Consider the following 55,456-nt stretch of genomic DNA (forward strand, 5'->3'; position numbering starts at 1 on the left):
CGACGACGACGACCTCGTCGACGTGCTGGCTGGTCCCGTCAATCACCGACCCGATGGTGCTCGACTCGTTGTACGCGGGGATGACGGCGACTGTTCGCACTGGTGGAAACGCCGCTAGCAGCGAACTTAGAATTGTCGTTCTCTGGAATTGTCTCAGTCCTCCCTGTCGCCCTTCTTTGACCGCTCAGGGCACGGTATACAGACCTCCCAGGGTCACAGCCGACTGCAGGCCGAACGGCCGGACTGGTTCCGGCTCACACACGCGGTGCGGAATGCCCAGTTTCAATCTTCGTTCCCCGAGGGGAGCCGTACTCGACATCAGTCATGATGAATAGGGCAAGAATGAAAACACACCGCGCGGTACGTACTGGCATGAGTGTCGAGCAGGAGCAGACGGAACGGACCATCAGGTGTCTGGTGGCGAAAGTCGGACTCGACGGTCACGACCGGGGCGCACACGTCATCGCGCGGGCGCTCCGAGACGCCGGCTTCGAAGTGATATACTCGGGACTCCACCGAGCACCCGACGAAGTCGTGCAGGCCGCCGTGCAGGAGGACGTGGATGTCGTCGGCATCTCCATCCTCTCGGGGGCGCACAACACGCTCGTTCCAAAGATTCTCGACGGACTGAAGGAGTACGATGCGTTCGACGACCGTCTCATTCTCGTCGGCGGCATCGTTCCGGACGACGATCAGGAAGAACTCCGCGGGCAGGGCGTCGACGAGATATTCGGTCCGGGCGCGTCGATGGAGGAGATGATCGACTACATCCACCAGAACGCGCCCGAGCGATGAGCGACCTCGTCGCTGACCTGCTTGCGGGCAAGCACAGCGCTCTCGCCAGGGTCATCACGAAGATAGAGAACCGCTCGCCGGGGTATCGGGAGATAATTTCCGACCTCCACCAGCACACCGGGACAGCCGACGTGGTCGGCGTCACCGGCAGTCCCGGCGCGGGCAAGTCCACGCTGGTCGACAAGGTCGCAGCGACCTACCGCGAGCGGGGCCAGACTGTCGGTGTCATCGCTATCGACCCGTCCTCGCCGTTTTCCGGCGGCGCAGTACTCGGCGACCGGATACGAATGGCCTCGAACGCCGGCGACATGGACATGTTCTTCCGGTCGATGTCTGCCCGTGGCTCCCTCGGTGGACTGTCAACGGCGACGACCGACGCCGTGACCGCGCTGGACGCCTTCGGCAAGGACAAGATCATCGTCGAGACGGTCGGTGCAGGCCAAAACGAGGTCGACATCGTCCGCACGGCCGACACCGTCGCCGTGCTCGTGCCGCCGGGGAGCGGCGATGACGTGCAGATGCTCAAGGCCGGGATCCTCGAAATCGGTGACGTGTTCGTCGTCAACAAGGCTGACCTCGACGGAGCCGACCGGACTGTCCAGCAGCTCCGGGAGATGCTTCAGGGACAGAGCGGACGACCGAACTCCGGCCATCACGGCGCGACTGAACTCGCAGCCGACGACGCCGAGGCAGACGCCGAGGAGAGCGACACGGAGACGTGGGACCCCCCAATCGTGGAGACGGTGGCTAACCGGGGCGAGGGCGTCGAGGACTTCCTGAACGCGCTGGCCGACCACGGGGACTATCTGGACCGAACCGGCCGACGAGAGGGGCAGGCACGGGAGCGATTCGCCGCCGAGATCCGAACCCTGCTCCGGGAGGACGCAAACGAACTACTGGTCGATGAACTCGACCGCCGCGGCGGTATCGAACAGTACGTCGACGCTGTCATCGAGCGCCACACCGACCCGTACACCGTCGTCGACGAGGTTCTCGCGCCGCTCCGGGAGTGTCTCGACGAGCCTCGCGACGAGAACTGAGTTCGGGACTGTCGCGTCCGCGGCTACGGTTGCCCGCGACGATAGCGACAGTCATCTGACGCTCGTCCAGCATGTATAACATACTCGGGGCTCCAAGTCATCAATATGAAACTCCGCAAGGCGCTCGGTGCGGTCGTCGGAGCGGTCGGTGCGACAGCCGCTGCCAACCGCGTGCTGCAGTCGCAGGCCGGTGCGTTCGAACCGATGCTCGAGGGGGAACAGGGGACGTACCGCTGGCGCGGGTTCGATATCGCGTACACTGAGGCTGGCGACCCGTCGGACCCGGACCTCGTGCTGTTTCACGGCATCAACGCCGCTGCCAGCAGTCACGAGTTCCACACGGTGTTCGACACGCTGGCGGAGGAGTACCACGTCATCGCGCCTGACCTACCGGGTTTTGGGCACACAGACCGCCCGCCGCTGCTGTACTCGGCCTCGCTGTACACAGCCTTCGTCCGCGATTTCATCGAGGACAACACCACCGACGCGACCGTCGTCGCGTCGTCTCTGACAGGGGCATACGCCGCCAGCGCGGCACAGGAGGTTGAGGTGAAGGAACTTGTCCTCATCTGCCCGACAGACACTTCGATGGGGAACCGCACCGTCTGGCTCCGATCGCTGTTGCGCGCGCCCGTCGTCGGCGAGGCAATCTACAACCTCACCGTCTCGAAGCCCTCCATCCGCCACTTCCACGCTGACCACGGGTACTACGATATGGACAACCTCACCGACGCAGTGGTCGACTACGAGTGGCAGAGCGGCCACCAGCCCGGTGCGCGGTTCGCGCCGGCGTCGTTCGTCTCCGGCTTCCTCGACCCGGAGGACGACCTCGGCGAAGTACTGGCAAGCCTCGACGTGCCCGTGACGCTGGTCTGGGGTGAGGATGCCGACATCACACCGCTGTCGAAGGGTCGTGACCTGGCCGAACAGGCGGATGCGATGCTCGTCGTGTTCGGTGATTCGCTGCTCTTGCCCCACGTTGAACACCCCGGTGAGTTCGTCGACGTGGTCCGCGACAGAGTGACGTCGGTAACGGTCGAGAACTGAGTTAGCGCGGCCGGAACACGACGGCTCTCTCGCCGGTCGTCACGCGCTCGCCGACATCGATGCCGACCACGTCGCCGATAGCGACGTCGTCAGGGTCCACGCCGCGGACGAGTCCCGTAACCGAAACCGGGCCGAAGTCGGCGATGGCGGTGACGTAGGGCGCGTCGTCCTCGAACTGTGGCGTCGGGACGGTAATCGTCGTGTGGCTCGCGATTTCGCCGGATTCTGGCAGATCGACCGCCGAGAGTTCCTGGTCGTGACAGCGCGGGCACACCCGCCGTGGCGGCAGCCAGCCGTGGCCGTTCGAACATTCGAGGTAGTACCCGTCGCCAGATTCGATGCTGTCGAGCCACGCGTCGTACTCGCCATCCTGTGCGGATTCAGTTATTCTTGTACCTCCATGACGTGGACAGTCGTAGACGCGACCGTACCGCCCGCGTTGTGTGCGACACCGACGGTGCTGTCCGGGACGGCGTCGGCCCGCGGATGCGACCCGTCGAGAAGCCAGGCAACGGTCGCCAGTTGGGCGACGCCGGTCGCGCCGACCGGGTGACCCTTGGCTTTCAGCCCGCCCGAGAGATTTATCGGGCGGTCGCCATCGCGGGTCGTCTCCCCGTTGCGCGCCGCGGCGATGCCCTCACCGCGCTCGTAGAAGCCAAGCGATTCGATTGCGAACACTTCAGCGATGGTGAAACAGTCGTGGACCTCGGCGAAATCGACATCGTCGGGACCGACGCCGGCGTCGCCGTACGCCTCTTCGGCGGCCTTGTCGGCGGCGGGCGTCTGTGCCAGATGTGGACGGTCCTGTAGCGCGAGATTGTCGCCGCCCTGCCCGGTCCCGGTGATGGCGACCGGGGCGTCCAAGTTGTGTTCCTCGGCGTAAGCCTCCGTCGTCAGGACGGCAGCCGCGGCCCCGTCAGTAATCGGACAGGAGTCGTACAGGCCGAGCGGGTCCGCAATCGTCGGGGCCTCCAGCGCGTCCTCGATCGTGATTTCCTGCTGAATCTGTGCGTGTTCGTTGACCAGGGCGTGTTCGTGGTTCTTGACGGCGACGTGAGCGAGATCCTCGTGGGAGCCGCCGTACTGGTCGAAGTACGACCGGGCCATCAGCGCGTACGCCCCGGGGAAGGTCATCCCGGCACGGACCTCGTAGAGGTCGTCGGCGGCGATGGCGAGCGCGTCTGTCGCCGCTGCCGTCCCGATGTTGGTCATCCGTTCCGCGCCGCCGACGACGACGACCTCCGCCTCGCCGTTCCGGATCGTCTTGACGGCTTCACGAACGGCTGTCCCGGCGGATGCACAGGCCGCTTCCACGCGGGTCGCCGGAACGTCCAGCCCGATGGCCTCGGCCATCAGCGGGCCCTGGTGGCCCTGGTGTTCCGCGAGTTCGCCCATGAAGTTGCCGTAATAGAGCGCTTCAGCGTCCTCCGGGTCGATTCCAGCCTGCGAGAGCGCTTCGAGTCCGGCCTCGGCGAACAGGTCTCGGCCGGTCCGTTCGGGGTGTTTCCCGAACTGTGTTACGCTAGCCCCGGCAATACGTGGGTCTGACATTATCACCCAGTGCGCGCTGACGGCTTAAATGCCTACTGCTCGGATGCTTAATTAGCGCATATTCACCTGCTTAAACGCCTGCAAACGGGATATGCGTTCTCAGCCAGAATTACTTCTCACAACGGAATTGTAGCCCTCAAGGGAACTACGTCGAATCAGTTCACAATTTCGGCGATACGCTGTGGCTCTCCTGACAGCGCCGGTTCCGGCTCGACCATCTGCAACACCTCGTGGTCGGTGACGTTCGGATACGACTTCTGGATAGCATCCTCGATGAGGGCCTTTTCGAGGCGGAACTCCGTCCCCTCGTAAACGACATCCACGCCCTGTTCGTCAAACGACAGTACAGTCATACCACGAATTACGCACGGCACGAATAAAAGGATAGTCTCTCGTGTGGCCACGTCGATTCGGAGACCGCGCAGCGAACACGTGCTCGGAACAGCCGAGCAGGACCGCTACGAGTCGCCGTCGCTCCCAACTCGGATGACCTGTAGCAGAGAGTACACCGGGACGCCGCGGATGTCGCCGACACCACGCTTGTCAGCCAGCACGACGCAGGCCACGGGGTTGCCGCCCTGTTCATGGATCGCATCGATTGTCTCTCCCATCGTCTTGCCACTCGTGATAGTGTCGTCAACGACGTAGCAGTCGCGGTTCCGAATCTGGGCGAAGTTCCGCGAAAAGGAGCCGTCGCTGGTCTCGCTCTCGTCGTCGTCCCACTGGTGTTTGGTCGGGGCGTACGTCCCGAGGTCTGTTTCCAGTTCCCGCGCAACAGTCGTCGCGAGCGGCGCGCCGGCCTTCTCGATGCCGATAGTAAGGTCTACGTCGTCGCCTTTCTTCGAGAGCAGGTCCGCCATCGCTGCGCCCGCGTGATACAGCCGGTTGCTGTCACGCCCGACAGCGGACCAGTCGACGTGGATGTCGTGGGGACCGCCGTCGTCGCTCGTGTCCGGTTCCGTGCCGGTGCCGCTGCGTTCGACAAGCCAACTTGCCGTCTCCCGTGAGACGTTGAGCTCGTCAGCAATCTCGCCCTTAGAGAGGCCACGCTGTGCCAAGTCGGACGCGCTGTCGACGAGGTCGTCGATGTTCTTCATATCATCATCTCCGTGTGCGAGGATTTAATAGGCAGTGTTCTTCGGCCACCGAAATATATTTACAACAGTAGTTGTAGTATTCTACTGGCTGGGTACATTCCCCCTGCAGTCCGGAACTATGTGAGGCCGCTGTTTGGTCACATCGTTCCCACCACCCCCAACCCGGCCAACGGTAACTGTCTGCCACGCAGCATGGTTGTCCACGGGACCGCACGCACCAGCGGTCAGGCGGGGCCTCCCCCCGTTCGTCGTCATTGGCTCTGAGCTCCGAACCCGGAGCGCGTCCTGCATGCCGACTAGCCAGTAGGTCCCCAGCTTTGAGTGACTGGTTTCAGGTATCGCTCAGTTCAAACGTGTAGAGTCGCTGCTCACAGGTCGGACAGACCAGCGTCTCATCTGGGTCCTGACGCGGTCCAAGATGGCCGCCACAGCACGACACTGACGATGACCCGACTAGTTCGGAGTCACAGACCGGGCACCTGTCGAGGAACATCCGGAACGCCTCCGCACCAGCGACTCTGAGCCGCTCGTCGTCGAGACGCTCGCCGAGGACCTCGTAAGCTGCGAGTTCGGCGACGACGACTGGACGGGGGAGGAGCTTCGCGTGGTCCGTGCCGAGTGCGAGCCACTCCGCGTCGTCGACGTACGGTTCAGCAGCGTCAACTCCCGGTAGCGACGCCTGCAGCGCCGCGGCGAGGGCGTCAAGTGAGTCGTCGGCCAGCTCGTCCATCCGCTCGTGCCACGCCGCGTCTACAGCCGTCGTGAGAAACAGTTGTTCACCCTCGGCTTCGATGACGCCGGCTGCCGAAAGCTCCCGGAAGACGGTTTCGCCGTCCATCTCGACGTCGTCGGCCAGCGACTCGTTTTCCCGTCGGGTCACGTCTTCTTGGGATGTGTCCCCCTGTGCTGGCTCCGCGTGGAACCACTCGTCCGGCACCGGTGATGCCGCCACCAGCCGCGGGGCAAATTCGGGCGTGTACGGGACCAGATACCCTCGGAGATAGACAATCGCGACGCCGACAACAGCGACCAGTAGGCTCGACCGCGGACGGTCACGCCCGCGCAGAAGCATGGCAAGCGCTCCAACGAAGCCAAGATTCAGTACCGTACACGGCCAGCACCTGTTTGCCCCGGTGTAGGACTCGTCTCTGAAGGTTTCGAGTGCGTCCATCGGAGTAGGACTGTTCTGTGGGGATTTCCGGCTCATGTTTTGACAACGATATGCAGTCCCAAAATTCTTTAACAACAGCTGTGGTATGAACTGTCATGAACGATCCCTCGGTGACATACACCACGCTCGGGTCGACAGGGCTCGACGTGTCCGAACTCTGTCTCGGAACGATGAACTTCGGAAGCGCCGAGCCCTGGATGCTAAATGACGAGGACGAGAGCCGCCGAATACTCGAACGAGCGCTGGATCTGGGTATCAACTTCTTCGATACAGCCAACGCGTATTCGAACGGCGAGAGCGAGCGGATACTCGGCGATGCTGTCGACTCCGCCCGACGCGACGAACTGGTCTTGGCCTCGAAGGTGTACTTCGACATGCACGACGGGCCGAACGGCAGCGGGCTTTCGAAGAAACACATCATCGACCAGTGTCACGCCACGCTGGACCGCCTCGGCGTCGACTATCTCGACCTCTACCAGATCCATCGGTGGGACGACGACACGCCAATCGAGGAGACATTGGACGCGCTGACGTACCTCGTCGACGAGGGGCTGGTCCGCTATATCGGCGCCAGTACGATGGCCAACTGGAAGTTCCAGAAGGCGCTGTACACCGCGGACATCGAAGGGTACGAGCGGTTCGTCTCGATGCAGCCGGAGTACAATGCCGTCGACCGCCACGAGGAGGCGAACCTCCTGCCGGTGTGTGAGATGGAGGGTGTCGGCGTCATCCCGTGGTCGCCCCTGGCCGGCGGCTTCCTCGCCGGGAAGTACGAGCGCGGCGACGACCTCGCCGAGGGACGGGCGAGCACGGACGAGTACACGGCAAACCGGTTCAGCGACCAAAACTGGGCGGTCCTCGACGAGGTGCGGGCGATTGCCGACGCGAAGGGCGCGACACCGGCACAGGTCAGCCTGGCGTGGCTCTGTCACCAGGAGGCCGTCGACGCGCCGATAATCGGCCCGCGGACGATGGACCAGCTTGAGGAGAACGTCGGAGCGCTCGACGTCGACCTGACCGACGAGGAGCGTGCCCGAATCGAGGCCCCAAAACAACCGCAGTGGCCCGTCGAGGGCAAGGACTAATCAGTGACCTCGATGGATAACCATGCACGTTAACTGCGTACTCAGTTTCCCTGTATACACATGGACGACAGCGAACTAACCGATGTCCTCGAAGATGCCGGTCTCTCTCCGTACCAGGCGGAGGCCTACGTGGCGTTGCTGGGGCTGGGGACCGCATCGGCGACGGACATCGCCGATTCCTGTGACGTTCCGGACCCGCGGATATACGACGTGCTCAGGGATCTTGAGTCGAAGGGGTATATCGAGACGTTCCAGCAGGATAGCCTGACTGCTCGGGCGCGAAATCCCGACGTAGTGCTTGAGGACCTGCGGTCACGGTCGAGCAAGTACCTCGACGCGGCCGAGACCATCGAGGAACGCTGGAACCAGCCTGAGATATCCGAGCACGAGGTAAGTATCGTCAAGCGGTTCGAAACGGTCGTCAGCCGGGCCCGGGAGCTCATCGAAGCGGCGGAAAACCAGATTCAGGTCGGCGTGAACCCCGAGCAGTTCTACGCGGTCCGGGAGGAACTCATCGCCGCCCACGACCGCGGCGTGAACATCAAACTCAGCATCTGTACGAGTCCTGACGAGGAAGTCCCGCCGCTTTCCGACATCGAAGGGACCTGTACGGAGGCCCGGAACCGCGAGATTCCGGCCCCGTTTTTCGTGCTTGTCGACCGGACCTGGACGTGTTTTGCGCCTCACCACGACTCGGTCAACGAGTACGGTGTGCTCGTCAAGGACCGAACTCACACCTACGTCTTCCACTGGTTTTTCCTGACCTGTCTGTGGGAGATCTGGGACACACTGTACACCGAGCGGACGCCAGAAACCCCGACGACGTACGTCGACCTCCGACACGCTGTCCGCGACATCGAACCGCTGTTGAATGAGGACGCGATTATCGAGGCTACTGTCGAGGGGTACGACACGGAAACGAAGGAGTCGGTTGGTCTGACCGGGCGCATCACCGCCGTCGACTACACCGGGAGTAGCATCGGACGGACGGACCCGGTCCCGCTTGCACAGATGGCCGGCCGAATCAGCGCGACGCTGGCCACCGATAGCGGAACGTACGAAGTCGGCGGCTGGGGAGCCGTCATCGAGGAAATCGAAGCGACCGAGATTACAATTACGGATGTCACGTACGAGTGACACAGGCGCCGTTTTTCGGGATTAGTAAACTTTCGTTCAGTTTGCGCGTTTGAGGGCCTCCGTGTAGCAAACGGCTGTTTGACTTATCCGTGCATATATATACTGAAAGATTTATACAATGGATACCAGTCAAAAATATATCACGTCTACTGGGCTGAGGCCGACAGTTAACAACACCTGTGGTTAATTATGGACAACCTTTAAGGTGCGTCCGGGATAGCTCAGAATAGATATGTCGGACAATGGCACAAGCGGCGAGCGGAACTCAACAGGCGTCTCCCGGCGACGGTTCGTCCGTGCCGCCGGAGCAGCAGGTGTTGTCGGCGGACTAGCAGGCTGTGCTGACTTCGTCGGCGGTGGCGACGGAGGCGGCGGTGGCGGCGGCGACGGCGGATCGACCGGTGACGGAAGCGGCGGGGAGGCGACGACCGTGCAGTGGGGCTTCGACCCGGTGGCCGTCCAGAACAACGGCCCCGCAATCAAGCAGGCTCTGCACGACAACGGCCTGCCGGACTCCATCGAGATCGAATTCGTCCCGCGTGACCAGGACACCGGTGCGGCTCGGGCGAACTACAACCGACTGCTCTCGGCCGGCGAGACGAACCCGGACATGTTCCTGATGGACAACGGCTGGACGAACATCTTCATCCAGCGGGGACAGCTCCAGAACCTCTCCGAAACGCTGCCGGAGGAACTCCTCTCGGATGTCTCGGACAACTACTTCTCGGCGTTTACCGACACGGCTCGGAACCCGAGCAACGGGAACCTGTACGGCGTCCCGGTGTTCCCGGACTTCCCGACGATGCAGTACCGCAAGGACCTCGTTGAGGAAGCCGGCTACAGCCCCGAGAGCAACAACTGGGCGACCGAGCCGATGACCTGGGAGGAGTGGTCGAACATCGCGGCGGACACCTACGACAACGCCGACGTCGACTTCGGTTTCACCACGCAGTGGGACATCTACGAGGGGACCTCCTGCTGTACGTTCAACGAGGTTATGTCCTCGTGGGGCGGCGCGTACTTCGGCGGCCGCGACAACCTCTTTGGCCCCATCGGCGACCGGCCGATCACGGTCAACAACGAAGAGGTCATCAACTCGCTCAACATGATGCGGAAGTTCGTCCACGACGAGGACTTCGGCGGCCAGTTCGAGGGGTACGGCGGCGGCTTCACCCCGACCGAAATCCTCGGCTGGAAGGAGGAAGACGCTCGCGCGCCGTTCGTCAACGGTAACGCCGTCTTCCACCGGAACTGGCCTTACTCGCTGGCACTCGGCGGGCGTAACCCAGAGGAAACAGAGGATCCGGCGCTCGGCGAAAACCTCGGTGCGATGCCGATTCCGTACGCCGTGCCCGAAAGCGAGGCGGCACAGCCCGGCACGGGCGGCTCCACGGCTGCGCTCGGTGGCTGGCACATGACGGTCAACCCCAACAGTGAGAACACAGACGCCGTGACGCAGGTCATTCGCGCCGCGATGCAGCCGGACTTCCAGCTCACGCTACTGTCCGTTCAGGGATGGCTGCCGCCGCGGCCCGAACTGTTCAACTCCAGCGAGGCCCAGAACGTGCCCGTCGTTGGCCGGTACATGGACACCCTGCAGGTCGCCGGTAACAACACGATGCCGCGCCCGGTGACGGCTGTCTGGAGCGACCAGTCCAGCAAGATCGCACAGCAAGCGAACCGCGCAGTCGGTCAGGAAGCCTCCTCGGCCGACGCGATGGCGACGCTTGAGTCCGCGCTGGAAGAGACCGAGCAAACCTGAAGCCACAGGCAAGCGTTACAAAACCATCCCTGTGATTATTTACCATGACACATTCAAACGACGGACGGAGGTAACCAGATGAGTACAGAAACCGGCCGTGAATCCAGACGCTCGGGGGCACTCGTCAGCATGATGCGGTGGATGGAGAACCTCAGCGACACGCAGTACGCGTATCTGCTGTTGATTCCCGTGTTCGTACTCTTGGGTATCGTCGCGCTGTACCCGCTGTTGCGGACCTTCGAGCTGTCGCTGTTCGCGCTCTCGGCGGACTTTTCGAGCACTACCTTCGTCGGCGCTGGGAACTACATCGAGCTGTTCACCGGTGAGAAAAACCGGTTCCTGCCGGGCGGAACGACGTTCCTGCCCGAAGGGTTTGGCATGAGTGCGTTGCTGAACAGCGCACTGGTCGTCACGATAATCTTCGCCGTCGTGAGCGTGCTCTTCGAAACGCTCATTGGCCTCGGACAGGCACTCATCCTCGACCAGGACTTCTACGGCCGGCGGTGGATTCGGGCGGCGATCATCATCCCGTGGGCCGTCCCAATCGTCATTCAGGGGATGATCTTCTTCCTGATGTTCAACTCGAACGTCGGGTTCCTGACGCCACCGCTTGCTGACCTCGGCCTGCTCGCGCCGACGAACACGCTCAACGACACGCCGAGTGCGACGTTTATCATCATCGTCGCCGACATCTGGAAGACGTCGGCGTTCATGGCCCTGCTCATTCTGGCTGGGCTGCAGAGCATCGACCGGGGCCTGTACGACGTGGCGAGGGTCGCCGGGGCGACGAAGTGGCAGCAGTTCAAGCTCATCACGTTCCCGCTCATCCTGCCGACTATCGGCGTTGCCGTGCTGTTCCGGTCGGTACAGGCGATGCGGGTGTACGGCATCATCGACACGGTGTCGAGCTGTACCGTCGTGCCATCGCTGTCGTGTATGGTCGTCGCGACGTTTACCACCCGCGAGGGGACATCCGCGGCCATCGCGTTCGTGACGGCCGCCATCATCGGGACGGTCGTGATGGGACTCATCGTCTGGCAAGGGGAGGACGCGATCTAACATGGCGACGCCAACTGACACCCAAGAGCAGTCGAGCGACGGGCCGCTACAGCGGTGGACACAGAGCGCCATCAAGAACCCGGACAAGGTGTACCGGGCGCTGTTCTACGCGGCGATGGTGTTTTTCCTGGTGACGACGCTGTTCCCCTTCTACTGGCTCGTCGTGTTGGCGGTGACCCCCGAGGGGAACTTACTCGCCGGGAGCTTCCTCCCCACGGTGAACCTCTTTGGCGTCAGCGGGACGTTCCCGCTGCCGGTCCCTAAGGGGTTCAATCCGGGTGCGTTCGTCACCGTCTTCGAGCAGGTTCCCTTCCACCTGTACATGCTGAACAGCTTCGCGCTGGCGGTCACGACGACGGTCATCGTGCTGTTCGTGGCGAGCCTCGCAGGCTACGTGTTCGGCCGTCTCCGATTCCCCGGCCGCGCACTGCTGATGCTCGGTATCCTGGCGATCAGCTACTTCCCGCCGGCTGCGTTCGTCATACCGCTGTTCCAGGCGTTTGCCGGCAACGCGCCGATTACGGTACCGTTCACGTCCATCCCGCTGTTTACCCCACCGCGGCTGCTGAACACGCCGGGGTCGATGGTACTGCCGTTCAGCGCGCTGTTTATGCCGCTGTCCATCTTCATCCTGACGACGTTCTACGGCCAGATTCCGGACGGGCTGGAGGACGCCGCGCGGGTCGAAGGAACGACGCGACTGGGCGCGCTGTTCCGCGTCATCATGCCGCTGTCCGCGCCGGGCGTGGCGACTGCGGCCGTGCTGACGTTCATCGCCGTCTACAACGAGTACTTCTTCAGCTCTATCATGGCGACCTCGCCGGAGGCGGCCAAATGGTCGCCTATCGTCGGCGGGATTCTCAGCTACCAGACCCAGTACACGACCCAGTTCAACCTCATGGCGGCCGCGAGCATCGTCGGGGTTCTCCCCGTCGTCATCCTCGTGATCGTCGCACAGGAACGCATCGTCAGCGGACTGACCTCAGGCGCACTCAAGGAGTAACACAATGGCACGAGTACAACTCGAACACGTGACGAAACGCTACGACGACCAGGGTGACGTGGTCACCGCGGTCGACGACATGAACCTCGATATCGCCCACGGCGAGTTCATCTGTTTTGTCGGCCCATCCGGCTGTGGGAAGTCGACCACGATGGAGACCATCGCCGGGCTCACCATCCCAACCGAGGGTGAGATATACATCGGCGACCGTGAAGTGACGAACCTGCCACCGAAGGACCGCGGCATCGCGATGGTGTTCCAGAACATCGCGCTGTTCCCGCACATGGACGTGTACGACAACATTTCCTTCGGGCTGCGGTTACGGGATTACCCACAGGACGAGATTGACCGTCGGGTCGAGCGGGCCGCGGATATCGTCCAGCTAGAGGGGATGCTCAACCGGATGCCCGAAGAGATGTCCGGCGGACAGCGTCAGCGCGTCGCTATCGCCCGCGCCATCGTGCGCGAGCCCGACGTGTTCCTGATGGACGAGCCGCTGGCAAACCTCGACGCGAAGCTCAAGGTCCACATGCGGACGGAACTCCAGCGCCTGCACAAGGAGCTGGACACGACCATCATCTACGTGACCCACGATCAGGAGGAGGCGATGACGCTGTCCGACCGTATCGCCGTCCTCGATTCGGGGCAGCTCCAGCAGATCGACCCGCCACTGACCTGTTACAACGAGCCGGACAACCTCTTTGTCGCCGGTTTCATCGGCTCGCCGTCGATGAACTTCGTCGAGGGGACGGTCACGGAGGACGCCCTGGAGACGCCGAACTTCTCGCTTGCGTTCAACCCATCGTCCATCGAAGGTGTCGGAGTTGGTGACGACGTGACGCTGGGTATCCGCCCAGAGGACATCTATCCGGGCGACCTCAAGTCGGAGGTCCCTGACCCATCGGGAATGATTACCGCGAGGACCGACATTCTCGAACCCATGGGCGACGAGATATTCGCCTACCTGCTGCTGGGCGACGGCGAAACGTCGATGTCGCAGGAACTGGCGACGAACGACCAGCTACTGATGAGCATCGACCCCGACTCTGATCTCGAAGAAGACGATGAGATCGGGGTCGTCATCGACCGACGGAACGTCCACCTGTTCGACTCGGCCACCGGCGAGGCGATTGTCCACGACCTCATTCCGTACGAGGCCGAAAGCACTGCATCAAGTAGCGAAGTAGAATCAGACGACTGATATGAGCAGCCACCTCGCGATGCTGTACTGGAGCGGGATGCTCGTGCTGTTTTTTTTCTGGGCCTACGGTATCGTGTCGTTCGTCCTCGACCTGAAGAACAAAATCGTCCCCGGCATCATCCAGTATCGGCGCGGCCGGCGGCGAGAGAAGGCCAAGCAGAAACAGGAGGAGGAACGCGAAGAGCGTGAACAGCAGTTGTATTAATCCGCTTCCGGCCGCACTCTTCGAGAATCATGACTGAGACCGTTCGCATAGGCATCATCGGACTGGGGAACATCGCGGATATCCACTGTACGAACCTCCGTCAGCTCGACCAACCGGTCTCGATAACGGCGGGCGTCGACGTCGATGCCGATGCGCGCCGCCGGTTCGCCGAGGCGTACGACGCGGCAGTGTACGAGGAGGCGTCGGCGATGTTCGGGTCCGTCGATGCCGCGCTGGTGACGACGCCGAACAGATACCACGAGCAGTACGTCGTAGCGGCGCTTGAGGTGGGCTTGGACGTGCTCGTCGAGAAACCACTTGCACACACGCTCGAAAGCGCCGAGCGGATCGCCGCGGCCGCCAAAGCGGCAGACGGGTTCTGTATGGTCGGCTTCCACAACCGATTTGCCGACCCGGTTCAGACGCTCGTGGGCTACCGCGACGCGGGCGACATAGGCGATGTGTCTCATATCGAGGCGAACTACATCAGGCGTCGCGGCGTCCCAGGACGAGGGTCATGGTTCACGCGCAACGACGTGGCCGGCGGCGGCTCACTCATCGACATTGGAGCCCACGCTATCGACCTGTCGCTGCACGTTGCCGGTCATCCAGCCGTCGTGGAAGTGTCGGGTGACACCCGCGCCCAGTTCGGCGTCGACGAGGAGTACGCGTACGTCGAGATGTGGGGCGCGGACCACGGTGCAGCCGAGTTCAGCGTGGACGATTCCGCGAGTGCGTTCATCCGCTGTGATGACGGCACGACGATATCCCTGGAGGTGGCGTGGGCGGCGAACCGGCCGGACAGTCAGGAGTACTACGTCCGCGGAACTGACGCGGGCGCAAAACTCGACCTCGCGGACCAGTCGCTGACACTGTTTGAGACGGCCGACACCGGCCGGATGCACCATCGGACGACCGATGTCGAGACACAGCGGTCGGACCCACAGCGAACGGAGCAGGAACGGTTCGTCTCTGCGGTTCGGAACGGGTCGCCACCGTCGGTAAACACCGTCGAGCAGGCGCTGCGAGTCCAGCGCGTGATGGACGGAATCTACCGCTCCAGCGAAACTGGCGCGGCTGTCAGCGTCAGCGAGACAGAGACCTGAAGAAAGACTTAATCCCCAGTGTTCTCACTCTCTGCCTGGCATGAAAGTGATTGGTGTTACGCGGGACGACGACGGCCCACAGCTCCTAGAGCGGGAGCGACCGTCGCCTGACCCGGGCGAGGCACTCGTCCGGACACTCCGCGTTGGTGTTGACGGCACAGACCACGAAGTCCTGAACGGGTCCCACGGCGGGTTCCCCGACGGGGCGGACCACATGGTTCTCGGACACGAGGCAGTCGGCGTCGTCGAAGAGCCCAATGGCACGGGGCTCGAGGCGGGGCAGGTCGTCGCGCCGACTGTCCGGCGGAAACCGAACGGCGAAACGAACGAGTATTTCCGTCGGGGGGAACCCGACATGGCTCCGGACGGCGAGTACACGGAACGTGGCATCGTCGGCGACCACGGCTTCATGGCCGAGTATTTCACCTCGCCGGCAGATTTCCTCGTTCCCGTCCCGGAAGCGGTGGCGGACTACGGCTTTCTCGTCGAGCCGCTCTCGATTACCGAGAAGGCAAACGAGCACGCCTACGCCACGCGGGAGCCATTCGATTGGCGGCCGGAGTCGGCCTGCGTGCTGGGGAACGGTTCGCTCGGACTGTTGACGCTGTGGATGCTTGAACAGGAGTACGACCGGACGTACTGTGTCGGTCGGCGCGACCGGCCCGACCCGACGGTCGACATCATCGACGAGATAGGCAGCACGTACGTCGATTCCCGTGAGACGCCGGTGGATGAACTCCCGGAGACCTACGAGGCGATGGACTACGTCTACGAGGCAACCGGGTTCGCCCCGCACGCGTTCCAGACGGTCAAGGCGCTCGACCAGAACGGGGTCGGCGTGTTGCTCGGCATCCCGGAGCCGTGGGAATTTGAAGTCGATGGCGGCTCGCTCCACAACGAGATTGTCCTGCACAACAAGTGTCTCATCGGGACTGTCAACTCACACGTCTCGCACTTCGAGGACGCCGTCGAGACCTTACAGGACCTTCCGGAATGGCTGCTCGACGATCTGGTCACGACGGTTACCGACCCGGAGCACGTCGAGGCGGCCTTCACAGACGGGGACGACCAGATAAAAGCAGTCGTCGAGTTCGATTCGCTGTAAGTCCCCGGGCCGAACCGCGCCCGAGCTTTTTTGTCCCAATATACCCGGATAGACCTCATCTCAAAGCGGATATGTCGGGTAAATGTAATCTCACAGATGTAAGATGGTGAGGTATTTACTCACATACGATTAATTTGTTCGCCCGCTCAAACCCGAGAAATCGTGGGATATAGATGATTTACCGGGATCGATACGAATGTCAAATGGTGACTTTTGCTATACAGAAGTATTAAGTGCGAATCTTCAATAAGGAATTATGAGGTATTGGTGCAACCATGACTGACGACAACTCAAATAAACGGTTGACGCGGCGTAACGCTCTTCGGATTGCTGGCGCAGCAGGTGCGGCCTCGCTGGCTGGCTGCGGTGGGAGTGACGGTGGTGATGGCAGCAGCGGCGACGGCAGCAGCGGTGACGGCGGCGACGGTACCAGTGGCGACGGCAGCAGCGGTGAGGACAGTACCGACAGCGGGCCACAGTATGGGACGCTCGAAGTCGCCCACTGGTGGGGCGAAGGCGACGGACTCGAAGCGATTCAGTCCGTTATGGACGCCTTCAAGGAGCAACACCCCGACGTTCCGTTCGACGAGAACCTCATCGCCGGTGGTGCGGGTGACAACCTGCAGGCGAACATCCGGACACGGGTGCAGAACGGCAACCATCCGAGTACGTGGCAGTCCTGGCCCGGAAACAATCTGCTCCCCTTCACCGATGCGAACCTGCTGAAGGACATCGGCGACTCCGTGTGGTCAGAGAACAGCATGGAGGACGCATATCTCCAGGGTGTCAAGGACGCGGCCCAGCCCGCAGGGAACTACGTGACGGTCCCGCTCAACATCCACCGGATCAACAACCTCTTCTACAACGTCGAGGTCGTCGAGGACGCCGGGGTCGACCCGACAGCCCTCGAAACGCCGTCTGACCTCGTCGACGCGCTGGCAACGGTCAGCGATGCTGGCTACACCGGAATGGCACACCAGACCGGCGCGCCGTGGTCCAGCTTCCAGATGTTTGCGACTGTTCTCCTCGGCGAAACGGACGCCGAGACCTACAGCGCTATCTTCGTCGACGGTGAGGTCGACGCCAACAGCGACGCTCTGGAGTCGGCAGTCGAGACCACACAGTCCTATCTCGACTACATCCCGAGCGACGCCGGTTCGATTTCCTGGACCGAGGCCAACAACCAGGTCATCAACGGCGAAGCGGCGTTCCTCCACCAGGGAGACTGGGCGGCCGGAACGTACATTACGAACGACCTCGCGTACGGCGAGGAGTGGGACCACGTGACGTTCCCGGGTACCGACGGTTACTACGCACTCAACATGGACTCGTTCCCGTATCCGGTCAACAACCCGTCGCCGGAAGCGACTACGCTGTGGTGCCGGTTCGTCGGCACGGCCGAGGCACAGGAGATCTTCAACCCGAAGAAGGGGTCGATTCCGCCGCGAACTGACGTGAACACCGACCCGTTCAACGACTTCTCCAAGGATCAGATAGCAGACTTCCAGAACAGCGATGCTCAGCCGCCGTCTGTGGCACACGGCCTGGCCGCACCGCCGGCAGTCAAGTCCTCGCTCGAATCCGCTATCTCATCACTGAACTCCGGTGCTGCGCCCGCAGATGTCGTCTCTCAGATCTCCAACGCCTACTAAACCACACCGACAGCGCACATTTTTCGCCGTGGCGACTCGAACAATCGAGTCTACAGGGTAGCGGGTCGCTGTGATGGGACAGCGAACGATAGCGGAGAGGCACGCGCCTGGTCCTGAAACTGTCTGCTGAAGAGAGTGCCGAAGTTCTTAGTACTCGACTCGCAAACGCCCCACTATGTCTAGTGACGACTTGGAAGCATCGCTCGAACAGGTAATTGCGCGGTTCAATCTCGGCGAGTACGAGATTTCAGCCTACCTGGCCGTGTTACAACACGGTGAGCTGACAGCGTCGGAGATATCGGAGAACACGGACATTCCACAGCCGCGAGTGTACGATACGGTCCGGAGCCTCAGCGACGTCGGGCTGGTCGAACTCAAGGAGTCCCGGCCGATGAAAGTTCTGGCTATCGACCCGCGGGAAGCCTTCGAGGGGATACAGGACTCACTCGATGATCTCGTCGACGACCTCTCTTCGCGCTATACGGCTCCTGCACGGGAGCCCGAAGCCGTCTCACTCGTCAAATCTCGGCCGACGATACTCCGGTACCTCGAAGATATCATTGAGACGGCCGAGTACGAACTGACGCTGTCTCTGACCCCGGCCCTGCTGGAGCGGTTCGAAGACAGACTCGCGGCCCGGAAGCAGTCCGGCATCGCTATTGAAATTCTCATTTCACCGGGTGTGGACGCGCCCGACCCAGCGCGGTTCGATTACGAGTCCATCGCGACCACGGTGAAGGCCCGCCGCGGTATCACGACACCGGTCGTCGCCGTCGCCGACGGGAACTACTCGATGTACGCGACCCGTGAGAGCGTCCGCGGTGACACGGACCGATACGGCGTCATCTTCAATCGGTCGGAACTCGGGTTCCTGGTCTCCGGGTTCCTCAACACGGTGCTGTGGACGACTGCTGAAACGATCGCCAGCGACGGAGACGGGCTGCCGTTCCCGCGCCGCTACGGGACGATCAGGCGCTGTATCTCCGATCTGGTGACGCTGGACGGGGAGTTCTACGCGACTATCGAGGGCCGGGATGTCGAGACAGGCGACCACCGGGTCGTTGAAGGCAAGGTTGACCGGGCGTCGTTCAGTTCGAACCGCGAGGTCGCGACGCTGGTCGTTGAAACGGCTGACGGGCCGGTCGAAGTCGGTGGGCAGGTCGCTGCCTTCGAAGATATCGAGGCCTACGAGATTCGGATCGGGACAGACGAACCGCCCGAGAACTGACCCATTACTATCGGCCGAGGCTGGTTTTCACGGTGACTGCCAGACTGCGGACAGTCGATACGGAGCCAAGAGAGAGTAGTCCGTAGTAAATACCTGCCTGGACGAGGCGACAGCGGAGACAATGAGCACCGTGGGCGGGCAACCCACGGTGATTGCATGACCCTTCGGGCTGGCGATATATGTCAGAGGCACGACATCGCCCGGCCCGAACGTGGCAACTCCACAAGACCAACGTGCTCCATTGCGTTCAGCGGGGACGTGGTCTTACGTGGACAGCAACAGTCTCTGCGTCGTGAGCGATAAAAAAGATGGACACATTGGCTGCAATAATATCCCATGCCCGAGAGAATAGTGTCCTATTCGAAGAGAATTGCGTTACAAATGGAAACTGATATGTGCGAAAACTATGAGCTACAGAACATGGGGACAGTATGGGCGTAGAATCGCTAATTCAGTACGTCCGAACGTCGTCTGTCCGGACGGACATCATCGGTGCGCTGTGTCCCGGGGCCAAGGCCACCAACGAACTGCTGTCAGCAGTTACTGCAAGCGAATCAGCGATTTACGACGCGCTCTCGAACCTCGAAGGCCGCGGCATAGTCACCTCAACGGACGACGGCTGGCGACTCACCGGTACCGGCCGCCTCGTCGCAGATACGATTCACCGCCAGCAACGGCTTGAGGAACTCCTCGCTCTCGACCTCCAGTACTGGGAGGCTCATGACACGTCAGTGCTACCACAGCCGTTCCGGTGTCGCCTGCCTGAAGTTGGTGACTACACGGTCATCCGTGGCACGCAAACCGATATCAACCGACCGGTCCGGGAAGTCGTGTCCCGCGTCGAGAGCGTCCCTCACTGCGATGTCATCTCGCCCGTCTACCACCCCGAGTACGAGGCGGCGATGCCGGACAACGCCGAGTCGCGGCTCGTGGTCAGCTGTGCTGTAATCGACGAGATGCTCGACACGGAGTCCGTCTCGCTCGATATAACTCGGTTCGAGGAAACGACTGTTCGTGTCACGCCGGTCCCGTACGCACTCGCCGTCGCCGACAACTGGATGATTATCACGCTCCCAGAACTCGACGGGGCCTGGCCGTCGGCGAAGATTATTTCGGAGACGGACGGCGCTATTTCGTGGGCGAGGGACCTGTTTACGCACCTCTGGGAGGATGCAACCCCGATAGAAATGTATCTCGACGATCACTGATTTTGGCAAACCTAAACATTCAAGAACCGTGGGTTCTGACGGATGAGCAATGGCTATTCAGGGCTCGCGGGCTGAAAATTCAGCCGGCTACACGTTTGACGACCTCGCGGTCGTCATGGGGACGTACAACGAAGAAGAAGCAATCGGCACTGTTCTCGACGATATCGCGACAGTGACCGACGGGCGTGCCGAGGTCGTCTGCGTCGATGGCTCCAGTGACCGGACGCCGGAAATCGCCCGCGAACACGGTGCAACAGTCATCGAACAGGAACCGCAGGGATACGGTGTGGCGGTCCGCGAAGCCGTGCTGACGCCGGACCGGCCGGTCGTCGTCACGACGGACTGTGACGACACGTATCCGATGGAACGCCTCCCCGATTTCCTCGCAGAAATAAACGACGGGGCCGACGTTGTCAGCGGCGACCGGCTGTACTACGGGGCCGAGCAGATGCCGGCGATGAACAAGCTGGGGAACGAGCTGTTCGCCCTACTCGCGAGTGTACTCATGGGCAAGCGCGTCCACGACACGACTACCGGAATGCGGGCCTACCGCCGCGAGGTCCTCCAGAAGATCGTCTGGACCGAGAACACCGGGCTCTCGGCGGAACTGCTCATGCGGCCACTGATGCGCGGCTACGACGTGCGTGAACGCCCTATTGAGTACGACGAGCGGAAAGGTGAGACGAAACTCGACCCGTTCTCCGGCGGGGCCGCCATCGCAAAGTCGATCGTCCGGGTTGCGCTCGAAGAACGGTTCCGGTAACACCGCCGACGTAATCGGCGACGGGTCCCGGCTTATCGGTCGTTCGGTGGCTGCTGATAGCTACTCGTTCCGCCGGGGTAGCCCTGCGGATTCTCGATTCCGACAAGCTCGCCGCCGGTCGGCGAACTGTACAGCGCGAACAGGAGGTCGTTGACGAGGTAGTAGCGGACGCGGTGCCTCGGGTCGCCATGTGGCTCCGGGTCGGCAGCCTTAACGCCCATTCCCCGCAGCGTTTCTTCCTGCGTTTCTGTGTCCAACGCAGTGAAGACTGTGTCCTCCCATTCTCGGGTGTAAACGTCGAGGTCCGCAACGGCGGTCGTCATTTCTGTCGCTCGCTCAGGGTCTGCCTCGACCCGGCCGGTGACGTAGCTGTTGACGAATTCCCGGACGCCCGTTACCTCGCTCGGATAGACAATAGTGGCGACGGCATGATACGTCTCGCGCTCGTGGTCGCCGAACTCTGGTTCGACTGTACCAGTGTCTTTCTCGGCTGACTCGGCACTCTTGTCGGTTCCCGATTCGTTCCAGACGAGCGCCGCCGCGCCGCCGACGGTGACGCCCGCCGCACCGAGGGCTTTCAGCGCGTCGCGTCTGGTGAGTTCGTAGTCAGTCATCGGTACGGATCACGTAGTTTCGGCTGTTGTGGTCGCGTTCATGCTGATTCCGTCGCGGTGTGTGCCCGGAACGTAGGCTGCCTCGCCGCCGCAGCGGCGCTGATCCTTACAGACTTCGAGTCGCGGTGTCAGCGCCCGCACGCCGTTGTCCGTCTGGGAAACCGGGAGTTCCGCCCGGTACTCGAACCCCGCACCAGTACCGTAGTCGACAAACATAATGAGCGTGACTGTCCCGTCCGCCGGCGTCGGGACGCTGACCTGGTCCTCGATGCCGTCGCCGGTGAGCCGCGTCCGGTCGCGGTCCGTCGAGAGCCGCAAGTCTAGCGCATCGGTCCCGGTAACCGTCGCGTAGTCGTTCTCACCCTCGCTTGTGAGCCGGATGGAGACCAGCGCGGCCTGTTCGGGAACTGACGCCGATACATCCGTCCGGACCGTCCGGCCCTCTGCGACCGACACCGGCTGGAGCCGCGGCTCGACGGGCAGCCCCAGATACGGGACCCACTCGCCGCGGAACGCGTAGCGGTAGTAGGTCCGGTCGGGGTAGGCGTCGATGACCTCGAACTGGCGGTGTTGCATCGCGTAGACGGTGTCGCCGTCGAAGCCGGGGTCGTTACGAACCGACTGGAACGGATGATTCAGCCAGTCGCCGTACGGTGTCGGGAGCAAGACGAGACTGTTGTCGAGGTCTCGCTCCTCGAAAGGCGTGTAAGCCTGCTCTAGCTGCTGGGTCACTTCGTAGTTGTCCGAGACCGGCTCGGCCGCTGTTGTGACGGCCGCGCCGCCGCCAAGCGCCGCGCCACACAGCGCCACAGTGACCAAGACTGGACGGACCCGATCCGCGCTGACCCGCTCGGTTACCAGCAGCCGTGTCCATCGGGCAACGGTAACGACCCCGACGGCACCGAACGCCGTCAGCGGGACGAGCATATCGACGTGATAAAACGGCCCGAGGAAAGCGACTAAGCCGTCTGTCGGGTCCGAGAGGTCGCCGAGCATGTTCACGGTGCCCCAGAAGTAGCCGTTGCCGAGCGGGACCGTCAGGAGGACCCCGGCCAGCGCCGCCTGCCGGCCGTCTATTCCGCGACGCACGACGGCCCCGAGCCCGATAGCTGCTGCCGCCGTCCCCAGCGGCCCGGCGACGACCCACTGGGTGAGAAGCTTCCAGAGGAGTTCGGCGTTGGCGTCCAGCGACATCGCCGGCGTGAACTCCCGAGAGTAGCCCAGAATCTCCCGGTGGCCAAAGCCCGGCCCGTCCTGCGGGGCGAACACTTCGTACGGGAACAGCAGGGCTGAGCCGGTGACGACGTGGTTGTATGCAAGCGTCGCGGCGACACCGGCAAGCCCGCCGACGGCCGTTACTGACAGGCGCGTGAACCGCGCCGGGTCGAGCGTCCGGAGCGTCCACAGCGCGTGGATAATAAACGGCGTTGCAAACAGCACTGCGGTGTACGGCCGCGCGAAGAAGGCGACGCCGATAGCGAGGCCGGCACCTGCCGCCGTCTTCCGGCTCCCGGTCCGGTCGGCGTGGAGATACGCCGCGGCGAAGCCGAGGTTCCACAGCGTCGTCGGCACGTAGGAGAGAAACACCGAGGCCTCGATGAGAAACAGCGGCGACCCGACCATGAGGACGGTCGCCACCACGCCCGTCCGGGCGTCGAACGCCTCGCGGACGGTATGGTAGGTTAGCGCAAGGACGCCGGTCCCAATCAGGCCGAGCGCAACGCGGTAGCCGCCGAGCAGTTTCCCGACGGCAAACATCGCCGCCGGAACCGGGGCGTACTTCGGATACAACCGCTCACCGTCGGCCACAAAGAACCACGGTCGGAACGACTCCTCGACCGGCGGGTACATGAACAGTTGCCCCTCGAGCAGCATGGCGGCCTGCTGGAGGTAGACGCCTTCGTCATGGTTGGTTGTATGATGGGGAAAGACGACGTGGGCGAGCGTGAAGACGGCGAGCCCGCCGAGCAACGCTATCAGCCCCGCCTGTACCCCCGGCCGGCGCAGTCGCGTCATTCCGTCGGATACCAGGCCAGGTCGTGGTCGGCGACCAGATCAACTTCGACCGGCTGGCCCGGTTCGAATGTCTCGACGTGGTTGTGCATGCAGTGGACGACGTCGCCACTGTGGAGTTCGACCCGGTAGACGAACGACGGACCGTTGTACTGGCGGTGAACGACGTAGCCGTCGGCCTGGGACTCGTTTGTTGGCATCGCCTGCAGGTCGTCCGGCCGGACCAGCACGTCCACCATCGCGCCGTTGTACGCCTCGACCGGCCCGTTCAGCAACTCGATGTCGAACGAACCCAGTCCAGTCTCGATGACATCGCTGGTCACCCGGGCCGAGAGGAAACTCGCCTGCCCGAGGAAGCTCGCAACGAAGCGGCTCTCGGGGTTTTCAAACACTTCAGCGGGGTCACCGACCTGAGCGATGGTCCCGTCGTTCATGATGGCGACGCGGTCGCTTATCGAGAGGGCTTCCTCCTGGTCGTGGGTCACTGAGATGGCGGTGACGCCGGCCCGCTTCAGGATTTTGCGAACCTCCTCGCGCATCTCGACGCGCAGGCGCACGTCGAGGTTCGAGAACGGTTCGTCGAGCAGCAGGACATCCGGTTCCGGGGCCAGCGAGCGCGCGAGCGCAACGCGCTGTTGCTGGCCGCCGGAAAGCTGGCTCGGCATCTTGTCGTGATGGGACGAGAGGTCGACCAGTTCGAGCAGTTCGTCGACCCGCTCGTCGACGGCCTGCTCGTCCATCTCGGTCAGCCCGAAAGCGATGTTCTCGGCGACGGTGAGATGCGGGAACAGCGCGTAGTCCTGAAAGACGATCCCGATGTTGCGCTCCTCTGGCTTCCGGAACGAGGAGCCGTCGGCGATGACTTCATCGGCGATCGATATCTGCCCGTCAGAGGGGCGTTCCAGCCCGGCAATCATCCGGAGTGTCGTCGTCTTCCCGCAGCCGGATGGCCCCAGCAGTGTCAGCAGTTCGCCGTCTTTCACATCGAGTGATAGGTTCTCGACGGCGACTTCGTGACCGTAGTCTTTGGATACATCGTCCAGTTCCAGGACCGTCCGGTCCGGGTTCGCTACCGCCGCGTCCACGTCGTCGAAGTCCGATGTTTGCTGTGTGCGTGTTTGTCGAGACATTAGCTTGTGTCCTCCCGTCGAAGAATGACCAGCATCGAGAGTCCGGAGAGGCCGACGAGCACGAGAGCCGGGACCGCCGCCTGTCCGTAGTAGCCGGCACCCTGGACGAGCCAGATGTACGTGACGAAGGTTTCGAAGCCCGTCGGGCGTAACATCAGCGTTGCCGGCAATTCCTTCATGGTCGTCAGGAACACTAGCGCGGCCCCGGCGGCGATTCCCGGGGCAACGAGTGGTAAGACGACTTTCCGAAACGCCGAGAGTGGGTGGTAGCCCAGGGACCGCGCCGCTTCGATGTAGCTCGGATCGACCTGCAGAATCGAGGATTCGGTCGTCCCGACGGCCTGCGGGAGGAACCGAATCACGTAGGCAAACACCAGCAGGATGACGCTCTGGTACAGGAACGGGACGTACCGGAGCCCGAGATACACGAGCGCCAGGCCGAGCACGACCCCGGGGACGGCGTAGCCGACGTACGTGGCCCGCTCGGGGAGTGACGAGAAGCCCGAACTACCGCGCGCGGAGAGATACGCTATCGGGAGCGCTGCCACGACACAGATGGCCGCCGCGGCTGCGGCGAGGCCGACCGAGTTCCAGGCGTAGGCCGCATCGAAGGTGAAACCGCCACCGCTGTAGCCCGTGCCGGAACGGAGGAGCCACTGGAGCAAGATGCCGACCGGAAGCACCAGACACAGCGACGCGATAGCGCCGCAAAACAGCAGTGCCGGGGCTTTCCAGTAGCCGAGCCTGATGAGACCGGGCCGGCGCGAGCCGCTGCTGACGTAGGCTCCGTCTCGCCCCGCGCTGAGGCGGGACTCGACGGCGAGGATACCAAGCGCCATCACAAGCAATAGCATCGAGAGCACGGAGGCGTAGTCCAGCCGGCGTGCGCCGAACTCGTTGTATATCATCCGTGTGAACACGTCGTACTGCATGATTGCGGGCGTCCCGAAGTCCGAAAGGGTGTACAGCGCGACCAGCAGGGCACCGGCGGCGATGCCCGGTGCGATCTGTGGCAGTGTGACACGGCGGAACGCCTCCCAACGCGTGTGATTCAGTGTCCGGGCAGCCTCGACCACAGTCCCATCGAACGACAGCAGCGACGCGCGCGTGGTCAGGAACACGTACGGGTACGTAAACAGTGTCAGCACAAGTATTGCGCCGTGCAGGCCGTATATCGTTGGTATCTGCTCGATGCCGAGCGGCGATAGCAGGTCCGCGAGGACGCCGCGAGGGCCAAACGCCGAGACGAACGCGAAGGCCCCGATATAGCTCGGGACGACCAGCGGCAGCGCGGACGTAATCGTCCAGAACCGCTTGAACGGCAGGTCCGTCTGGGCGGTGAGAATCGCCAGCGGGACGCCGATGAAAATCGACGCGACGGTGACACCAGTCACAAGCGCTAGCGTGTTCAGCGTCACCGAGACAGTCGTGTCGCTCGTGAGTAGTTCCACCGCACGCCCGAACTCGATTTCACCCGCCCGGAGAAACACCCATACCAGCGGTGCAAGTAACAGCAGCGAGATTGCCAGCGAGACCACTGCGAGCAGCGTGTGCGGAGACGAGTCTCGCTCCGACGTGGTCGCTTGCTCCCGAAGCCGCTCGTAGCGGTCTTTTGTGCCCATATTAGAGGACGCCAGCGTCTCGAAGTAAGTCAACGGTTCCGGCCACGTCAGCCAGTTCGCTCAGGTTGATATCCGGCGGGTTCAGGTCGTCGATACGCGGCAGGTCACCGACCGGTGCGACGCCCGGAATCATCGGATACGCGAACGTCCGGGTGGCGAAGAACTCCTGTGCCTCCGCCGAGAGGACGTGTCGGACGAAGTTCGCTGCCAGGTCCGCGTTGTCGGTTCCGTCGATGATTTCGAGGCCCGAGACGTTGACGAGTGCCCCGGCATCACCTTCGGTGAACGCGAGGCCGATGGGCGAGCTTTCGCGGGCAGACTGAACTCGAAGCGTGTAGTAGTGGTTAGCGAAGCCGGCGGTCAGTTCCCCGTCGGCGCAGGCGTTTGAGACGCGGAACTCGTCGGCGTAGGTACTAATGCCGTGGTCCTGCATCGCCTGGAGCCACGACATCGTCTCGTCGTCGCCGCGGATGAGTCGCATCGCGGTGACGAACGACTGGAACGCGCCGTAGCTCGGGGCCCAGCCCATGCTGTTTTCGAGCGCAGCGGTCTCCGGGAACTCCTGAACCGTCGACGGGATGTCGGATTCGGAGATCTGGTTCGTGTTGTACGGAATCGCTCGGGCGCGGCCGGCGATGCCCACCCAGCGGCCCTCGCTGTCCTGGTACGCGTCCGGAACCGTCGACAGCGCCTCTTCGGGGAGGCTCGCGGTCGCGCCAGCGTTTGCCACGGCACCGAGTGAGCCAGCGTCGATCGACATGAACACGTCTGCTGGACTTGCGCCCGCCTCGTTCTCCTCGATGATGGTGTTTGCGAGGTCACTGGATGCTTCGAGCCGGTGGTTAGCAGAGAAATCAGGATACAGCTGTTCGAACAGTTCGATGAGGTCGAGGTAGAGGCCGCCCTCGCCACCACCGAGGTACAGCGTCAGTTCGCCGCTGAGGTCCGGCAGCTCCTCGATTGAGGTCCCGCCGGGAGCGTCCCGCTGTGCCACCAGCGGGCCGGAGCCACGGAAGTCCGAGAGGGAAAGCTGACCGGTCCCAGCACCGGTCCCACCGTCGCTTCCACCATCGCCGCCGTCGCCCCCACTCAGAATACCGGAACAGCCGGCAATCGCCGCTGTCGCGGTGGTGCCACTGAGGGCGAGGAAGCGTCGTCGTGACTGCGTTGCGTTACGTCCCGTCATATCGTTAGAATCACTCATTATTTGATTTAGGGTTGCCTAAACAACTTATGCCTTTCTAGTCGTCGGCGGTTGCGGGGACCTGTTCCGCCGCGGCGTCGTCTAGTTCGTCGAGGCATGCCAGCCAGTCGAGCATGAATTCGCCGCAGTAGTTAAGGAAGGCACCGTTTTCCCAGTCGCTGAAATCGCCGTCGGCCATCGCCACGGCGATGTCCTCGAACACTTCGGCGTAGGAGTCCGCGTCCGCGCCGGCGTCGTCGACGATCTCCCAGACGTGTTCGTTGAGTTCGAGCCCGTGGACCTCGTTGGTGAGGTCCGAGAACGTAGAGCGGGGCGCTTTGTTGTGTTCACACAGCGGGTCGCCGTTGTAGATCTGCTTACCGAGCACGTCACAGGCCCGCTTGAGGAAGACGCCGGACCAGATGTCGTCAAAGCGGCCCACGTCCCACTCGTTGTCGTCCATCGGGAGCTGGTAGAACGCCGGGATGACCTCGCGACGGAACGCAAGGTTCATCGAGCAGACGGTGAGGTACTGTCCCTCTGCGGCGACGAAGTCATCGTCGAAGTCTGCCCCGGTCGTACGGGTCTGGGCCTGACCCTGCAGGTCGCCGTCCATCAGAATGCGAACGGCGTCGAGGTCGGGCACGTTCGTCCAGAGGCCCTGCGAGGCGACCACGTCATCGACGCGGCTCTGCTCAGTCGACACCGTCTCGTCCATTGCGGCGTAGGGGTAGCCACGCGGGTAGAGGCCGTGTTCGTCCTCGTTCTGGTAGAGGACGTTGACCCACTGTTCGTCGGAACTGACCGTCTCAATCTCGCCCTCGTAGGCGAGATTCTCCATGTGCGTCCCGAAGAAGTCCGCGTCATCGTGTGGTAGCGTGTCGTCGTCGATGAACACACCGTACTCGTAGTCGTTGGCCCACATGTACAGGAGGCCAAACGAGGTCTGTGCGTGGCTTGCTTCGGGGATAAGATGCGAGTATCCGCTCGCGCCGTGGGCCTCAAACCACGCCTCGCGGGCGGTTCCGTCGTAGACGGCTCCGTCAACGCCCTCTTCGTCGAGCATCTGTTCCATCGCGTCGGTGTCACAGAAGTCCTCGGTGATGAGTACGACGAACAGTCGGTCCAGATCGAACCCGTGGTCCCGGGCGTTCTGGAAGTACGACCGCATGCACTCGTGGTTTCGAATCGTCGGCACCATTACGCAGATGTCGGCTGTCATGTGCTGGCCGTATCTCTTTAGGCCATCCTAAAAGATTTGGCGTTCTTCTTTGCTACCCTCGTGAGTCTGTCTTCTAGCCGTCACTTCTCGTGTACTAGCAGCATCATTATATTCTAAATTCGACGTTTAATGTTGTATAAGGCGAACTGTTATTTGGCTGTGCTTTGCCAGATTAGGTGATGAGCGTACGAAGCAACAGGGCTCCCATCAACCACGAATGAACCTGGACAATCAAACCTGTGTCGTCACTGGGTCCTCACGTGGTATCGGCCGCGGAATCGCCAAAGATCTCGGTGCTCACGGGGCTAACGTCGTCGTTAATTATCGGTCCTCGGACGCGGAAGCCCGCGCCGTCGTCGAGGACATCCGGGAAGGGGGCGGCACCGCTATCGCGGCCCAGGCCGACGTGGCGAAACTCGATGAGGTCCGGGCAATGCGTGAGAAGGTGGCCGACGAGTTCGGGTCCGCAGACGTGCTCGTCAACAACGCTGGAATCACTATCGACAAAAAGTTCGAAAACATGAGCCGCGACGACTGGGAGACGGTGATCGATGTCAACCTTGGCGGCGTGTTCAACGGGACGAAAGCCTTCTACGACGACATTCGCGACGCCGAGCACGGCCGACTGATAAATATCTCTAGCGTCGTCGGTCAGCAAGGGAACATCGGGCAGGCTAACTACGCGACGACGAAATCGGGGCTGTTTGGCTTTACACGGACGCTCGCACTTGAGTTAGCACACACGGGGTCAACCGCGAACTGCGTTGCGCCGGGCTTCGTCAAGACCGATATGCTGGAGGAGGTGCCCGAACGCGTTCAGGAAAAGATTCTGCGGGAGATTCCGCTCGACCGGTTCGCGCGCGTTGAAGACATCGCCGGCATCGTGCGGTTCGTTGCCAGCGAGGAATCGAGCTACATGACAGGACAGGTACTTGGTGTCAACGGCGGGATGGAGTGGTAGGATGAGTCAACAGGAAGAACCAGAAGACGAGACTGGGGCACCTGACGACGCGGTCGAAGAGTTGCGACAGAAACGGGCCGAAGCTGAACTCGGAGGCGGTGAAGCTCGTATCGAATCCCAGCACGAGAAGGGCAAGATGACCGCCCGCGAGCGCATCAACTTTCTCGTCGACGATGGGACGTTCAACGAGGTCGACCCGTTCGTCGAGCACCGGTCGACGAACTTCGGTATGGAAGAGAAACGGTTCGCCGGTGATGCGGTTGTTACCGGTTACGGTGAAGTCGACGGTCGGAAGGTGTTCCTGTTCGCACACGATTTCACCGTACTGGGTGGGTCCGTTGGCGAAGTCGTCGCCGACAAAATCTGTAAAGTGATGGACCGGGCCATCGAGAACGGTGTCCCGGTCATCGGACTCAACGACTCCGGCGGCGCGCGCATTCAGGAAGGCGTCGACTCACTGGTGGGCTTTGCCAAGATATTCGAGCGCAACACCAAGGCGAGTGGTCTCATCCCCCAGATATCCGCGATCATGGGGCCATGTGCCGGCGGAGCCACCTACAGCCCGGCGCTGACTGACTTCACCTTCATGGTGCAAGACACCAGCCACATGTTCATCACCGGGCCGGACGTCATCGAGACGGTGACCGGCGAACAGGTGTCGAAAGAGGAACTCGGCGGTGCGGGCTCTCACTCCACCAAATCCGGTGTCGCTCACTTCTCGTACCCATCGGAGGAGGAAGCGCTGGAAAACATCCGCCGACTCCTGTCGTACCTCCCGGCGAACAACATGGAGGACCCGCCGCGAGTCAAGCCGTGGGACGACCCTGAGCGAGAGATTCCCGGCGTGACCGATATCGTCCCCTCGGCCCCACGCAAGCCTTACGACATGACGAAGGTCATCGACGCCATCGTTGACGAAGACTCCTTCTTCGAGGTCCACGGCAACTGGGCACGCAACGTCGTGGTGGGGTTCTCGCGGATGGACGGCCAGTCGGTCGGCGTCGTCGCCAATCAGCCACGCGTGAGCGCGGGGACGCTTGACATTGACGCGGCAGAGAAAGCGGCTCGGTTCGTCCGCTTCTGTGACTCGTTTAACATCCCCATCCTCACGCTCGTCGACGTGCCCGGGTTCATGCCCGGCACGGACCAGGAGCACAACGGCATCATCCGGCGGGGCGCGAAACTCATCTACGCCTACGCCGAGGCAACGGTCCCGCTGCTGTCGGTCGTCGTACGGAAGGCCTACGGCGGCGCGTACATCGTCATGTCTTCGAAGTTCCTGGGCAGCGACGTGAACTACGCCTGGCCCGGCTCGGAGATGGCCGTGCTCGGGCCGCGGGGTGCCGTCAACATCCTCTACCGAAACGAGATCGCGGAGGCCGACGACCCGGACGCCAAGCGGCAGGAACTGATGGACGAGTTCCGCGACGAGTTCGCCAATCCGTACGGGCCGGCGAAGCGGGGCTATCTCGACGACGTCATCGAACCGAAGGAGACGCGCAAGCGCCTCATTCAGGACCTCGACCTCCTGCAGCGCAAGCGCGAGGATACACCGCCGAAAGACCACGGCAACATCCCACTGTAACATGACGACTCGCAACACCCCACAGTCGGACGCGGAGTCGGTACTGACAACCGGCAGCGAGGGGCCGGAGGACCTGTCGCTGTCGATACCGGCGGACGCATCACAGGCCGAGGCGGCGGCTATCACCGCCGCGATTAGCGCCCACGTGACTGACCGCCAACGGGCTGCTGTGGCAACAGCACAGCGGCAGACGGTTGAATACGCCGATGAGTGGACGCTGGCAGGACGGCTGGCGAGTGTGGGCAAACGCCGCCCTCCGAACAATGTCAAACGCGGCGAAGAGTGGAAGGCGGCGGCGCGAGCGCGATACTAGGATTCGGTAAACTCCTGCAGCACTTCGAGGTCGCGGGTGGTCCGCATAAACTCCGACAGCGACCGCTCGGCCCCACAGTCGTCACAGGCGAACTGCGTCTCCGGGGCAGAGAGATCAGTTACTTGCGCTTCCCAGGCAACCGAACACGCCGGACATTGTAGTTGGAGCCAAGCCTCCTGCATATTCCGTGTGTGGTTAGCACACACGGATATACTTTGTGTGGATTCTCACTGCCGGGGGCAGTAGTGTCGTTTGGCGATTCGGGGTGTTTTTGGCTTGCCTAAATATAGGAAGATTTAAACCAATTAGGCAAGCCTAAAAAATATATGGACCGACGAGAGTACATCGTTGCGGCCGGTGCCGGGCTGGCAGGTGCCGTCGCCGGCTGTTCAGGGCAGTCGGAGACCGGGAGCGATAGTGAGGGGACGACTGACAATCCAACGGAGTCCGGTACGTCGGCCGCGGAGTCGACTGCGGCCGCAGAACCGACGGATTCGGGCTACTCCGTCTCGATGGAGCCAGTCGGCGAGGTTTCCTTCGAGTCAGTGCCGGAGGGCTGGGTCGCAAACAACGGAAGCTGGGCCGACATGGGAATCGCGCTCGGCCTCGATGCACCGGAGGGCGTCTGGCTCCCCTCACGGTACCACACCCAGTATTACGACGAGATACCGGGCGTCAGCGTCGACGGGAGCTCGCTCAGGAAGCTGTGGGGCGACAGCGGTGTCGGCAAGGAGCAGTTCTACGAAATAGACGCTGATATCCACGTCATGGACCCGAACTTCCTGCAGAGCCGCGGGTCCTGGGAGCGGTCGGACATCGAGGAAATCGAGTCCCAGATCGCGCCATTCTTCGGGAACAGTATCTTCTCGACGGGCTACACGTGGCACGATTACACCTACTACACGCTGTACGAAGCCTTCGAGAAACTCTCCCGGGCGTTCCAGCGAACGGACCGGTTCGAGGCGTTCCAGTCCCTCCACGAGGAGTTCCGGACGGGTCTGGGTGACATCGTTCCGGACTCGAACTCCGACCGGCCGGAAGTGGCCATCATGTGGGCCGGGGGCAACGAGCCGACGAGCTTCTCGCCGTACCTCATCGAGGACGGGACCAGTTTCAAACAGTGGCGGGACCTGCGCGTTCGCGACGCGTTCGCAAAAACTGATGTCAGGGACTTCCACGCAGACCGGAGCACAGTCGACTTCGAGACGCTGCTTGACATCGACCCCGAGTACATGCTCCTGCGCGGACACGAGACCAAGACACGCGCGGAGTTCGAGGACACAGTCGTCAGCTACCTCGAATCGGATGAGACTGGAAGCGAACTGACGGCAGTACAGAACGGGAACGTGTTCCGCGGTGGGCCGCTGTACCAGGGGCCGATAACGAATCTGGTCGTCACCGAGCGGGCAGCATCGCAGGTGTACGACGTGGACCGGGAGCTATTCGACCGCCAGCGCGTCGCCGACATCGTCGCCGGAGACCTGTAAGGACTCATGGTCGGACGAACGCTCGCAGACATCCGTGATAGGCTCTCGGAACTCAGTGTGGCTGTCGGGCCGTACCGCGTCGTCAGCGCCAGAACGGGCACGCCGCCGTTCCCAGTGTCAGGAATGCAGTTCCCGGACCGCGAGACGGCCGCCGAAGCGGCCAGCGTCGCGACCGCATACCGAAGCGCCCTCCGTCGCTACGACCCCCGCGTCACCGTCCACGGCCTCATCGTCTGTGAAGCGCCGTGGGGGACCGATGCCGTCAGGACTGGCCCGTCGTCGCTCCCGGAGTACTGCCATACGGTCGCCGGGTCGCTGTTCGAGGTGCTGTCGGGCCGTCATCGCTCCGTCGAGCAGGCAGTCATCGACAGCTACCTCGAAGCGGCCGAGGAGACGGAGAACCGCGAGCACCTCTGTCTGGCGATGCTCGAAAGCATGGCCACGGCGATCGCCGACAATCTCGACCCGGAAGTACAGGCGGACACCCTCCGCGAAGCCGCCGGACAGTTACCGCGCAAGCCGAGCGGGCCCGAACCGGTTCGGGACGCCGTCGCCGACCTCGAAGCAGCGGGACTTGTCGACGAGGCAGCAATCGAACCCGCAGCCGTCGGTCCCGGCCGCTGTGCCAGATATATCACATTACAGAACTATCGCCCGACACTGTCGGACCTTCGCTGTCCGGTGTTGCCGATTGCCGTCGAGCTACTGCGCCGGACGAGTATCACGCCACAGATGGCACAAGCGGAGCGAACTGCGGATGGCTGGCGGCTGCTCGTCTCACTGGCCGGCGACCAACCCGCCGAGGGGCTATCGGTCGTTACGACGACTGCCTGAACATTACACTCGTTCTATAGGTCAGACCGTAATACATACACGAGACCCCTGTGACGGCACAGGTATGGGAGTCGCAGTAATCGGCGCGTCAATGACGAAGTTCGGGCAACGCGACGCCTGGATCCGTGAGTTACTCTCGCAGGCGGGCGAGGAGTGTCTCACGGACGCCGGCGTCGCGCCCGACGACGTAGAGCACCTGTACGTCTCGAACATGTCGAGCGGCGAGTTCGAGGGCCAGACGGGCATCATGAACCTGCTGGCCCACGATCTGGGGGTGCTTCCGGCTTACAGCGAGCGAGTAGACCAGACCTCGTCTTCTGGCGGGGCCGGTATCTACGAGGCCTGGCAGTCAGTCGCCAGCGGGGCCAGCGAGATGACGCTGCTGGTCGGCGCGGAGAAGATGACCCACAAGACCACGGGCCAGGCGACCGACATCATCGCCTCGATTACCCACCCCGACGAGTACAAACACGGCGTCACGCTCCCCTCCTTTGCCGGGATGACTGCTCGGCACTACCTGGAGCGGTTCGACGCCCCGCGGGAGTCGCTCGCCCGGGTCGCGGTCAAGAACCACAGAAACGGTGTGGACAACCCCAAGGCGCAGTTCCAGAAGGAAATCACGATGGAGAAAGCGCTTGAGTCGCCGATCATCGCTGACCCACTGCGGCTGTATGACTTCTGTCCGATCACGGACGGCAGCGCCGCGCTCATGTTCACGACAGAGGAACGGGCCAAAGAGATTACCGACGAGTACGCTGTCGTCTCCGGCATCGGCGGGGCGACTGATACTCACGTCGTTCACGAGCGCGACGACCCGACTGTCATGGGCGGGGTCGTCGAATCGAGCGAGCAGGCCTACGAGATGGCCGGCGTCGGCCCCGACGACCTCGACGTGGCCGAGCTTCACGACATGTTCACGATTCTGGAGTTCCTCCAGCTAGAGGGCATCGGCGTCGCAGACCAGGGCACGGCCTGGGAGCTGGCAATGGATGGCGCGACCGCCAAGGACGGCGACCTGCCCATCAACACCTCCGGGGGCCTCAAGTCCAAGGGCCACCCGCTGGGGGCCAGCGGCGTCGCGCAGGGCGTCGAAATATACGAACAGCTCGTCGGCGAGGCCGGGCCGCGGCAGGTCGAGGCCGACACCGCCCTGGCGTGTAACGTCGGCGGCTTCGGCAACTGTGTCATCACCACCATCATGGAGGCCGCAGAATGACGCTGGAAGCAGGCATGTGCTCGAACGGCCACGTCTCGTACCCCACCCATCCGCTGTGTCCGGAGTGTGGCGAACCCCAGGAAGAGACCTTCGACCTTTCGGACCGGACCGGCGAGGTCGTCACCTGGACCCACTCGACGGCGACGCCGCCGGGCGTCCGCGAGCCCAACACGCTCGCTATCGTCGAGTTCGACATCACGGACGTCGACGGCGCGAGCGACGAGTTCGTCCGCGCGCTCGGACAGGTGACCACGGACGAAGTCGAGACCGGCGACACGGTCGAACCCGTCTACGTCGAGGAACTCCGCGACCCCGACGCAGGCATCAAGGTGCCAGAGAGCCAGGACTGGGACGGCTACCGCTGGGACCCCGTCTGATTAGTTCTCCTCGCCCTGTCTGGTGATACGCCCCTCCGTCGTCGGCGAAATCGTTCCCGCTTCTTCGATAGTGTTGATGACGAGGTCAGAGAGGAGCGCCCCCTCGTTCGAGGAGACGAGGACGGTGGTGTCACTGAGCATGCTGTAGCCGTCGCCGCCGCCGGAGACGAAGTCGTTGGTCGCCAGCGTGTACGTCGCCGCCGGGTCGACCGGCTCGCCGCCCGCCGTGGCTTCGATGATACGGTCGCCACTCTCCGCGGTGGGGTCGTAGGTGTAGGTGATACCACTGACCTGCGGGAACCGGCCGGCTCCTTCTTCGATGCGGCTGACACCGTTTTCCAGCGCCGCGAGCAGCGTCTCGCCCGTGATTTCCAGTTCGACCACGTTGTTCGGGAACGGGAGTATGTCGACGACCACGCGCCGCGTGATGTCCGCGGGGTTGTCCTCGCTCGCGTCCTCGAAGTACAGCGTGTCCGTCCGGATGCCGCCGCCGTTCATCAGCGCGGTGTCGGCCTCGACATCGGCCCGGATGGTGTCGGCGACGAAGTTCCCCATGTTCGACTCCCGCGCCCGGACGACCGACTGGCGGGTGTCCAGCGGCTGGGTAGTCTGCCCGATGACTACGTCCAGTTGCCGCTCCAGTTGCGTCTCGTAGTGGTTCTGGACGAGGCTGACGAAGGGGTCCGTGCCGGCCGAGGACGCCCCGACGTCGTGCAGCGCGAACTCGTGGTCCGTGACGCCGTCGTCGCCGATGCCCAGCGCCAGCTCGCCGAGGTACTCGTACTCGTCGCCGACGAAGGAGAGGACGGTGTCGTTGACCACCGCCGGTTCTTCCAGCACCGTTGCGGCGTGGTCCCCGATGATGGCGTCGACGCCGTTGACCTCCTCGGCGACGGTCCGTGCGGTTTCGCTCGCGAGGTGGGAGAGCACGATGGTCGCGTCGGCACCGTCGGACTGTATCTGCTCTGTCACTTCCTGCAGTGCGGCGGCCGGGTCCAGGACCTCCGTGTTCTCCCCGATAGAGGTGATTTCGGGGGCTTCCGGCGTAATCAGGCCGGTGATACCCAGCGTAACGCCGCCGACATCTGTGAGGACGTACTGCTGTGCGCCCTGGTCGGCAGCGAAGACGGCCCCGCCCTCGCGGACGTTCGCGCTGACCCAGGTGAAGAGGCTGCCTCCCACCCGCTCGCGGAGGACCTCGGGTCCCATGTCGAAGTCGTGGTTGCCGTAGGTGTCGAAGTCCAGGCCGCCGGCGTTGAACGTCGAGACGACGTGTCGCCCGTCGAACACCGCCGACAGGACCGACGACGCCAGGTCGTCGCCGTTGCCCACCCGGAGCGTGGCGTCCGTGTCCTCGGCGATGTCGTTCATCAGCCCGAAGTACCGGGAGACGTTGAGGCCGTCCGCGCCGGCGTTGGCGAACCGGCCGTGGACGTGGGTGTCGTGCAGGAACGTGACGGTGGTCCCGTCGGTCTGTAACGCGGCGCTTGCGGTCGTCGAGCCGACTGCGAGGCTGCCTAGGACGGCCGCGCCCGTCCCGAGTACGTCACGACGTGTCGCCTGATATGTCATATAGATATGTTATATTAAGAACATGACTTCATACTTTGCGTCGCGGCAAGAGTACTGATGGGTCACAGACGCGGCGAGGCGGGGCGTGTCAGACGGTCGAGACAGTCGTCGAACCGGTGTCCGGGAGGGTCCCCGTCTCGTCGAGTTCCGCGATGCACTCCTCGACAGATTCCGCGCGGCCCGCGTCAGCGAAGGGAGCCACCTGTACGAGGTCGCCGCCCTCGTAGACTGCGAGGCAGACGGCCGGCATGACGAGTTCCCGGCGTTTCTCACCCGTCGTCGAACTGTAACAGAGGCGGGTGTCGAAAAACGGTGCGAGACAGACCCCGGCCTCGCGGGCCCACTCCGCGAACTCGTTGTAGAGGGTTCGCTCGGGTCCGTCACCAGAGCCCTGCAACGGGACGCGTTTCGCCCACTCGACCGTCTCAACCTCAGTGAGTACGCCACGGCACACCAGCTCCTGTAGCTCACGTTTGATAGCGGTACAGCGTTTCTGTGACGGTGCTGGGAGGTCAGACCGGACGAACAGAGTCGCCCGTCGACCACCCGGAGCAGTAGAGCTGGACATGGGTATTCATATCTACACTTGTGCTATAATAAATCATTATGTTTTATGAAGTATGGTTTCGCGCCGTACTGAAATCCGTTACTCCTCATCGCTTCCATCGCCGTTTTCGGTACCGTCATCGCCCCTGTCCGGACCATCGATTTCGTCCTTTATCGACCGTAGCTCGGCATCTACGTCTACTGGCACGTCAGTAGCCTGCTCGGAGTGCGTCTCGTCACTCACCCCCGGCTCATCGGCTAACCGATCTCGGATCTGATTACGCAATTGTTGGGCTTCCTGAATGAGCTCGCGGGCCTCTTCGTCTTCCGGCGTTCCTTCCACAGCCTGCTGGAGGTCTGTCAGTGCACCGTCGAGACGGGAGAGCGTGGCCCGACTCAGTTCACTCGCACGCTGTCGAACTTCGTCGGAGGCGGAGCCGGTCGATGTCGGCCGGCCTTCGGCCATCCGGAGGGCGCGCCGGAGGAGTTTCAGCGCCTCGATATTGGTCTTCAGGACCAGAATGACTGCAGGGATAGTCACGTCGCTGGTGAACCGGAGGAGTTCACCCGGCGTCGGTGGCCTCGGCAGGCCGCTGTCGGTCGTGGGCTCGACCTCCGTCTCAAGCTCCTGTAGCGTCGTGACGAGGTCCGTAATCAGAGCGGTAAGGTCGTCGTCCGAACTCATACCTCTCCCTTGTCGCCTCGGGTACTAAAGGCCGCGCCGTAGCAGCGGCCAGCGTCTGGGAGCCTCCGTCGCGGTGCCGGCGGCTAGTGTCCACGGGTGATTAGGCCAACCAAAATCCTTTTAGCTTTAGGGGTGCCTAACTCTGGTAATGCCATCACAGACGGACGATGTCGAGGCCTCCGAGGATCGCCCGGACGTTGCAGCACTGGACAGCGGTGCTGACAGAACCGTGTTCACCGAAGACGGAAACCGAGACGGCTGGATTTCGACCGACGTAACTGTCGACCTTCGACGATAGTCCGTTCGTCCCCGCTCGCGTTTCTCATTCCTTCGCGTTTCGGACTGCTTCCTGCCGGAGCGACTCACCTCACGCTGTACTCCCCGTGGTAAATGGGGAACTATCCGGGAGGAGAAACTGAGAGAGAAAGGCTTGTGCCGAGTCAGTCCATGACGAGCGTGTCGTCTTCGAGGTAGTGCTCGATGTGGTGGGCGTCTTCTTCCGTCTGCACGATGATTTCACGGAGGATCTGCGCCGTGGCGTGGTCGCCGAGGTTCTCCGCGAGATCGATGTGGTCACGGAGCGACTCGATGACGTCGCCGTACATCTCGAGGTCGTTTTCGAGCGACGTCCGGATGTCGTACACGTCCTGCCCTTCCGGTTCTACCGATGCGTGCTCTTCCTGTGCCTTGCCACCGGCGATGGGCGTGCCACCGAGAGCCTGCGCTCGCTCTGCAAGCTCGTCGGCCGCCTCTTCGGCGTGCTCGGCGGCGTCGCCGAGGAACAGGTGGAGGTCGCGGAACTCAGCACCCTCAACGTTCCAGTGGTGCTTCTTGACCTGATGATACAGCGTGTACGTGTCTGCCAGGTCCTGATTCAGCGCGTTGATTACCTGCTCGGACTTCTCCTTGTCGAGGCGGAGTTCGTTCTCTTCGACTTCCCCGAACTCGCGTCGGACGTGCTCTTGTGTTGGCATGGTCATTTTATCATATAAGTAGAAGCCACTTAAAGATTGTTTTGTGAAAATATGTTTTCGGGAACCCAAAAATTATATTCTCAGATGGAATGGCTGGTTGCTTGAAGTGAAATATTATCCATCAATCACAACTGTCGCTTTCGCCCGGCTTTGACACCTGATATAAGAGGGAAGACGCCTACTGGGGCGACGGCCTGGAAACAACCAGCGCGACAGCGTTCTCACCGATAGCGCCGCTCTCGACCGCTGTTTCACGGAGGACCTGCTCCTGATGGACTGCGACGACAGCGGCGAGCAGGTAATCGTCGAGGCCGAGATGCGTGCCATACTCCTCCCAGACGGTTTCTATGACCGCCACGAAGAACGTCTCTGGAGTGCGGTATAGTACTGCGTCGTCGAATCGCTTTCGCCATTCGTAAACGAGGTCCTCGACACCCGGATTCTCGCGCATCGTTCGCTGGTGGTCGGCGAGCGCGGATCGTAACTGCTTCTCGTCGACCCTGTTCGTCTCCGCAACTCCACGGACTACCGTGTCGTCAAACGGAGCCAGGAGTGTTGCGTCAGTCATCGGACGCCGCTACGGGAGTGACGAACAAAAACACCGTCACACCGAAATCGCGGTAATGAATCGTCTAGATTCCCGCTCGCTGGGAGTTCCCCACACATATATTCGGGCCCCACTGTAACCACCGAGTAGAGGCATGGGACGATTATCGACGTTGTTTGCGCCGGAACGTGTCGCAGTGGTCGGGGCGACCGATTCGGAGGGGTCCGTCGGTCACGCGGTCACCACGAACCTGCTTGATTCGTTTACAGGGGAGGTCGTGGCCGTGAACCCGAACAAAGAGGCAGTACATGGATTGCCGTGTTACGACAACCTCGCCGGCCTAGATGACCCTGGGTCGGTCGATGTTGCCGTTGTCGTCGTGCCGCCGACGGTGGCGGTCGATGTCATCGAGAACGCCGGGGAAGCGGGTATCGAAAACGTCGTCGTTATTACTGCTGGCTTCGGTGAAACCGGCAGTGACGGGGCCGAACGCGAGCGACGGCTCCGCGAGGCGGCCCGCGAATACGACCTGAATCTGGTCGGCCCGAACAGCCTCGGCGTGATGTCGACACCCGTCGGGCTCAACGCCACCTTCGGCAATGTGATGGCCAGCGACGGCGACATCTCTTTTATGAGCCAGTCGGGCGCGTTCATCACCGCCGTGCTGGACTGGGCCGCCGAGCGCGACGTTGGCTTCAAAGACATCGTCTCGCTCGGGAACAAGGCGGTACTCGACGAGAGCGACTTCGTCGCCGAGTGGGGCGACGACCCCGATACCGACGTTATCCTGGGCTATCTTGAGGACATCAACGACGGGTCGTCGTTCGTACAGACGGCTCGTGAGGTGACACAGGACACGCCGATTGTCCTCGTCAAGTCCGGCCGGACGGACGCGGGTGCGAGCGCGGCGGCCTCCCATACCGGCGCGATGGCCGGATCGGAGCGGGCCTACGAGGCGGGCCTCGACAAAGCCGGGACGCTCCGCGTCGAATCCGTACAGGAACTGTTCGACTACGCCCAGATTCTCGCGGGCCAGCCGCTCCCGGACGGAGACGAAATCGCTATCGTGACGAACGCCGGCGGTCCCGGCGTGATGACGACCGACGCGGTCGGCGACTCGGACCTGCAACTCGCGCAGTTCGGTGACGAGACGTTCTCCCGGCTCCGCGAGGAGATGCCCGACGAGGCCAACATCTACAACCCAGTCGACATCATCGGCGATGCGCCTGCGGAACGCTTCGAGACAGCACTGGAAACGGTGCTGGCGGACGACAATGTCTCGATGGCCGTCGTCGTTGCCTGCCCGACGGCAGTGCTTTCCTTCGAGGAACTCGCGGAACGCGTCGTCGAGCAGCAGGAGCGGTTCGAGAAGCCCGTTGCGGCGACACTGATGGGCGGGAAGTCGGTCGATGCCGGTGCGAACGTCCTGAGCGAGGCGGGCGTGCCGAACTACTTCGACCCGGCCCGCGCCGTCGGGAGTCTGGACGCGCTCAGACGCTATCGTGAGATCAGGGCGACCGAGTACGAGGAGCCGACGACCTTCGACGTGGACCGCGAGCGGGCCCGCGAGATACTCGAATCCGGTGCCCGGCGCGGGTCGAATCGGCTCGGTGTGGAAGCGATGGAACTGCTTGACGCGTACGGGATTCCGACACCGCAGGGCGATGTCGTCTCCTCACCCGTCGAAGCAGAGGCTATCGCGGAGGAGATCGGCGACGACGTGGTGATGAAAATCGTCAGCCCGGACATCCTGCACAAGTCGGACATCGGCGGCGTCGAGGTCGGTGTCCCCGTCGAAGACGTCCGAGATACCTACGAGGACCTCGTCGTCAGGGCGCGCAACTATCAGGAGGACGCGACGATTCTCGGCGTTCAGGTACAGGAGATGGTCGACCTCGAAAACGGCGTCGAGACGATCCTCGGAATGAACCGCGACCCGCAGTTCGGGCCACTGCTGTTGTTCGGCCTCGGCGGTATTTTCGTCGAGGTGCTCGAAGACAACACTGTCAGTGTCGCCCCTGTCAGCGAGACCGAGGCAAGAGGGATGCTCGACGACATCGACTCCGCACCGCTGTTGCGCGGTGCGAGGGGCCGCGACCCCGTCGACGAAGCGACGCTCGTCGAAACCATCCAGCGGCTCTCGCAACTCGTCACTGACTTCCCCGCTATCGTCGAACTGGACATCAACCCCCTCGTCGCGACGCCCGACGGGGTGCAGGCGGTCGACCTGCGGCTCACCCTCGACCAGGAGAAACTATGACCGACACGAACACGCTACTCGTCACGTCACTGGAGGAAGGTATCGGCAAGACGGCTATCACGCTCGCGCTAGCGACGCGCGCCCACGACGCGGGCTACGACGTCGGCTACATGAAGCCCAAGGGAACGCGCCTGCGGAGCGCGGTCGGCAAGACGCGGGACGAGGACCCGATGCTCGCCCGCGAACTGCTCGATCTGGAGACCGACCTCCACGACATGGAACCCATCGTCTACTCGCCGACGTTCATTCAGGAAGCCATCCGCGGGCGTGAGGACCCGGATGACCTCCGCAAGCGACTGCAGGAGGGTATCGAGGCGTGCTCGGACGGGACCGACCTGCTCCTTGTCGAAGGGAGCAGCGATCTGGCGACTGGCAGTATCGTCGATCTTACTGACATCGATATCGCGGAGCTGCTCGACGCCCGCGTGCTGTTAGTCACCGGCTACGACACGCCCAGTGACACAGACGAAATTCTGTCTGCGGCCCGGGCAATCGGCGACCGGCTGGACGGCGTCCTGTTCAACGGCGTCACCGACGCGACGGTCGATGAACTCGCAGACGACGTGGTTCCGTTCCTCGAAGGCGAGGGGATTCCAGTCCACGGCATTCTGCCGCGTGACCGCTCGCTCGCCGGCGTCACCGTTGCCGACCTCGCCCGGAATCTCGGCGCGGACATCCTCACTGGCGATGCCAACACCGACGTACACGTCGAGCGGTTCAGCGTCGGCGCAATGAGCGGGAGCAGCGCGCTCGAACGCTTCCGGCGGACGCGCGATGCCGTCGTCGTCACCGGCGGTGACCGCTCAGAGGTCCAGACCGCGGCCCTCGAAGCGTCCGGTATCAAGGCGCTCCTTCTCACAGGTGGGTTCCAGCCCCCCAGTGCGGTTATCGGACAGGCGGCCGAGAAAAACGTCCCAGTGCTGTCAGTCCAGTCGGATACGCGGACGACGATAGACAGGGTTGAGGAGGTACTTCGAACCGGGCAGACGCGCAACGAGGCAACGGTCGACCGTATGCAGACGCTACTTGACGACGGTGTCGACATCGAAACGCTGCTGTCAGTCGATCTGTAGGACCGTCGTTTCGGCTGGGGGTTAGTTCGTTCCTAACGGAACACGGTCCCGCGCTACGGGGTAATCTCCAGATGAAACGTGCCTTACTATTTTAGTGATCGGTAGTCAAGCATCAGATGGAGCCTCACCGGCTCCGTAGTGTCACACGACGGGGGTCTGCCCCCGTTCCATCCCCTTGGGCAACGCACCGACAGCTACTGCTTGAGAGCCGGCTGTAACACTGACTGCGGGAGATGCGTTCTGAGGACGTCAACCACGCAGTCCGCCGGTTCGATGTCAAGCGGTGGAACGGACCAGACGGCACATCCAGTCATCCGCTCGATTACCTCCGGATTCGTGCGTTCTGCGGTCGTCGCACCTTCGTATTCGTTGAGCACGACACCGACGACTGGCACGCCTCTCCGGCGGAGCGCCTGGACTGTTAGCGCCGTGTGATTGAGCGTGCCAAGCCCCGAACGGGCGACGATCAGTGCAGGAAGCCCGACATCCCCGACGAGGTCGATGACCTCTCGACCGTCCGCCAGCGGGACACGCAGGCCGCCGATACCTTCGACGACGGCTGTCTCGCTCCCTGCTACGATGTCGGCGACCCCGTCGCGAATCGCCTCGTAGGAAAGCGTGACATCCTCGGCTGATTCTCTCGCGGCCACTTCCGGTGCCAGTGGCGGCGACAACCGTTCCAGACAGACTGCGGCGTCCGCGGTCCCGCAGACGGACTCGACGAACGCCGCGTCGTTGTCCGGCGGATGTCCGGTCTGGCAGGGCTTGATAGCGACCGCCTCCGTACCCGCGTCCCGTAGCCAGCCCGTCAGCCCGGCGGTCATAACCGTCTTGCCGACGCCGGTGTCGGTGCCGACGACAAACACGCCGTCCGCAGCGATGTGGCCAGTCCCGCGGTCAGAGCCCGAATCCCCACTTGTGTCGCTCATAGCACATCCACCGCTTTGCCCGCGGTTCGGAAAGCGTCGAGACACCGCGCAATGTCGTCGTCGGCATGTGTCGCCATCGGCGCGACCCGGATACGAGCGGTCCCCTCTGGTACCGTCGGCGGCCGAATCGCAGGGGCAACGATACCGTGGTCGCGCAGGCGGTCGGCCAGCTCCAGCGCGTCGCTACGGTCGCCGACGACGACCGGAAGAATATGCGTCTCGCCAAGCACCTCGTAGCCCATGGTCTCCAGCCCGTCCCTGAGTGTCGCCACGGTGTCCCAGAGTGCCGTCGTACGGTCAGTCTCGCAAGCGATTCGCAGCGCCTCTTGAGCCGCCGCGGCGTTCGGTGGCGATAGGCCGGTCGAGAAGACAAACGACCGCGCGGCGTTCAGCAGGTATTCAATAAGCACTTCGTCGCCGGCGATATAGCCACCCTGGCTCGCCAATGCCTTCGAGAGCGTGCCCAACTGCACATCGACGCGGTCACTCAGCCCCTCGCGCTGGACGACACCGCCACCGCTGTCACTGAACAACCCCGTCGCGTGTGCCTCATCGACCATCACCCACGCGCCGTACTCGTCGGCGGCGTCGCAGATAGCCGACAGGGGCGCGATATCTCCGTCCATCGAGAACACAGAATCGGTGACCACGAGCCACTGTTCGTCCCCGTCGACATCGGCCGCTCGCGTGTCCAGTTTCGCCCGGAGGTCGTCCGGGTCGCAGTGGTTGTAAACGACCGTCTCGCTCGCCCCGACGCGACAGCCGTCGATAATCGAGGCGTGGTTCAGTTCGTCCGAAAAGACGACATCCGGGGCCAGCGCGTCGATAGTTCCGATGTTGGCCGCGTAGCCCGACGAGAACACCAGGGCTCGCTCGGTCCGTTTCGAGGCCGCGAGGTCGCGCTCCAGCCGGCGGTGGACCCGCGTGTCACCAGTGACCAGCCGTGAGGCCCCTGCGCCGGTCCCGACAGTCCGTGCGCCAAGTTCGGCCGCTCGCTGGACCCGGCTGTCGTCGGCCAGCCCGAGGTAGTTGTTCGAGGCGAAGACGGCGGCCTCGTCCCCGAATTCCGGTGGTTCTCCCTTCGGGTCGTCGGCAAAGCGGGTCCGCGCCGAGACGGACTCGGCGACTTCCAGATGCCGGCGGAGGTTCTGTGCCTCGCGCTGTTCGAGTCGGTCGTTCAAATCGAAGCCGTGAGTCATGAAAAACAGAATCAAGCGGTTTCAGAAGCCGGGCATCAGGTCGGCAGGGCCGAACACACCGTAGTGCCCGGCGCGGTTGTTGCGGACGCCGGCTTTCAGATAACCCAGTGCCGGCCCGTTGACGTTGGCCTCCATGCTCGTCACATCATCCAATTCGAAGGTATTCGTTCCCGTTTCCCCGTCGAATGTTGTGCCCGTCACGCTGACCGTCGTCGTGGTCGGTTTCTCGTCCGAGCGCACGTCGAGGACGCCGCCGACGTGGACGTCCTCGGCGTCACAGATGCCCGCACGCTCCAGTAGCACGTCGTCGGCGTGCTCCATGTCGTGGAACTCAAGCACGCCGTCGTGTTCGTCGATGAGTTCCTCGATTTCTGCTTCGCTCATCTCCCGGGCTGTCTCGATGTCGTAGCCGTCGAGATGGGCGATGTCCTCCCGGACCGTCCCCCGGTTGTCCTCGTAGCCGGACTTGAGGCCGACGCCCCACCAGATCTCGACTTCCTCGACCTCGACGAAGGACTGGGCGGCGAGCGCCGCCGCGCCGGTCAGGAAGCCGGGGGTCGCGCCCGCCCCGCAGACGAACGTGATGCCCGACTCCTTCAGTTTCGCCTCGCGGTCGTCGAGCATCCTGATGACGCGGGAGCGCTTGAGCACATCTATCATGACTCCCTCGTAGTCGGCCTCAGCGAAGCGCTCGGCCACGCGCGGGATGAAATCGTGTTCGAGGTTCGGCAGTGCCAGCAGAACGGCGTCGACAGCGTCGCTCTCGTGGATAACGTCGTCGATGGGCGTTTCTGTGGGTTTCCCCTGTTCGCTTGCGATAATGCCGGCCTCCTCGCCGTGCTGTTTGACGCCGTCGGATTTGGCGGCGGCCGCGCCGCCGTCGGTCGCAACGTCGTCGTCGTCGAATCCGCCGTCTTGTGGCCCACTCGCGATATTGCCTTCCGTCGCCGCCAGCAGTTCGTCCACGTCGAGACCGTCGTGGTCGATCGCCACGCCGTTGCGGTCACAGGCCGCGACGGCGGTGAGGCCGTCCTTGTGCTGTGAGACTTCGAGCGTCCGCCGTCCGATACCACCGGTTCCAAGCACTGCAAAGCGTATGTCGTCCATTGTCAGTCGTCGGATTTGAGCTCTGATTTGGTCTGTGCTGTTCCTGCCGCCGTCTCGGTGTCTGTCTCGTCGGTCGCGCGTTCTTTGACCGCCTCGGGGTCGAACTCGTTTGCTTCGGTGTTCGGTTCGAGCCCGGCCTCCGCCATGATTTCGAGGTCGTCGGCGGCCGTCTGGCCCTCAGTAGTGAGGTAGTCACCAGTGAGAATGCCGTCCGCGCCGGCCTCCAGTGCGGCCACCTGTCCGTCCGTATCGAGATTTACCTCGCGCCCGCCGGTCAGGCGCACGCGGGATTCGGGATGGAGCAGGCGATACACTGCGATGGTCTTGACGACCTCCTCGGTCGTGATGTCGGGCAGCCCCTGTTCGGCCATGGGGGTTCCAGCGACCGGGTTCAGGATGTTCACCGGAAGCGAGGAGATCCCGATATCTTGCAGGGCCATCGCCGCGTCGACTCGGTCCGTCGGGGACTCGCCCATCCCAAGAATTACGCCGGCACATAGGTCCATGCCGGCGTCCTTGGCGACCCGGAGCGTCTCGACCCGCTTCTCGAAGGTGTGGGTCTGGACGACCTCCGGGAAGTATCGGGGCGAGGTCTCGATGTTGTGATTGTAGTGGTTCAGCCCCTCGTCGGCCAGAATCGCCGCTTCCTCCTCCGTGAGGATGCCGAGGCTGGCGTCGACCTCCACGTCCGTCTCGTCACGGACGAGGCGGATGGCTTCGAGGACCTCCTCCCACTCCTCCGGGCGGTTCTCCTTCGAGACGCCCTTCTCGGCGACGACGATTCCGAACCGCTGTGCGCCGTCGCGCTCTGCCCGCTGTGCGGCCTCCAGTATCTTCTCGGGGCCGAGGAAGCCGTAGTTGTCGATGCCGGTGTCGAAGTGGACCGACTGGGCGCAGAAGCCACAGTCTTCCGCGCAGTTGCCGGCTTTGGCGTTTACGATTGAACACGCATCAACCGTGTCGTCGCCCAGTTGCGTGCGGACGTAGTCGGCCCCGGCCGCCAGGTCGTCGACCGGCTGTGCGATGAGTGCTAGCCCGTCCCGGCGGTCGAGGCGTTCGCCGTCAAGCACGCGGGCGACGGCGTCGTCTACCGTTTGGTTGCCCGTCTCGTAAACCACACTCTCGGTGTCGGTTGACGGTCTGATAAAGATTCGGGTGAGTCCGGCGATGGATGTGTCAGCCGCGGGGGTACGGTTTTACCAGCCCCGGTGCTACAGACCCGCATGGCTGGTTCGACGGAGACGGGAACCGAACACGTCGCCGAAGACGGCCACGAACACCGGAGTCGATGGCCGCTCGTCGCTGCAATCGGTGCCGCGTCGCTGTATCTGAGCGTTGGTCTGGTGTTCGTCGGGCTGGACCTGGTTCCGACCGTAGTCCCGCTCGCGCTAGGCGTACTCGGCGCGGGCGGTCTCGTCGCGGGGCTCGCTGGCTGGGCCAACGAGGCGTTCATCGCCGACTACCTGCAGCGGCCCGGAGACTCCAGCGCAGACCTGTACGCCACGACGATGATCCTGTTCCTCGTCTCCGACGTGGCGACGTTCGCCGCTGGCTTCGTCTACTACGCCGTCATCCGGGCCGGGTCGTGGCCGCCGGCCCACCTCCCGCCGCTGCTCGGCTCGCTCGTGGTCGTCAACACGGCGCTACTTCTCGCTAGCAGTGTGACGCTCCACTACGGGCATGAGGCACTCGAAGACGGAAACCGGAAGCGGTTCCTCGGCCTGCTCGGGGTGACGCTCGCGCTCGGCGTCGTCTTCCTCGGCGGACAGGTGTACGAGTACTACGAGTTCGTTGCCGTGGAGGGCTTCGGCATCGGCTCGGGGGCGTTCGGGAGCGCGTTCTACGGCCTGACCGGCCTCCACGGCCTGCACGTCGCGCTCGGCGTCCTGCTGCTCGGTATCGCGTTCGGTCGCGCGCTCCGGGGCCACTACACGCCCGAGCGGGACACGGCTATCCGGACCACGTCGCTCTACTGGCACTTCGTCGACCTCGTGTGGGTGGTCCTCGTTGTCGTCCTCTACGTCGGCGCTGCGCTCTGAATGAACGCCGAGTGTATGGTCGCTACTTCGACCGGCCGGCCCGCTGTTCTAGCCGCACCAGTCGCCGGTACAGGGGCGGGGCCAAGATGCCGAGAAAGCCCAGCGCAATGGCGAACACGCCGAGCGGAAACTGGAGCGGCGCGGCCGCGAAACAGGTGTTCTCGGCGACGAGAGTAACGTAGTACCGCTCGCCCTCGTAGGTAACGATAGACCCGCGACGGAAAGCATCGGCGTTGGGTACGCTACCGACGACTTGTTCCTCACCGACCGGGTCGTCTACAGCCGTCAGAAACGCCGTCTGCTCTGCCGAAGAGAGGTCTTCGAAGGTTACCTGTGGGAGCCGCGGCCCCTCGTCCCCACCGAACCGCTCGGCGGTCTCCTCCGGCCCTTCCACGCCGATAGTCGGGTTTCCGCAGTTCTCCAGCTCCGGTTCGATAATTGCGTAGCCGCCGGGCACGGCTCCGGCGATACCGACTGCGATGAGCAGGACGCCGACGAAGGGCGCGAGATACTGGAACACGAACGAGTCAGCGCCGTCGCTCATCTGTCAGCCGCCCCCATCGGTCCGGGTCTGTAGCACCTCGTCCGATTTGAGATACTGGAAGGTCACGGTCAGCCCGATGCCGTACGCCCAGTGGGAGACGACGACGAAGGTGAGGTAGCCGACGAACGCGAGCCCGCTCTGGCCGGTGTAGAAGGCGATGGCGAACCCGCTGGAGATGAGCGTCGCAAACACCAGCCCGGTTTCGAACAGCAGGCGACCGGGGAGGTAGTCGGAGAACGCAAGGAACAGGAGCGGCCAAGTGACGGTCCCGCCGATGAGGAACAGGACTGCGCCGATGGCCGGGCTCGCGGGCAGTCCGACCAGTTCGGCGATTTCACCGAACGAGACGGGGTCGAGGACGCCGATGAGTATCGCTGTAATAAGTCCGCCACTCATCAGGACTGTCCCGACGAAGCCGCCGGCTGCGGCCATCCAGGCGTTCCGAGAGACCGTCTGGGCGACGGTGCCGACGCCGCCGGCCAGCCCAGTCGGTTCGGCTTCAGGGGCGTAGGAGCGCCGCGTCGTCTCCGGCTCCGTCGGCTCCATGTCGTACTTGTCCATCAGCCGCTGTTCGAACCACTGCCACTCGCGGGTGAACTGGTTCGTCGCCTTCAGCCCCCACGGGTCCGTCGTCGTCACGGGCGTCCCCCGCCAGTAGGAGACGAGCATGTTGTACAGCCACAGCAGGGCGCTCAGGCCGATGACGTAGCCGCCCACCGTCGCAATCTGCTGGGCGAACTGGTACTCGGGTGGGTAGACGGCCTGCCGCCGCGGGAGCCCCAGCCCGCCGATGACCAGCAACGTCATGAACGTCACGAACGAGCCAAAGACGATGAGCAGCGACTGGAACCGCGCCAGCCGCGTGTCGTACCACCGGCCGGTGATGAGCGGGTACCAGTAGTAGCTCGCGGCGATCATCAGGAACGGAATGATACCGACGACGATGAGATGGAAGTGCCCGACGACGTAGTAGGTCCCGTGATAGAGGATGTCGACGGGGATGACGGCGAGGAACACGCCGGTGACGCCGCCGACGATGAACGTCCCGATGCCGCCGGCACACAGAATAAATGGCGCAGTCAGCCGGATGTCCCCTTCCCACATCGTCGTGATCCAGTTGAACACCTTGATGGCGCTCGGGACGGCGATGGCGATGGAGACGGCCATAAAGGAGAGTTTGACCCGCGGGTCAGCACTTGTCGTGAACATGTGATGGGCCCAGACGCCAAAGGAGAGGACGCCGAGCCCCAGCGTCGAGTAGACGATGAACTGGTAGCCGAACAGTTTGCGGCCGACGAACTTCGGCAGGATGAGGCTCATCAGCCCCGTCGCCGGGAGAAAGAGGATGTACACTTCGGGGTGGCCCCAGAACCAGAACAGGTGTTGCCAGAGGATGGCACCGCCGCCTTCGGTGGCGAAGAAGGCCGTCCCGAGGTTCCGGTCGAGCAGGAGCATCACGAGAGCGCTCCCGAGCAGCGGGAAGGCGAACAGCGCAATCCCGCTTGTGACAAGCATATTCCACGAGAAGATGTCGAGATTTGCCCAGCTGACGCCCTCACCGCGCTCGTAGACGATTGTGGTGATGAAGTTGATGGCTCCGACCGTGGTGGCGATGCCGGAGAGATGCAAGCCGAGCAACAGCAGGTCAATCTGTGGGTTCGGTTGCTGGACCGACAGCGGGGCGTACAGCGTCCAGCCGACGCTCACCTCCCGCATCGTGAGGAAAAACCGGATGGCCTCCGCCGGGAGCACCAGGTTCAGCACCTGGCCCAGCACCTGAATCAGGAGGCCCATCCGGACGAGCAGCAGCGCCGGGGGCAAGAGCCAGAACCCGACGGCGTTGACCCGCGGAAATGCCATATCGTCGGCCCCGATGAGCAGCGGCAGGACGTAGTTCCCGATGCCAAAGAACACGGGCAGGACGAAGAATATCAGCATCGTCAGCCCGTGCGTTGTAAACAGCGCGTTGTACGTTTCCGGCGTCCAGATGTCCGCCGGCGGCGTCAGCAGTTCTGTCCGGAGCATCATCGCGTCGACACCGCCCCATAGACCGGCGGCAGTGCCGAACGCGATGTAGAGCAGACCGATATCCCGGTGGTCCGTTGTCGTCAGCCAGCGGTACACTTCAGACTGGAGTCGACCGATTTCGAATTCAATCTCCTCTCGGGTCGTGTAGCCGCCGTCGCTCTCCGGTCGTGCTTTCTGCCGCTCCCGGAGCCACAGAAGAAGCACCGCCAGCGCCAGCACGGCCAGGGCGGTCCCCTCGACGATAGCCCTGTTCAGCATCTGTCTGTGGCTCGGCACGCCGGGACGAGTGCTCGGTCAGTCATGCTATACGTTACCACTTTCTGACAGGCCCACGGTCATAAAACTACGCAGGGGGCTTGGGTCCGTAGCAGTCACGGCCTCTATGTCCGTGGCTTGGGCAAGTTATTTGACATGCGAATTGGTACAGTGTGACAATGCGTCTCCGACGGCGCGTGATACAGGCAAGTCTTGTCGTGGTCGGACTCTCGCTACTTGCTGCGCCGGCCACAGCGCAGTCGGTCAACAGGGCGGCTATCGACGACCTCAACGAACAGCTCCTGTACGTCGCTCTGCCGCTGACATTGTTCGTCGAACTCACGCTCGTGTACGTGATCTACCGGTTCCGGAACAACGACGACCCGCAACCGACGGTCGACGACCCGGCGCTAGAGGTGACCTGGACGGCCGCGACGGGCGCGATACTCGTCTTCGTCGGCGTCTCGGCGTTCGTGGTGATGGCCAACCCCTACATCACGCCCGCGGCGGCCCAGGCCGCCGACGGGGACGACGCCTTCGCGGACGACACCGAGATAGACGTGCTCGCCTACCAGTGGGGCTGGGAGTTCGCCTACGCAGAGGCGAACGTCACGACTGAAGAACGGCTGGTCCTTCCCGCGGACAGGAACGTCACGTTCAGGCTGCAAACGACGGACGTGATTCACGCGATCTATATCCCGCAACTGGGCGTCAAACAGGATATCTTCCCCGGCCGGACGATGACAGCCAGAACGCGCGCCACCGACCCCGGCGAGTACCGACTGTACTGCGCCGAGATGTGCGGGGCCGGCCACAGCAAGATGGACGCCACTGTTGTCGTCAAGAACCAATCGGCCTACGACGCCTGGCTGGAGAACCGGACGGCCACGGCGGGCTGAGCCTTCTCAGTACAGGTCGTCGAGTTCGTCTTCGGTGTGGCTGTGTGACTCGCCCGGGAACTCGCCAGACTCGACGGCGTCGATATACTCGTCGACAGCGTTGGCCACCTCACCGCGAACGTCACCGAACTGCTCGGCGAAGGGGGGACTCCGCTCAGAGAGGCCAACCACGTCGGTGAACACGAGCACCTGGCCGTCGCAGTCGCCGCCGGCTCCGATGCCGATGGTCGGGATGTCGACGGTCTCAGTAACCTGAGCGGCGAGGTTGGCCGGGATGTGTTCGAGCACCAGCGCGAACGCGCCGGCGGCCTCGTGTTCTCGCGCGAGGTCGAGGATTTCCTCGGCCTCCTCCCGGCCGGTCGCCTGTCTGGTGTAGCCGGTCTGGTTCACGCTCTGGGGCGTGAGCCCGAGGTGGGCCATCGTCGGGATGCCCAGCTCCGTCAGTCGCTCAGTCAGCTCGACCGTATGTGGCCCTGATTCGAGCTTGACCGCGTTCGCACCCTCCTCTTTCAACATTCGTCCGCAGTTCTGGATGCTCTCGCTCTCGTCTGCGCCGAAGGAGAGAAACGGCATATCGGCGACGACCAAGGCGTCGTCTGCGCCGCGTGCGACCGCGCCGACCCGGGACGCCATCTCGTCGAGGGTGACCGGGAGCGTGTCGTCGTGACCGAGAACGGCGTTCCCCATACTGTCGCCGACGAGAATGATGTCCACACCGGTGTCATCTACGATGCTCGCGGTCACGGCATCGTACGCTGTCAGCATCGTGATCGGCTCCTCACCAGCCATCGCCTGCAGATCCCGGACAGTTGGCATATCCGAGCGGGGGCGCGCCTCCGCCTTACCTGTTCGGGTTGCGCGACTCGGTCAGGAAATCGCAAGGCGCTTGCCCCACCTAGCTGTACCATCGGACGTGCCAACAGTCGAGAAGACGGACCCGGACGGCGTAGATTTCGGGTGGGTAATGCAGGTCACGTTCGTGACGACGATTCTCGTCGGCTCGCCGCTCGTCGTCCTCGCGTCAACCGCGGTCACGCTTCAGACATGGACCGCGCGGGCGCTGTTCGCGGTCCGCGTCGGCGCGCTCATCTGGTTCCTGACGGCCGTCTGTGTCTACCTCTACGCGCGGTACCGGGCCTGATCGAACTCGCTCGCCCACTCGAAGGCCATCCCGGCCCGCTGGGCGGCCGTCGCGTCGCTCTCTGAATCGCCGACAAATACGGCTGCACCGGGATCGACCCCGATTTCGTCGGCGATCGCCAGCAGTCCCTCCGGATCCGGTTTCGATGACGCGACGGTGTCACGGCCGACGACCGGGCCAACGTAACTGTCGAGGTCATGAACGTCCAGCGCCAGCTGGCACGCCTCCTCTGCGTTGAGCGAGCACACGCCGACAGGGACGCTGTGTGGGAGCCCCTCGGCGAGCGCCAGTCGCTCCGACTCGTGCGCACCGGTCCGCTCGTGGTCGGTGATCGTCGCTTCGACGGCGTCACGGTGGCCAGTCTCCGAGGACAGCGTCAGCATCTCCCAGAGGTCGCGGGCCCCAGGGTCGACGTTTCGGTCGCGCAGGACCGTCGCAACGTCGCTGGTCACCGTCCCCCAGTCGACAGCCAGCCTGACGAGCGTCCCGTCAAGGTCGTAGATGACGGCGTCGTGTGTCACATACAGTGGTACGGCCGACGCCCGCAAAACCGCTTCGCACTCTTGGACTCACTCCAGCAAGTCCTGTGCGATGATGTTTTGCTGGATTTCGCTGGTCCCCTCGTAGATAGTCGTCACCTTCGCGTCGCGGTAGAAGCGCTCGACGGGGTAGTCGGTCGTGTACCCGTAGCCGCCGTGGATCTGGATCGCCTCGTTCGCCACATCGACCGCTGTCTCACTTGCGAAGTACTTCGCCATGCTCGCTGCCGCTCTCGGCTGCTCGCCGCGTTCTAGTTGCTGTGCGGCGTTCCACGTCAGTAATCGCGCGGCCTGCACATTCGTCGCCATGTCCGCGAGTTTGTGCTGAATCGCCTGGAACTCGCTGATCGGCTGGTCGAACTGTTCGCGTTCCGTGGCGTAGTCGAGGGCCTCGTCGAGCGCGGATTGTGCGAGGCCGACCGCCTGAGCGGCGATAGCGACCCGGCCGGTCGTCAGAATCGACAGCGCTGCAGCCAGCCCTTTGCCTTCCTCAGTCAGTTGGTAGCGCTCGGGCACGCGGACGCCGTCGAACTGGAGGGGGGTCGTGTCGCTCGCACGGAGGCCGAGCTTGTCCTCTTTTTCGCCGGCGGTGAGCCCGTCGGTGTCTTTCGGCACCAGAAACTGCGTTATCGAGTCGGGGTCGTCGGGGTCGGTCTTCGCGAAGACGATGACGACGCCAGACCGTTTGCCGTTGGTTATCCACTGCTTCTCGCCGTTGATGACGTACTCGTCACCGTCCCGTCGAGCGGTCGTTGACATCTCCCGCGGATTCGACCCCGCCTGTGGTTCTGAGAGCGCGAACGCGCCGACCGGGCGGCCGTCGACCATCTCCGGGAGCCAGTCGTCTTGCACTGCCTTGGAGCCGAACTGTGCGATACATGAGGTCGCGAGGCAGTGGACAGACAGCGCCGTCGCGACCGCAAGCGACCCATACGCGAGTTCCTCGTTGACCAGCGCGTACGTCGGCTTGTCGGCGTCGAAGCCGCCGTATTCGGCTGGCGTCGTCAGTCCAGTGATGTCGATATCTGCGAGCCCGTCCCAACACTCTTCGGGAAAGGACTGCTCACGGTCGGCATCGGCGGCTTTCGGGCGGATATCCTCGACGGCGAACTCTCGAACGGTGTCACGGATGGCTCGCTGCTCAGCGGAGAGATCCATACCGACAGTTACGCCGGAGTCGGCAAAATATCAGGGGGTCAGCTGGACTCGACGAGGTCGATGTCGAGGTACTGTTCGAGCGCCTTGATCGTCGACCCGCCGACGTTCGCCTGCGTCGCGCGCCCTTGCTCGACAGCGAGGATGTCCGCTTCGTCCAGATCGAGCTCCTCGGCCAGTTCACTCGTCTGC

At 63.1% G+C, this 55,456-nt stretch carries 57 protein-coding genes (2 of these 57 only partly in view); 29 read left to right on the top strand and 28 right to left on the bottom strand.

Translation table 11 applies throughout. The features are described 5' to 3' along the window. Positions 1-100, bottom strand: partial view of a glycosyltransferase family 2 protein gene (locus tag D3D01_RS11460; RefSeq protein WP_101350103.1) — the beginning only. The gene continues 575 nt to the left of window position 1, outside the view; only the first 100 of its 675 coding nucleotides appear in the window; it begins with the start codon at positions 98-100; the stop codon falls past the left edge of the window. Positions 101-372: 272 nt separating this feature from the next. Between D3D01_RS11460 and D3D01_RS11465 the strand changes: the two genes are divergently transcribed. From D3D01_RS11465 to D3D01_RS11475, 3 genes are all read left to right on the top strand, one after another. Continuing rightward, positions 373-795, top strand: coding sequence for a cobalamin B12-binding domain-containing protein (locus D3D01_RS11465; RefSeq protein ID WP_064288077.1), 423 nt, complete (start codon positions 373-375; stop codon positions 793-795). Beyond that, positions 792-1,835, top strand: a complete 1,044-nt coding sequence (gene meaB, locus D3D01_RS11470) for a methylmalonyl Co-A mutase-associated GTPase MeaB (protein ID WP_121512278.1) — start codon at positions 792-794, stop codon at positions 1,833-1,835. Before D3D01_RS11465 ends, meaB begins: the two co-directional genes overlap by 4 nt. Positions 1,836-1,940: 105 nt before the next feature. After that, positions 1,941-2,882, top strand: a complete 942-nt coding sequence (locus tag D3D01_RS11475) for an alpha/beta fold hydrolase (RefSeq protein ID WP_101350101.1) — start codon at positions 1,941-1,943, stop codon at positions 2,880-2,882. A 1-nt stretch (position 2,883) separates the two neighbouring features. Here D3D01_RS11475 and D3D01_RS11480 read toward each other — a convergent pair whose 3' ends face one another. The 5 genes from D3D01_RS11480 to D3D01_RS11500 form a co-directional block, all read right to left on the bottom strand. Further along, entirely contained in the window at positions 2,884-3,270 is a 387-nt protein-coding gene (locus D3D01_RS11480) for a Zn-ribbon domain-containing OB-fold protein (protein WP_050007222.1), read from the bottom strand. Beyond that, positions 3,267-4,433: a thiolase domain-containing protein gene (locus D3D01_RS11485; protein ID WP_101350100.1), complete on the bottom strand. Its 1,167-nt coding sequence runs from the start codon at positions 4,431-4,433 to the stop codon at positions 3,267-3,269. The genes D3D01_RS11480 and D3D01_RS11485 overlap by 4 nt, the downstream gene beginning before the upstream one ends. 155 nt (positions 4,434-4,588) lie before the next feature. Then, the gene (locus D3D01_RS11490) at positions 4,589-4,786 is read right to left on the bottom strand and encodes a DUF5800 family protein (protein ID WP_004518030.1); all 198 of its coding nucleotides are present in this window, start codon (positions 4,784-4,786) and stop codon (positions 4,589-4,591) included. 105 nt (positions 4,787-4,891) lie between these two features. Further along, a complete protein-coding gene (gene gfcR, locus D3D01_RS11495; RefSeq protein WP_121512279.1) occupies positions 4,892-5,530 on the bottom strand; it encodes a transcriptional regulator GfcR in 639 nt (212 codons plus the stop codon). A 331-nt stretch (positions 5,531-5,861) separates the two neighbouring features. Further along, positions 5,862-6,737: a hypothetical protein gene (locus D3D01_RS11500; protein ID WP_121512280.1), complete on the bottom strand. Its 876-nt coding sequence runs from the start codon at positions 6,735-6,737 to the stop codon at positions 5,862-5,864. A 59-nt stretch (positions 6,738-6,796) separates the two neighbouring features. Between D3D01_RS11500 and D3D01_RS11505 the strand changes: the two genes are divergently transcribed. The 13 genes from D3D01_RS11505 (at position 6,797) to D3D01_RS11565 (ending at position 21,215) form a co-directional block, all read left to right on the top strand. After that, on the top strand, positions 6,797-7,786 hold the full coding sequence (locus D3D01_RS11505; RefSeq protein ID WP_121512281.1) for an aldo/keto reductase: 990 nt from the start codon (positions 6,797-6,799) through the stop codon (positions 7,784-7,786). A gap of 60 nt (positions 7,787-7,846) precedes the next feature. Next, on the top strand, positions 7,847-8,923 hold the full coding sequence (locus tag D3D01_RS11510; protein WP_101350096.1) for a TrmB family transcriptional regulator: 1,077 nt from the start codon (positions 7,847-7,849) through the stop codon (positions 8,921-8,923). A 232-nt stretch (positions 8,924-9,155) separates the two neighbouring features. Further along, positions 9,156-10,685 carry an extracellular solute-binding protein gene (locus tag D3D01_RS11515; RefSeq protein ID WP_121512282.1) on the top strand — a complete coding sequence of 510 codons (1,530 nt, stop codon included), beginning with the start codon at positions 9,156-9,158 and terminating at the stop codon, positions 10,683-10,685. Between the two features lie 78 nt (positions 10,686-10,763). After that, the gene (locus D3D01_RS11520) at positions 10,764-11,744 is read left to right on the top strand and encodes a carbohydrate ABC transporter permease (protein ID WP_101350094.1); all 981 of its coding nucleotides are present in this window, start codon (positions 10,764-10,766) and stop codon (positions 11,742-11,744) included. A 1-nt stretch (position 11,745) separates the two neighbouring features. After that, on the top strand, positions 11,746-12,747 hold the full coding sequence (locus D3D01_RS11525; RefSeq protein WP_101350093.1) for a carbohydrate ABC transporter permease: 1,002 nt from the start codon (positions 11,746-11,748) through the stop codon (positions 12,745-12,747). A 4-nt stretch (positions 12,748-12,751) separates the two neighbouring features. Then, the gene (locus D3D01_RS11530; RefSeq protein ID WP_101350092.1) at positions 12,752-13,948 is read left to right on the top strand and encodes an ABC transporter ATP-binding protein; all 1,197 of its coding nucleotides are present in this window, start codon (positions 12,752-12,754) and stop codon (positions 13,946-13,948) included. A gap of 1 nt (position 13,949) precedes the next feature. Then, positions 13,950-14,153, top strand: coding sequence for a hypothetical protein (locus tag D3D01_RS11535; RefSeq protein WP_101350091.1), 204 nt, complete (start codon positions 13,950-13,952; stop codon positions 14,151-14,153). A 29-nt stretch (positions 14,154-14,182) separates the two neighbouring features. Continuing rightward, a complete protein-coding gene (locus D3D01_RS11540; RefSeq protein ID WP_121512283.1) occupies positions 14,183-15,259 on the top strand; it encodes a Gfo/Idh/MocA family protein in 1,077 nt (358 codons plus the stop codon). Positions 15,260-15,299: 40 nt separating this feature from the next. Then, positions 15,300-16,364, top strand: coding sequence for a glucose 1-dehydrogenase (locus D3D01_RS11545; protein ID WP_101350089.1), 1,065 nt, complete (start codon positions 15,300-15,302; stop codon positions 16,362-16,364). Positions 16,365-16,639: 275 nt separating this feature from the next. After that, positions 16,640-18,016, top strand: a complete 1,377-nt coding sequence (locus D3D01_RS11550; protein WP_101350088.1) for an ABC transporter substrate-binding protein — start codon at positions 16,640-16,642, stop codon at positions 18,014-18,016. Positions 18,017-18,191: 175 nt separating this feature from the next. Next, complete coding sequence (trmB, locus tag D3D01_RS11555; RefSeq protein ID WP_121512284.1) at positions 18,192-19,244, top strand: HTH-type sugar sensing transcriptional regulator TrmB; 1,053 nt, start codon at positions 18,192-18,194, stop codon at positions 19,242-19,244. A 431-nt stretch (positions 19,245-19,675) separates the two neighbouring features. Next, complete coding sequence (locus tag D3D01_RS11560) at positions 19,676-20,452, top strand: winged helix-turn-helix domain-containing protein (RefSeq protein WP_101350087.1); 777 nt, start codon at positions 19,676-19,678, stop codon at positions 20,450-20,452. Positions 20,453-20,501: 49 nt separating this feature from the next. Further along, complete coding sequence (locus D3D01_RS11565) at positions 20,502-21,215, top strand: dolichyl-phosphate hexose transferase (RefSeq protein WP_101350086.1); 714 nt, start codon at positions 20,502-20,504, stop codon at positions 21,213-21,215. 32 nt (positions 21,216-21,247) lie between these two features. On the opposite strand, the gene D3D01_RS11570 is transcribed toward D3D01_RS11565, so the two are convergent. Genes D3D01_RS11570 through D3D01_RS11595 form a run of 6 tightly spaced genes read right to left on the bottom strand, consistent with a single transcriptional unit; the run spans position 21,248 to position 28,999 of the window. Continuing rightward, positions 21,248-21,829: a gluconate 2-dehydrogenase subunit 3 family protein gene (locus tag D3D01_RS11570; RefSeq protein ID WP_121512285.1), complete on the bottom strand. Its 582-nt coding sequence runs from the start codon at positions 21,827-21,829 to the stop codon at positions 21,248-21,250. A gap of 9 nt (positions 21,830-21,838) precedes the next feature. Then, positions 21,839-23,845, bottom strand: coding sequence for a glycosyltransferase family 39 protein (locus tag D3D01_RS11575; protein WP_121512286.1), 2,007 nt, complete (start codon positions 23,843-23,845; stop codon positions 21,839-21,841). Beyond that, complete coding sequence (locus D3D01_RS11580) at positions 23,842-24,972, bottom strand: ABC transporter ATP-binding protein (RefSeq protein ID WP_121512287.1); 1,131 nt, start codon at positions 24,970-24,972, stop codon at positions 23,842-23,844. The genes D3D01_RS11575 and D3D01_RS11580 overlap by 4 nt, the downstream gene beginning before the upstream one ends. Beyond that, positions 24,972-26,594: an iron ABC transporter permease gene (locus D3D01_RS11585; RefSeq protein WP_121512288.1), complete on the bottom strand. Its 1,623-nt coding sequence runs from the start codon at positions 26,592-26,594 to the stop codon at positions 24,972-24,974. The genes D3D01_RS11580 and D3D01_RS11585 overlap by 1 nt, the downstream gene beginning before the upstream one ends. 1 nt (position 26,595) lies before the next feature. Beyond that, on the bottom strand, positions 26,596-27,780 hold the full coding sequence (locus D3D01_RS11590; protein ID WP_101350081.1) for an extracellular solute-binding protein: 1,185 nt from the start codon (positions 27,778-27,780) through the stop codon (positions 26,596-26,598). 55 nt (positions 27,781-27,835) lie between these two features. After that, a complete protein-coding gene (locus tag D3D01_RS11595; protein WP_101350080.1) occupies positions 27,836-28,999 on the bottom strand; it encodes an alpha-1 4-glucan-protein synthase in 1,164 nt (387 codons plus the stop codon). Positions 29,000-29,216: 217 nt separating this feature from the next. Between D3D01_RS11595 and D3D01_RS11600 the strand changes: the two genes are divergently transcribed. Genes D3D01_RS11600 through D3D01_RS11610 form a run of 3 tightly spaced genes read left to right on the top strand, consistent with a single transcriptional unit; the run spans position 29,217 to position 31,858 of the window. Beyond that, on the top strand, positions 29,217-29,960 hold the full coding sequence (locus D3D01_RS11600) for a beta-ketoacyl-ACP reductase (RefSeq protein ID WP_101350079.1): 744 nt from the start codon (positions 29,217-29,219) through the stop codon (positions 29,958-29,960). A gap of 1 nt (position 29,961) precedes the next feature. Continuing rightward, complete coding sequence (locus D3D01_RS11605) at positions 29,962-31,545, top strand: acyl-CoA carboxylase subunit beta (RefSeq protein WP_101350078.1); 1,584 nt, start codon at positions 29,962-29,964, stop codon at positions 31,543-31,545. A gap of 1 nt (position 31,546) precedes the next feature. Further along, on the top strand, positions 31,547-31,858 hold the full coding sequence (locus D3D01_RS11610) for a hypothetical protein (RefSeq protein ID WP_101350077.1): 312 nt from the start codon (positions 31,547-31,549) through the stop codon (positions 31,856-31,858). On the opposite strand, the gene D3D01_RS11615 is transcribed toward D3D01_RS11610, so the two are convergent. Then, on the bottom strand, positions 31,855-32,040 hold the full coding sequence (locus D3D01_RS11615) for a hypothetical protein (protein WP_101350076.1): 186 nt from the start codon (positions 32,038-32,040) through the stop codon (positions 31,855-31,857). The genes D3D01_RS11610 and D3D01_RS11615 overlap by 4 nt on opposite strands. Positions 32,041-32,184: 144 nt before the next feature. Here D3D01_RS11615 and D3D01_RS11620 point away from each other — a divergent pair, with 144 nt between their 5' ends. The 4 genes from D3D01_RS11620 (at position 32,185) to D3D01_RS11635 (ending at position 35,772) form a co-directional block, all read left to right on the top strand. Next, positions 32,185-33,345: an ABC transporter substrate-binding protein gene (locus D3D01_RS11620; RefSeq protein WP_121512289.1), complete on the top strand. Its 1,161-nt coding sequence runs from the start codon at positions 32,185-32,187 to the stop codon at positions 33,343-33,345. Between the two features lie 6 nt (positions 33,346-33,351). Further along, positions 33,352-34,179 (top strand): hypothetical protein, encoded by an 828-nt coding sequence (locus tag D3D01_RS11625; RefSeq protein WP_121512290.1) that lies wholly within the window; start codon positions 33,352-33,354, stop codon positions 34,177-34,179. 64 nt (positions 34,180-34,243) lie between these two features. After that, positions 34,244-35,395 (top strand): thiolase family protein, encoded by a 1,152-nt coding sequence (locus D3D01_RS11630; protein ID WP_121512291.1) that lies wholly within the window; start codon positions 34,244-34,246, stop codon positions 35,393-35,395. Beyond that, entirely contained in the window at positions 35,392-35,772 is a 381-nt protein-coding gene (locus D3D01_RS11635) for a Zn-ribbon domain-containing OB-fold protein (RefSeq protein ID WP_101350072.1), read from the top strand. Before D3D01_RS11630 ends, D3D01_RS11635 begins: the two co-directional genes overlap by 4 nt. Here the strand turns inward: D3D01_RS11635 and D3D01_RS11640 are convergent, their stop codons facing one another. The 3 genes from D3D01_RS11640 to D3D01_RS11650 all read right to left on the bottom strand — a co-directional run bounded on the left by D3D01_RS11640 (position 35,773) and on the right by D3D01_RS11650 (position 38,575). Further along, positions 35,773-37,344, bottom strand: coding sequence for a bifunctional UDP-sugar hydrolase/5'-nucleotidase (locus D3D01_RS11640; protein WP_121512292.1), 1,572 nt, complete (start codon positions 37,342-37,344; stop codon positions 35,773-35,775). An 88-nt stretch (positions 37,345-37,432) separates the two neighbouring features. Next, positions 37,433-37,912: an HTH domain-containing protein gene (locus D3D01_RS11645; RefSeq protein ID WP_121512293.1), complete on the bottom strand. Its 480-nt coding sequence runs from the start codon at positions 37,910-37,912 to the stop codon at positions 37,433-37,435. Between the two features lie 78 nt (positions 37,913-37,990). After that, complete coding sequence (locus D3D01_RS11650; protein WP_121512294.1) at positions 37,991-38,575, bottom strand: hypothetical protein; 585 nt, start codon at positions 38,573-38,575, stop codon at positions 37,991-37,993. 148 nt (positions 38,576-38,723) lie between these two features. Here D3D01_RS11650 and D3D01_RS24085 point away from each other — a divergent pair, with 148 nt between their 5' ends. Continuing rightward, positions 38,724-38,873 (top strand): hypothetical protein, encoded by a 150-nt coding sequence (locus D3D01_RS24085; protein ID WP_004517997.1) that lies wholly within the window; start codon positions 38,724-38,726, stop codon positions 38,871-38,873. A 142-nt stretch (positions 38,874-39,015) separates the two neighbouring features. Here D3D01_RS24085 and dpsA read toward each other — a convergent pair whose 3' ends face one another. Together dpsA and D3D01_RS11660 are read right to left on the bottom strand one after the other, a co-directional pair. Continuing rightward, complete coding sequence (gene dpsA, locus D3D01_RS11655) at positions 39,016-39,549, bottom strand: DNA starvation/stationary phase protection protein DpsA (protein WP_101351437.1); 534 nt, start codon at positions 39,547-39,549, stop codon at positions 39,016-39,018. Positions 39,550-39,727: 178 nt separating this feature from the next. Continuing rightward, entirely contained in the window at positions 39,728-40,117 is a 390-nt protein-coding gene (locus D3D01_RS11660; RefSeq protein ID WP_121512295.1) for a hypothetical protein, read from the bottom strand. A 133-nt stretch (positions 40,118-40,250) separates the two neighbouring features. On the opposite strand from D3D01_RS11660, the gene acs reads away from it, so the two are divergent. Both acs and D3D01_RS11670 read left to right on the top strand, forming a co-directional pair. Continuing rightward, positions 40,251-42,356 (top strand): acetate--CoA ligase alpha subunit, encoded by a 2,106-nt coding sequence (acs, locus tag D3D01_RS11665; protein WP_121512296.1) that lies wholly within the window; start codon positions 40,251-40,253, stop codon positions 42,354-42,356. Continuing rightward, entirely contained in the window at positions 42,353-43,429 is a 1,077-nt protein-coding gene (locus D3D01_RS11670; RefSeq protein ID WP_101350066.1) for a phosphotransacetylase family protein, read from the top strand. Before acs ends, D3D01_RS11670 begins: the two co-directional genes overlap by 4 nt. 194 nt (positions 43,430-43,623) lie before the next feature. Here the strand turns inward: D3D01_RS11670 and bioD are convergent, their stop codons facing one another. Genes bioD through bioB form a run of 4 tightly spaced genes read right to left on the bottom strand, consistent with a single transcriptional unit; the run spans position 43,624 to position 47,782 of the window. After that, positions 43,624-44,358, bottom strand: coding sequence for a dethiobiotin synthase (gene bioD / locus D3D01_RS11675; RefSeq protein WP_121512297.1), 735 nt, complete (start codon positions 44,356-44,358; stop codon positions 43,624-43,626). Then, positions 44,355-45,557 carry an aminotransferase class I/II-fold pyridoxal phosphate-dependent enzyme gene (locus D3D01_RS11680; protein ID WP_121512298.1) on the bottom strand — a complete coding sequence of 401 codons (1,203 nt, stop codon included), beginning with the start codon at positions 45,555-45,557 and terminating at the stop codon, positions 44,355-44,357. Before D3D01_RS11680 ends, bioD begins: the two co-directional genes overlap by 4 nt. A gap of 21 nt (positions 45,558-45,578) precedes the next feature. Continuing rightward, complete coding sequence (locus tag D3D01_RS11685; protein ID WP_121512299.1) at positions 45,579-46,664, bottom strand: transcriptional regulator; 1,086 nt, start codon at positions 46,662-46,664, stop codon at positions 45,579-45,581. Between the two features lie 2 nt (positions 46,665-46,666). Further along, positions 46,667-47,782, bottom strand: a complete 1,116-nt coding sequence (gene bioB, locus D3D01_RS11690) for a biotin synthase BioB (RefSeq protein WP_101350062.1) — start codon at positions 47,780-47,782, stop codon at positions 46,667-46,669. Positions 47,783-47,887: 105 nt separating this feature from the next. Between bioB and D3D01_RS11695 the strand changes: the two genes are divergently transcribed. Next, positions 47,888-48,703: a heme-copper oxidase subunit III gene (locus D3D01_RS11695; RefSeq protein WP_101350061.1), complete on the top strand. Its 816-nt coding sequence runs from the start codon at positions 47,888-47,890 to the stop codon at positions 48,701-48,703. A 22-nt stretch (positions 48,704-48,725) separates the two neighbouring features. Here D3D01_RS11695 and D3D01_RS11700 read toward each other — a convergent pair whose 3' ends face one another. Continuing rightward, complete coding sequence (locus D3D01_RS11700; RefSeq protein WP_101350060.1) at positions 48,726-49,247, bottom strand: hypothetical protein; 522 nt, start codon at positions 49,245-49,247, stop codon at positions 48,726-48,728. Positions 49,248-49,250: 3 nt separating this feature from the next. Continuing rightward, positions 49,251-51,533: a DUF6789 family protein gene (locus tag D3D01_RS11705; RefSeq protein ID WP_121512321.1), complete on the bottom strand. Its 2,283-nt coding sequence runs from the start codon at positions 51,531-51,533 to the stop codon at positions 49,251-49,253. A 176-nt stretch (positions 51,534-51,709) separates the two neighbouring features. Between D3D01_RS11705 and coxB the strand changes: the two genes are divergently transcribed. Further along, complete coding sequence (gene coxB, locus D3D01_RS11710; protein ID WP_121512300.1) at positions 51,710-52,429, top strand: cytochrome c oxidase subunit II; 720 nt, start codon at positions 51,710-51,712, stop codon at positions 52,427-52,429. 6 nt (positions 52,430-52,435) lie between these two features. On the opposite strand, the gene panB is transcribed toward coxB, so the two are convergent. Beyond that, a complete protein-coding gene (gene panB / locus D3D01_RS11715) occupies positions 52,436-53,245 on the bottom strand; it encodes a 3-methyl-2-oxobutanoate hydroxymethyltransferase (protein ID WP_101350058.1) in 810 nt (269 codons plus the stop codon). A gap of 97 nt (positions 53,246-53,342) precedes the next feature. Here panB and D3D01_RS11720 point away from each other — a divergent pair, with 97 nt between their 5' ends. Continuing rightward, positions 53,343-53,570, top strand: coding sequence for a DUF5822 domain-containing protein (locus tag D3D01_RS11720; RefSeq protein WP_004961369.1), 228 nt, complete (start codon positions 53,343-53,345; stop codon positions 53,568-53,570). On the opposite strand, the gene D3D01_RS11725 is transcribed toward D3D01_RS11720, so the two are convergent. The 3 genes in view from D3D01_RS11725 to D3D01_RS11735 are tightly spaced (at most 48 nt apart) and all read right to left on the bottom strand, a layout consistent with a single transcriptional unit that may run on beyond the window. Further along, positions 53,549-54,091 (bottom strand): HAD family hydrolase, encoded by a 543-nt coding sequence (locus tag D3D01_RS11725; RefSeq protein WP_101350057.1) that lies wholly within the window; start codon positions 54,089-54,091, stop codon positions 53,549-53,551. The two genes, D3D01_RS11720 and D3D01_RS11725, sit on opposite strands and share 22 nt — an antisense overlap. 48 nt (positions 54,092-54,139) lie before the next feature. Beyond that, on the bottom strand, positions 54,140-55,267 hold the full coding sequence (locus D3D01_RS11730) for an acyl-CoA dehydrogenase family protein (RefSeq protein WP_101350056.1): 1,128 nt from the start codon (positions 55,265-55,267) through the stop codon (positions 54,140-54,142). Positions 55,268-55,305: 38 nt separating this feature from the next. Then, positions 55,306-55,456, bottom strand: partial view of a multiprotein-bridging factor 1 family protein gene (locus tag D3D01_RS11735; RefSeq protein ID WP_101350055.1) — the 3' portion only. The gene runs 350 nt beyond the window's last position; the window shows 151 of its 501 coding nt (coding positions 351-501); its start codon lies off the right edge, out of view; it ends in the stop codon at positions 55,306-55,308.

The organism is Haloarcula sp. Atlit-7R (assembly GCF_003666065.1).
Lineage (GTDB): Archaea > Halobacteriota > Halobacteria > Halobacteriales > Haloarculaceae > Haloarcula > Haloarcula taiwanensis.

Excerpts from the sequence above, each read along its gene's own strand:
- D3D01_RS24085 (WP_004517997.1), top strand. The coding sequence starts at position 38,724 with ATGCCATCACAGACGGACGATGTCGAGGCCTCCGAGGATCGCCCGGAC.
- D3D01_RS11660 (WP_121512295.1), bottom strand. The coding sequence starts at position 40,117 with ATGACTGACGCAACACTCCTGGCTCCGTTTGACGACACGGTAGTCCGT.
- D3D01_RS11545 (WP_101350089.1), top strand. The coding sequence starts at position 15,300 with ATGAAAGTGATTGGTGTTACGCGGGACGACGACGGCCCACAGCTCCTA.
- panB (WP_101350058.1), bottom strand. The coding sequence starts at position 53,245 with ATGCCAACTGTCCGGGATCTGCAGGCGATGGCTGGTGAGGAGCCGATC.
- D3D01_RS11610 (WP_101350077.1), top strand. The coding sequence starts at position 31,547 with ATGACGACTCGCAACACCCCACAGTCGGACGCGGAGTCGGTACTGACA.
- D3D01_RS11485 (WP_101350100.1), bottom strand. The coding sequence starts at position 4,433 with ATGTCAGACCCACGTATTGCCGGGGCTAGCGTAACACAGTTCGGGAAA.
- D3D01_RS11600 (WP_101350079.1), top strand. The coding sequence starts at position 29,217 with ATGAACCTGGACAATCAAACCTGTGTCGTCACTGGGTCCTCACGTGGT.
- D3D01_RS11575 (WP_121512286.1), bottom strand. The coding sequence starts at position 23,845 with ATGACGCGACTGCGCCGGCCGGGGGTACAGGCGGGGCTGATAGCGTTG.
- gfcR (WP_121512279.1), bottom strand. The coding sequence starts at position 5,530 with ATGAAGAACATCGACGACCTCGTCGACAGCGCGTCCGACTTGGCACAG.
- D3D01_RS11475 (WP_101350101.1), top strand. The coding sequence starts at position 1,941 with ATGAAACTCCGCAAGGCGCTCGGTGCGGTCGTCGGAGCGGTCGGTGCG.
- meaB (WP_121512278.1), top strand. The coding sequence starts at position 792 with ATGAGCGACCTCGTCGCTGACCTGCTTGCGGGCAAGCACAGCGCTCTC.
- D3D01_RS11570 (WP_121512285.1), bottom strand. The coding sequence starts at position 21,829 with ATGACTGACTACGAACTCACCAGACGCGACGCGCTGAAAGCCCTCGGT.
- coxB (WP_121512300.1), top strand. The coding sequence starts at position 51,710 with ATGCGTCTCCGACGGCGCGTGATACAGGCAAGTCTTGTCGTGGTCGGA.
- D3D01_RS11670 (WP_101350066.1), top strand. The coding sequence starts at position 42,353 with ATGACCGACACGAACACGCTACTCGTCACGTCACTGGAGGAAGGTATC.
- D3D01_RS11465 (WP_064288077.1), top strand. The coding sequence starts at position 373 with ATGAGTGTCGAGCAGGAGCAGACGGAACGGACCATCAGGTGTCTGGTG.
- D3D01_RS11680 (WP_121512298.1), bottom strand. The coding sequence starts at position 45,557 with ATGACTCACGGCTTCGATTTGAACGACCGACTCGAACAGCGCGAGGCA.
- acs (WP_121512296.1), top strand. The coding sequence starts at position 40,251 with ATGGGACGATTATCGACGTTGTTTGCGCCGGAACGTGTCGCAGTGGTC.
- D3D01_RS11695 (WP_101350061.1), top strand. The coding sequence starts at position 47,888 with ATGGCTGGTTCGACGGAGACGGGAACCGAACACGTCGCCGAAGACGGC.
- D3D01_RS11585 (WP_121512288.1), bottom strand. The coding sequence starts at position 26,594 with ATGGGCACAAAAGACCGCTACGAGCGGCTTCGGGAGCAAGCGACCACG.
- D3D01_RS11535 (WP_101350091.1), top strand. The coding sequence starts at position 13,950 with ATGAGCAGCCACCTCGCGATGCTGTACTGGAGCGGGATGCTCGTGCTG.
- D3D01_RS11525 (WP_101350093.1), top strand. The coding sequence starts at position 11,746 with ATGGCGACGCCAACTGACACCCAAGAGCAGTCGAGCGACGGGCCGCTA.
- D3D01_RS11635 (WP_101350072.1), top strand. The coding sequence starts at position 35,392 with ATGACGCTGGAAGCAGGCATGTGCTCGAACGGCCACGTCTCGTACCCC.
- D3D01_RS11565 (WP_101350086.1), top strand. The coding sequence starts at position 20,502 with ATGGCTATTCAGGGCTCGCGGGCTGAAAATTCAGCCGGCTACACGTTT.
- bioD (WP_121512297.1), bottom strand. The coding sequence starts at position 44,358 with ATGAGCGACACAAGTGGGGATTCGGGCTCTGACCGCGGGACTGGCCAC.
- D3D01_RS11730 (WP_101350056.1), bottom strand. The coding sequence starts at position 55,267 with ATGGATCTCTCCGCTGAGCAGCGAGCCATCCGTGACACCGTTCGAGAG.
- D3D01_RS11590 (WP_101350081.1), bottom strand. The coding sequence starts at position 27,780 with ATGACGGGACGTAACGCAACGCAGTCACGACGACGCTTCCTCGCCCTC.
- D3D01_RS11580 (WP_121512287.1), bottom strand. The coding sequence starts at position 24,972 with ATGTCTCGACAAACACGCACACAGCAAACATCGGACTTCGACGACGTG.
- D3D01_RS11550 (WP_101350088.1), top strand. The coding sequence starts at position 16,640 with ATGACTGACGACAACTCAAATAAACGGTTGACGCGGCGTAACGCTCTT.
- D3D01_RS11505 (WP_121512281.1), top strand. The coding sequence starts at position 6,797 with ATGAACGATCCCTCGGTGACATACACCACGCTCGGGTCGACAGGGCTC.
- D3D01_RS11510 (WP_101350096.1), top strand. The coding sequence starts at position 7,847 with ATGGACGACAGCGAACTAACCGATGTCCTCGAAGATGCCGGTCTCTCT.
- D3D01_RS11605 (WP_101350078.1), top strand. The coding sequence starts at position 29,962 with ATGAGTCAACAGGAAGAACCAGAAGACGAGACTGGGGCACCTGACGAC.
- D3D01_RS11595 (WP_101350080.1), bottom strand. The coding sequence starts at position 28,999 with ATGACAGCCGACATCTGCGTAATGGTGCCGACGATTCGAAACCACGAG.
- D3D01_RS11615 (WP_101350076.1), bottom strand. The coding sequence starts at position 32,040 with ATGCAGGAGGCTTGGCTCCAACTACAATGTCCGGCGTGTTCGGTTGCC.
- D3D01_RS11530 (WP_101350092.1), top strand. The coding sequence starts at position 12,752 with ATGGCACGAGTACAACTCGAACACGTGACGAAACGCTACGACGACCAG.
- D3D01_RS11620 (WP_121512289.1), top strand. The coding sequence starts at position 32,185 with ATGGACCGACGAGAGTACATCGTTGCGGCCGGTGCCGGGCTGGCAGGT.
- D3D01_RS11650 (WP_121512294.1), bottom strand. The coding sequence starts at position 38,575 with ATGAGTTCGGACGACGACCTTACCGCTCTGATTACGGACCTCGTCACG.
- D3D01_RS11520 (WP_101350094.1), top strand. The coding sequence starts at position 10,764 with ATGAGTACAGAAACCGGCCGTGAATCCAGACGCTCGGGGGCACTCGTC.
- D3D01_RS11500 (WP_121512280.1), bottom strand. The coding sequence starts at position 6,737 with ATGAGCCGGAAATCCCCACAGAACAGTCCTACTCCGATGGACGCACTC.
- D3D01_RS11490 (WP_004518030.1), bottom strand. The coding sequence starts at position 4,786 with ATGACTGTACTGTCGTTTGACGAACAGGGCGTGGATGTCGTTTACGAG.
- dpsA (WP_101351437.1), bottom strand. The coding sequence starts at position 39,549 with ATGCCAACACAAGAGCACGTCCGACGCGAGTTCGGGGAAGTCGAAGAG.
- D3D01_RS11705 (WP_121512321.1), bottom strand. The coding sequence starts at position 51,533 with ATGCTGAACAGGGCTATCGTCGAGGGGACCGCCCTGGCCGTGCTGGCG.
- D3D01_RS11685 (WP_121512299.1), bottom strand. The coding sequence starts at position 46,664 with ATGGACGACATACGCTTTGCAGTGCTTGGAACCGGTGGTATCGGACGG.
- D3D01_RS11540 (WP_121512283.1), top strand. The coding sequence starts at position 14,183 with ATGACTGAGACCGTTCGCATAGGCATCATCGGACTGGGGAACATCGCG.
- D3D01_RS11645 (WP_121512293.1), bottom strand. The coding sequence starts at position 37,912 with ATGTCCAGCTCTACTGCTCCGGGTGGTCGACGGGCGACTCTGTTCGTC.
- D3D01_RS11700 (WP_101350060.1), bottom strand. The coding sequence starts at position 49,247 with ATGAGCGACGGCGCTGACTCGTTCGTGTTCCAGTATCTCGCGCCCTTC.
- D3D01_RS11640 (WP_121512292.1), bottom strand. The coding sequence starts at position 37,344 with ATGACATATCAGGCGACACGTCGTGACGTACTCGGGACGGGCGCGGCC.
- D3D01_RS11515 (WP_121512282.1), top strand. The coding sequence starts at position 9,156 with ATGTCGGACAATGGCACAAGCGGCGAGCGGAACTCAACAGGCGTCTCC.
- trmB (WP_121512284.1), top strand. The coding sequence starts at position 18,192 with ATGTCTAGTGACGACTTGGAAGCATCGCTCGAACAGGTAATTGCGCGG.
- D3D01_RS11630 (WP_121512291.1), top strand. The coding sequence starts at position 34,244 with ATGGGAGTCGCAGTAATCGGCGCGTCAATGACGAAGTTCGGGCAACGC.
- D3D01_RS11625 (WP_121512290.1), top strand. The coding sequence starts at position 33,352 with ATGGTCGGACGAACGCTCGCAGACATCCGTGATAGGCTCTCGGAACTC.
- D3D01_RS11560 (WP_101350087.1), top strand. The coding sequence starts at position 19,676 with ATGGGCGTAGAATCGCTAATTCAGTACGTCCGAACGTCGTCTGTCCGG.